This window comes from Rhodopila globiformis, from assembly GCF_002937115.1.
GTDB classification, from domain to species: domain Bacteria; phylum Pseudomonadota; class Alphaproteobacteria; order Acetobacterales; family Acetobacteraceae; genus Rhodopila; species Rhodopila globiformis.
Map to the genome: position 1 here is coordinate 1 of NZ_NHRY01000270.1, position 56,022 is coordinate 56,022.

53 protein-coding genes and 1 pseudogene are annotated in these 56,022 nt (G+C 65.3%); 35 read left to right on the top strand and 19 right to left on the bottom strand.

All coding sequences use genetic code 11. From position 1 onward, the window contains the following. Nucleotides 1-277: 277 nt before the first annotated feature. The 19 genes from CCS01_RS34070 to CCS01_RS30565 all read left to right on the top strand — a co-directional run bounded on the left by CCS01_RS34070 (nt 278) and on the right by CCS01_RS30565 (nt 20,138). Nucleotides 278-655 (top strand): SEL1-like repeat protein, encoded by a 378-nt coding sequence (locus CCS01_RS34070; protein ID WP_158258696.1) that lies wholly within the window; start codon nt 278-280, stop codon nt 653-655. A 2-nt stretch (nt 656-657) separates the two neighbouring features. Continuing rightward, nucleotides 658-1,734 (top strand): TAXI family TRAP transporter solute-binding subunit, encoded by a 1,077-nt coding sequence (locus tag CCS01_RS30485; RefSeq protein WP_104522718.1) that lies wholly within the window; start codon nt 658-660, stop codon nt 1,732-1,734. Between the two features lie 233 nt (nt 1,735-1,967). Then, nucleotides 1,968-3,968, top strand: coding sequence for a glycosyltransferase (locus CCS01_RS30490; protein WP_158258697.1), 2,001 nt, complete (start codon nt 1,968-1,970; stop codon nt 3,966-3,968). After that, entirely contained in the window at nt 3,961-5,697 is a 1,737-nt protein-coding gene (locus CCS01_RS30495; protein ID WP_146102042.1) for a glycosyltransferase, read from the top strand. The genes CCS01_RS30490 and CCS01_RS30495 overlap by 8 nt, the downstream gene beginning before the upstream one ends. After that, nucleotides 5,690-6,478: a glycosyltransferase family 2 protein gene (locus CCS01_RS33325; RefSeq protein ID WP_146102043.1), complete on the top strand. Its 789-nt coding sequence runs from the start codon at nt 5,690-5,692 to the stop codon at nt 6,476-6,478. The genes CCS01_RS30495 and CCS01_RS33325 overlap by 8 nt, the downstream gene beginning before the upstream one ends. A 670-nt stretch (nt 6,479-7,148) precedes the next feature. Further along, nucleotides 7,149-8,117 (top strand): rhamnan synthesis F family protein, encoded by a 969-nt coding sequence (locus CCS01_RS30500; protein ID WP_104522724.1) that lies wholly within the window; start codon nt 7,149-7,151, stop codon nt 8,115-8,117. Between the two features lie 167 nt (nt 8,118-8,284). Continuing rightward, complete coding sequence (gene rph, locus CCS01_RS30505; protein WP_104522726.1) at nt 8,285-9,001, top strand: ribonuclease PH; 717 nt, start codon at nt 8,285-8,287, stop codon at nt 8,999-9,001. Further along, on the top strand, nt 9,001-9,621 hold the full coding sequence (locus CCS01_RS30510; RefSeq protein ID WP_104522728.1) for a non-canonical purine NTP pyrophosphatase: 621 nt from the start codon (nt 9,001-9,003) through the stop codon (nt 9,619-9,621). Before rph ends, CCS01_RS30510 begins: the two co-directional genes overlap by 1 nt. A gap of 452 nt (nt 9,622-10,073) precedes the next feature. Further along, nucleotides 10,074-11,279: an ABC transporter substrate-binding protein gene (locus CCS01_RS30515; protein WP_104522730.1), complete on the top strand. Its 1,206-nt coding sequence runs from the start codon at nt 10,074-10,076 to the stop codon at nt 11,277-11,279. Between the two features lie 9 nt (nt 11,280-11,288). Next, nucleotides 11,289-11,813 carry a thiamine pyrophosphate-binding protein gene (locus CCS01_RS30520; protein ID WP_104522732.1) on the top strand — a complete coding sequence of 175 codons (525 nt, stop codon included), beginning with the start codon at nt 11,289-11,291 and terminating at the stop codon, nt 11,811-11,813. A 13-nt stretch (nt 11,814-11,826) separates the two neighbouring features. Next, the gene (locus CCS01_RS30525) at nt 11,827-12,441 is read left to right on the top strand and encodes a thiamine pyrophosphate-dependent enzyme (RefSeq protein WP_104522734.1); all 615 of its coding nucleotides are present in this window, start codon (nt 11,827-11,829) and stop codon (nt 12,439-12,441) included. Continuing rightward, nucleotides 12,434-13,216 (top strand): uracil-DNA glycosylase, encoded by a 783-nt coding sequence (locus tag CCS01_RS30530; protein WP_158258698.1) that lies wholly within the window; start codon nt 12,434-12,436, stop codon nt 13,214-13,216. The genes CCS01_RS30525 and CCS01_RS30530 overlap by 8 nt, the downstream gene beginning before the upstream one ends. 295 nt (nt 13,217-13,511) lie before the next feature. Further along, nucleotides 13,512-15,206 (top strand): lytic transglycosylase domain-containing protein, encoded by a 1,695-nt coding sequence (locus CCS01_RS30535; RefSeq protein WP_239992464.1) that lies wholly within the window; start codon nt 13,512-13,514, stop codon nt 15,204-15,206. 36 nt (nt 15,207-15,242) lie between these two features. Next, nucleotides 15,243-15,791: a molybdenum cofactor biosynthesis protein B gene (moaB, locus tag CCS01_RS30540; protein WP_104522740.1), complete on the top strand. Its 549-nt coding sequence runs from the start codon at nt 15,243-15,245 to the stop codon at nt 15,789-15,791. Nucleotides 15,792-15,924: 133 nt separating this feature from the next. After that, nucleotides 15,925-16,296, top strand: a complete 372-nt coding sequence (locus tag CCS01_RS30545) for a hypothetical protein (RefSeq protein ID WP_104522742.1) — start codon at nt 15,925-15,927, stop codon at nt 16,294-16,296. 57 nt (nt 16,297-16,353) lie between these two features. Then, nucleotides 16,354-17,298: a hypothetical protein gene (locus tag CCS01_RS30550; RefSeq protein ID WP_104522744.1), complete on the top strand. Its 945-nt coding sequence runs from the start codon at nt 16,354-16,356 to the stop codon at nt 17,296-17,298. A gap of 22 nt (nt 17,299-17,320) precedes the next feature. Next, nucleotides 17,321-17,656, top strand: a complete 336-nt coding sequence (gene copC, locus CCS01_RS30555) for a copper homeostasis periplasmic binding protein CopC (protein WP_204848475.1) — start codon at nt 17,321-17,323, stop codon at nt 17,654-17,656. Then, nucleotides 17,657-19,537 (top strand): CopD family protein, encoded by a 1,881-nt coding sequence (locus CCS01_RS30560; protein ID WP_104522748.1) that lies wholly within the window; start codon nt 17,657-17,659, stop codon nt 19,535-19,537. Continuing rightward, nucleotides 19,521-20,138, top strand: a complete 618-nt coding sequence (locus CCS01_RS30565) for an SCO family protein (RefSeq protein ID WP_104522750.1) — start codon at nt 19,521-19,523, stop codon at nt 20,136-20,138. The genes CCS01_RS30560 and CCS01_RS30565 overlap by 17 nt, the downstream gene beginning before the upstream one ends. 24 nt (nt 20,139-20,162) lie before the next feature. Here the strand turns inward: CCS01_RS30565 and CCS01_RS30570 are convergent, their stop codons facing one another. The 14 genes from CCS01_RS30570 to CCS01_RS30635 form a co-directional block, all read right to left on the bottom strand. After that, nucleotides 20,163-20,732: a glycine zipper family protein gene (locus CCS01_RS30570; protein WP_104522752.1), complete on the bottom strand. Its 570-nt coding sequence runs from the start codon at nt 20,730-20,732 to the stop codon at nt 20,163-20,165. 617 nt (nt 20,733-21,349) lie between these two features. After that, on the bottom strand, nt 21,350-21,553 hold the full coding sequence (locus CCS01_RS30575) for a cold-shock protein (RefSeq protein WP_104522754.1): 204 nt from the start codon (nt 21,551-21,553) through the stop codon (nt 21,350-21,352). A 68-nt stretch (nt 21,554-21,621) separates the two neighbouring features. Continuing rightward, the gene (locus tag CCS01_RS30580) at nt 21,622-21,825 is read right to left on the bottom strand and encodes a cold-shock protein (protein WP_104522756.1); all 204 of its coding nucleotides are present in this window, start codon (nt 21,823-21,825) and stop codon (nt 21,622-21,624) included. Between the two features lie 273 nt (nt 21,826-22,098). Continuing rightward, nucleotides 22,099-23,013 carry a glycosyltransferase family 2 protein gene (locus CCS01_RS30585; RefSeq protein WP_158258700.1) on the bottom strand — a complete coding sequence of 305 codons (915 nt, stop codon included), beginning with the start codon at nt 23,011-23,013 and terminating at the stop codon, nt 22,099-22,101. Between the two features lie 74 nt (nt 23,014-23,087). After that, on the bottom strand, nt 23,088-23,426 hold the full coding sequence (gene grxD, locus CCS01_RS30590) for a Grx4 family monothiol glutaredoxin (protein WP_104522760.1): 339 nt from the start codon (nt 23,424-23,426) through the stop codon (nt 23,088-23,090). 24 nt (nt 23,427-23,450) lie between these two features. Then, the gene (locus CCS01_RS30595) at nt 23,451-23,684 is read right to left on the bottom strand and encodes a BolA family protein (RefSeq protein ID WP_104522762.1); all 234 of its coding nucleotides are present in this window, start codon (nt 23,682-23,684) and stop codon (nt 23,451-23,453) included. Continuing rightward, the gene (purL, locus tag CCS01_RS30600; protein ID WP_104522764.1) at nt 23,684-25,894 is read right to left on the bottom strand and encodes a phosphoribosylformylglycinamidine synthase subunit PurL; all 2,211 of its coding nucleotides are present in this window, start codon (nt 25,892-25,894) and stop codon (nt 23,684-23,686) included. Before purL ends, CCS01_RS30595 begins: the two co-directional genes overlap by 1 nt. Continuing rightward, on the bottom strand, nt 25,875-26,441 hold the full coding sequence (locus tag CCS01_RS30605; protein WP_239992461.1) for a Uma2 family endonuclease: 567 nt from the start codon (nt 26,439-26,441) through the stop codon (nt 25,875-25,877). Before CCS01_RS30605 ends, purL begins: the two co-directional genes overlap by 20 nt. 262 nt (nt 26,442-26,703) lie before the next feature. Next, the gene (gene purQ, locus CCS01_RS30610; protein ID WP_104522768.1) at nt 26,704-27,387 is read right to left on the bottom strand and encodes a phosphoribosylformylglycinamidine synthase subunit PurQ; all 684 of its coding nucleotides are present in this window, start codon (nt 27,385-27,387) and stop codon (nt 26,704-26,706) included. A 329-nt stretch (nt 27,388-27,716) separates the two neighbouring features. Beyond that, complete coding sequence (locus CCS01_RS36280) at nt 27,717-27,869, bottom strand: PIN domain-containing protein (RefSeq protein WP_104522770.1); 153 nt, start codon at nt 27,867-27,869, stop codon at nt 27,717-27,719. Beyond that, a complete protein-coding gene (locus CCS01_RS35835) occupies nt 27,856-28,092 on the bottom strand; it encodes an AbrB/MazE/SpoVT family DNA-binding domain-containing protein (RefSeq protein WP_204848479.1) in 237 nt (78 codons plus the stop codon). The genes CCS01_RS36280 and CCS01_RS35835 overlap by 14 nt, the downstream gene beginning before the upstream one ends. A gap of 391 nt (nt 28,093-28,483) precedes the next feature. Continuing rightward, on the bottom strand, nt 28,484-29,002 hold the full coding sequence (locus CCS01_RS30625; protein WP_146102044.1) for a hypothetical protein: 519 nt from the start codon (nt 29,000-29,002) through the stop codon (nt 28,484-28,486). A gap of 26 nt (nt 29,003-29,028) precedes the next feature. Beyond that, nucleotides 29,029-30,417, bottom strand: a complete 1,389-nt coding sequence (locus tag CCS01_RS30630) for a sensor histidine kinase (protein WP_104522776.1) — start codon at nt 30,415-30,417, stop codon at nt 29,029-29,031. Further along, nucleotides 30,414-31,091: a response regulator gene (locus CCS01_RS30635; RefSeq protein WP_104522778.1), complete on the bottom strand. Its 678-nt coding sequence runs from the start codon at nt 31,089-31,091 to the stop codon at nt 30,414-30,416. Before CCS01_RS30635 ends, CCS01_RS30630 begins: the two co-directional genes overlap by 4 nt. 167 nt (nt 31,092-31,258) lie before the next feature. Between CCS01_RS30635 and CCS01_RS30640 the strand changes: the two genes are divergently transcribed. The 4 genes from CCS01_RS30640 to CCS01_RS33330 all read left to right on the top strand — a co-directional run bounded on the left by CCS01_RS30640 (nt 31,259) and on the right by CCS01_RS33330 (nt 38,091). Then, nucleotides 31,259-32,569 carry an efflux RND transporter periplasmic adaptor subunit gene (locus CCS01_RS30640; protein ID WP_104522780.1) on the top strand — a complete coding sequence of 437 codons (1,311 nt, stop codon included), beginning with the start codon at nt 31,259-31,261 and terminating at the stop codon, nt 32,567-32,569. A gap of 501 nt (nt 32,570-33,070) precedes the next feature. After that, nucleotides 33,071-36,235 carry an efflux RND transporter permease subunit gene (locus tag CCS01_RS30645; RefSeq protein ID WP_104522782.1) on the top strand — a complete coding sequence of 1,055 codons (3,165 nt, stop codon included), beginning with the start codon at nt 33,071-33,073 and terminating at the stop codon, nt 36,233-36,235. 4 nt (nt 36,236-36,239) lie between these two features. Continuing rightward, the gene (locus CCS01_RS30650; protein ID WP_104522784.1) at nt 36,240-37,715 is read left to right on the top strand and encodes an efflux transporter outer membrane subunit; all 1,476 of its coding nucleotides are present in this window, start codon (nt 36,240-36,242) and stop codon (nt 37,713-37,715) included. Further along, nucleotides 37,693-38,091, top strand: coding sequence for a hypothetical protein (locus CCS01_RS33330; RefSeq protein WP_146102046.1), 399 nt, complete (start codon nt 37,693-37,695; stop codon nt 38,089-38,091). Before CCS01_RS30650 ends, CCS01_RS33330 begins: the two co-directional genes overlap by 23 nt. 270 nt (nt 38,092-38,361) lie before the next feature. On the opposite strand, the pseudogene CCS01_RS30655 reads toward CCS01_RS33330, so the two are convergent. Both CCS01_RS30655 and CCS01_RS30660 read right to left on the bottom strand, forming a co-directional pair. Next, a pseudogene (locus CCS01_RS30655) lies at nt 38,362-38,742 on the bottom strand (IS1634 family transposase); the annotation flags it as partial. Beyond that, on the bottom strand, nt 38,739-39,065 hold the full coding sequence (locus tag CCS01_RS30660) for a class II glutamine amidotransferase (protein ID WP_104522786.1): 327 nt from the start codon (nt 39,063-39,065) through the stop codon (nt 38,739-38,741). The gene CCS01_RS30660 and the pseudogene CCS01_RS30655, both read right to left, overlap by 4 nt. 430 nt (nt 39,066-39,495) lie before the next feature. On the opposite strand from CCS01_RS30660, the gene CCS01_RS30665 reads away from it, so the two are divergent. The 11 genes from CCS01_RS30665 (at nt 39,496) to CCS01_RS30715 (ending at nt 51,893) form a co-directional block, all read left to right on the top strand. After that, entirely contained in the window at nt 39,496-40,920 is a 1,425-nt protein-coding gene (locus tag CCS01_RS30665; RefSeq protein ID WP_104522788.1) for an SLC5/6 family protein, read from the top strand. A 3-nt stretch (nt 40,921-40,923) separates the two neighbouring features. Continuing rightward, the gene (locus tag CCS01_RS30670; protein ID WP_104522790.1) at nt 40,924-41,799 is read left to right on the top strand and encodes a metallophosphoesterase family protein; all 876 of its coding nucleotides are present in this window, start codon (nt 40,924-40,926) and stop codon (nt 41,797-41,799) included. After that, complete coding sequence (locus tag CCS01_RS34840; RefSeq protein ID WP_204848476.1) at nt 41,796-42,488, top strand: TVP38/TMEM64 family protein; 693 nt, start codon at nt 41,796-41,798, stop codon at nt 42,486-42,488. Before CCS01_RS30670 ends, CCS01_RS34840 begins: the two co-directional genes overlap by 4 nt. Next, nucleotides 42,485-43,951 carry a dihydrolipoyl dehydrogenase family protein gene (locus tag CCS01_RS30675; protein ID WP_204848477.1) on the top strand — a complete coding sequence of 489 codons (1,467 nt, stop codon included), beginning with the start codon at nt 42,485-42,487 and terminating at the stop codon, nt 43,949-43,951. The genes CCS01_RS34840 and CCS01_RS30675 overlap by 4 nt, the downstream gene beginning before the upstream one ends. Nucleotides 43,952-44,461: 510 nt before the next feature. Further along, the gene (locus tag CCS01_RS34075; RefSeq protein WP_158258701.1) at nt 44,462-45,238 is read left to right on the top strand and encodes a radical SAM protein; all 777 of its coding nucleotides are present in this window, start codon (nt 44,462-44,464) and stop codon (nt 45,236-45,238) included. A 139-nt stretch (nt 45,239-45,377) separates the two neighbouring features. Then, nucleotides 45,378-45,992 (top strand): RNA polymerase sigma factor, encoded by a 615-nt coding sequence (locus CCS01_RS30690; RefSeq protein WP_104522794.1) that lies wholly within the window; start codon nt 45,378-45,380, stop codon nt 45,990-45,992. A 95-nt stretch (nt 45,993-46,087) separates the two neighbouring features. Then, complete coding sequence (locus CCS01_RS30695) at nt 46,088-46,339, top strand: zf-HC2 domain-containing protein (protein ID WP_104522796.1); 252 nt, start codon at nt 46,088-46,090, stop codon at nt 46,337-46,339. Nucleotides 46,340-46,772: 433 nt separating this feature from the next. After that, a complete protein-coding gene (locus tag CCS01_RS30700; protein WP_104522798.1) occupies nt 46,773-47,570 on the top strand; it encodes a C40 family peptidase in 798 nt (265 codons plus the stop codon). Further along, the gene (locus CCS01_RS30705) at nt 47,567-50,284 is read left to right on the top strand and encodes an MGH1-like glycoside hydrolase domain-containing protein (RefSeq protein ID WP_239992463.1); all 2,718 of its coding nucleotides are present in this window, start codon (nt 47,567-47,569) and stop codon (nt 50,282-50,284) included. Before CCS01_RS30700 ends, CCS01_RS30705 begins: the two co-directional genes overlap by 4 nt. A gap of 491 nt (nt 50,285-50,775) precedes the next feature. Continuing rightward, nucleotides 50,776-51,318 (top strand): helix-turn-helix domain-containing protein, encoded by a 543-nt coding sequence (locus CCS01_RS30710; protein ID WP_204848478.1) that lies wholly within the window; start codon nt 50,776-50,778, stop codon nt 51,316-51,318. 29 nt (nt 51,319-51,347) lie between these two features. After that, nucleotides 51,348-51,893 (top strand): transposase, encoded by a 546-nt coding sequence (locus CCS01_RS30715; RefSeq protein ID WP_146102048.1) that lies wholly within the window; start codon nt 51,348-51,350, stop codon nt 51,891-51,893. Here the strand turns inward: CCS01_RS30715 and CCS01_RS30720 are convergent. Next, entirely contained in the window at nt 51,886-53,598 is a 1,713-nt protein-coding gene (locus CCS01_RS30720; protein WP_104522804.1) for a DUF7380 domain-containing protein, read from the bottom strand. The two genes, CCS01_RS30715 and CCS01_RS30720, sit on opposite strands and share 8 nt — an antisense overlap. Before the next feature lie 367 nt (nt 53,599-53,965). On the opposite strand from CCS01_RS30720, the gene CCS01_RS33340 reads away from it, so the two are divergent. Continuing rightward, complete coding sequence (locus CCS01_RS33340; protein ID WP_146102049.1) at nt 53,966-54,670, top strand: hypothetical protein; 705 nt, start codon at nt 53,966-53,968, stop codon at nt 54,668-54,670. A gap of 28 nt (nt 54,671-54,698) precedes the next feature. Here CCS01_RS33340 and CCS01_RS33345 read toward each other — a convergent pair whose 3' ends face one another. Next, complete coding sequence (locus CCS01_RS33345) at nt 54,699-55,031, bottom strand: hypothetical protein (protein ID WP_146102050.1); 333 nt, start codon at nt 55,029-55,031, stop codon at nt 54,699-54,701. Between the two features lie 366 nt (nt 55,032-55,397). Then, nucleotides 55,398-55,859: a hypothetical protein gene (locus tag CCS01_RS33350; protein ID WP_146102051.1), complete on the bottom strand. Its 462-nt coding sequence runs from the start codon at nt 55,857-55,859 to the stop codon at nt 55,398-55,400. Between the last annotated feature and the right edge of the window lie 163 nt (nt 55,860-56,022).

The window sequence follows — 56,022 nt, forward strand, 5'->3', positions numbered from 1 at the left end:
CGCACCGGCCCCCGCGGCGGAGACTCCGCCGGCCGTTGCCCCGCCGCACCCTGAGGAGCCGGCGGTTGCGGCTCTTCCGCCGGCGACCGCACCGCCGCCGGCTGCGATTCCGCCGCGGCAGAAGGAACCCGCGATCGTGGCACCGCCGCTTGGCGCGGCTCCACCGCCGGCCGCCGCCGCACCGCCGCCACAGAAGGAACCCGCGGTCGTGGCTTTGCCGCCTGCCGCGGCTCCGCCACCCGCCGCCGCACCGCCGCCACGGAAGGAACCCGCGGTCGTGGCTTTGCCGCCTGCCGCGGCTCCGCCACCCGCCGGTGCCGCCACCGCCCTGGCGACCCCGGCACCACCGCATCGGCTGACGCCCCGGCCGCCGGACCAGCATGCCGATGAGCTGTATGCCCGCGGCAAGGCGGCGGAAGCGCAGGGCGACATCTCCGGCGCCCGGCGCTTCTATGCCGCCGCGGCCGCGCGTGGCCACGCCGCCGCCGCCCGCGACCTGGGCCGCATGTACGATCCGGCGGTGCTGGACCGCATCACCGTGGGCGGCATCGATCCCAATCCGGCCCTGGCCCGGCAGTGGTACCAGCGCGCCGCCGAACTGGGAGACCCGGACGCCAAGCCCCTGCTGCAAGCCCTGATGACGACCACGAGGTGACCATGCAACGCCGCTTCCTGTTGACTGCCTTGCCGGCCACGGCCCTGCTGGCCGGCGCCGCCGCGCCGCCGCCGTTCACCATCGGCATCATGGGCGGCGAGATCGACGGCACCTTCATGCGCATCGCCACCGACCTGACCTCGGTGATCAACTCCGGCACCATGCGGGTGGTGCCGATCGTCGGGAAGGGCTCGTTGCAGAACATCGGCGACCTGCTGCACCTGCCGGGCGTGGACCTGGCGCTGATCGCCGCCGACTCCCTGATCCATGCCCGCGAGGTCAACCTGTATCCGGGGGAGCTGCAGAAGATACAGTATATATGTAAGCTGTATGACGAAGACATGCACGTCTGCGCCCGGGCGGACATCAAGACCCTGGCGGACCTGAACGGCAAGCCGGTCAACATCGACGTCGAGGGCTCCGGCACCAACCTGACCTCGCGGGCGGTATTCGCCGGCCTGGGCATCCATCCCGATCTGCGCTCCGAGGAGCCCGGGATCGGCCAGAACAAGCTGCGCCACGGCGAGATCGCGGCCAATGTCTATGTCATCGGCAAGCCGGGCCGGCTGTTCAGCACCCAGCCGGCGGGCACCGGGCTGCACTTCCTGTCGGTGCCGTCGAACGAGGCGCTGGAGAAGATCTATGTGCCCGGCGGCACCTTCACCCATGCCGACTACCCGACCCTGATTCCCGAGGGCGAGACGGTGAACACCATCGGCGTGGGCGTGGTGCTGGCGTGCTTCGGCTGGCCGCCGAACGCGCCACGCTATCAGCACCTGACGGTGTTCGTGGACACGTTCTTCAGCAAGTTCCCCGAGTTGCTGAAGCCGCCGCACCATCCGAGGTGGCATGACGTCAACCTGGCTTCCACCCAGCCGGGGTGGGTCCGGTTCAAGCCGGCGGTCGATTGGCTGGCGGCGCACCCGCCGGGGCAGGCGGTGGCGTCGTCCGATGCGCTGGAGGCGGGGTTCGACCAGTTCCTGGCGCAGAAGGGGGTGCCGCATCTGACTCCGGCGCAGCGGGAGGCGACGTGGGAGTATTTCCAGGCGCGGATGCGGGGGGAGGCGGCGTCTCGGTAGGGGGGCGACGAACCCATAGCGAAGATATTGACCAAGCGGATTGGCCGCTTCTGCCGTCGGCGCGGGCAGGCCGCCCTTCAGCCTTGTCGTCCGGCTGTTGAATAGTACTGGTATCAAGACTATTACTAACCCCCAATCGACCGGGGGAGCTGAGGGTAGTGATAGTCAGTGAGCTTGCGTGTGCCGACCTTCCGCCTGAACAAAAGGCCGCTGCCGCAGGGTATCGGCCTGACGTGGCCATCATCCTGGCCACCTTCAAAGGCGCAAGGTTTCTCCGGGAGCAACTTGACGGTTTTCGCAATCAGGCTGACCTGCGGTGGAAGCTGATCTGGCGGGATGACGGATCGACGGATTCCACGGCAGCCATAATGGAAGAATTTTCCCGGCACCTCGCGCCGGGGCAAGTTGTTCACGCGGGCGCACCGGGCGACCAACTCGGCATCTTTGACAGCTACATGAGCCTGCTCGGCGAGGCTCTGGATGCGCCAGCGGTAGCCTTTGCCGATCAGGACGATGTGTGGCTACCGGGGAAACTTCAGCAGGCACTGGAACAGCTGAGGACGGTCGATCCTATGCGGCCGGCAATCTACTGTGGGCGCCAGACCCTGGTCGACGAGGCGCTACCGCCGATCGGCTTTTCGCCGGGGCTATGCCGCCAGCCGGGTTTCCCTGGCCTGCTGCTGCAAAACATTGGCACCGGCTGCACCATCGTCATGAACCAGAGTGCGGCCCGCGCGCTCTATGCATCGAAGAAGCCGCGCAGTTCGCTGCATGACTGGTGGGCCTGTCTTTTCGTTGCCGCAATCGGAGGGACAACTCTCTTCGACAATACGCCGGACGTTCCATATCGCCAGCCTGGTGCCGGTAGCGTCGGTGCACTAAGGGCGCAGTTTCGGCGATTGATGGGCGTGCTGGCACGGGGTCCCGCCGCGCACAACGCACAATTCACCTCGCACCTCGACGCGCTCATGAAGAACGAGGCGCAACTCTCCCCGGAAGCCCTGCGTCAGACGCAACAGATCCGGAGCGGATATGCAGGCACATTACGTGCAAGGCTGAGCTTGCTTGAGACTCCCGGCTTTCGGCGGCAGACATGGGCGGAGGACGCACTTCTCGCGCTCTGGCTTGTTCGCGGCGATATAACGTTTGCACGGCGCCTGCGGAGGCTATTAAGGAACCGCCTCACCGTGTTTCTCTATGCGCGAGCGCTGGACCTGCTGCGAGAAACCCTTATTGCCAAAGACTGCTGGACATTTCGCCTGCGACGGCCGGTGACGCCGGAGGTTCGATGCTTGCTGGAGCCAGCAGCCGGAGCCTGTTACAGCCGGTTGGCGATCTTCGTGATATTCGCCGAACGCCTCGGCCATAACCATTATCGCGTCATCAACGGCCTGGCACGGTCGGGCTACGCCGTGGCATTGCTGAACAATCGATCGTTTGCGGTGGACCAGAGCTACCCGGATGGGGTGGCATTCGCGGTGGAAAATCATAATGTTGGCCGGGACTTCGGAGCATATCTGCGAGGGCTGCGACTTATACAAGCAAAAGGCTACTTAGCTGCTGATGCCAGGATTATGTTCTTAAACGATTCGGTAATATACTTGCCTGGACACGAAGCAGTATTCGCAATGTTCGCCGAACAGAAGGACGACTGGATCGGCATTACGGAAAATCATCATGTTGAGTACTACGTTGCATCGTGGTGCTTCGAATTGTCGATTGCTATCATCAATGGCGACGCTTTTCGCAAATGGTCTGCTGCGATGATGCCGCTCAATAACCGTGCCTACCTGATTAGCCGTGGCGAGATTGGGCTCTCCCGGGCATTGCTTAGGGCCGGATACAAGCCTAAAGTGCTCTTTGACAGCACGTTCTGGAGCGCGCTCTGCAGCGCGACCGACGGCCTAAGAACCGATCTGGCCAAAGTCATTCCCCGTTATTTGCGCACCATGGATCGACAAGGCTTCGGCAAGAACGGAATACTGCGGAAGGCCAACCAAGCTCATCTGTTCACGTTTGGCGGTGCATTATCAGGGTTATTCCCATTCCTGAAGAAGGACATCCTTTACCGTTATGTATTCGAAGAATATGAGGTTGAAGCACTATGCGAGGGGCTTGCCACGCGATATGGAGATGCAATCGCCGACGAGTGCCGGGGCTTTCTGTTTAGAAGGGGCAATGGCGCGAACTTACAGGGGTTCGCAGGAATTCGCTGGATCATAGGGGTTGATTGACACCAACGATCCTGCTGATCGTCAAACTCCTGCCCTGAAGAGTCGGCGTCCAAGCATGTTCGGGGATCGACCTGACACAAGTTCAGTTGGTGGTCTTATGCTCCGTAAAATAATCAAGCGTTGTGCGGAAAGACTTGGATACTCAACCAGGTGCCAAAGGTGGCTGACCCCCGAAGACCAGGAAAGTGCGAAATTTAGGGCGTTCGTAGAGCGCAACATTGACAAGGCCGACTACCTGTCCCGTAATCCGGACGTAGCTAAGGCCTGTGCGGACCCCGTTGAGCACTGGTTGAACCACGGGTGTCTGGAAGGGCGCCGTCTGTCGCCGGATCTTGAAGTTCTTTTAGGGCAAACAGCGGCGCTAGCTGACCAGAAAACCTGGGAGCTGTTCCGGTATCGTGGAAAATTTGTTGCAGTAAGACCCACTTTCCTGCCACAGCGCGTTGTTGATCAAATACTTGAGCAGGGGCAGTTTGACGCGGCGGTCTTTGCGCCGGGCTTCCATGCCATACGAACTTTGCGACGCTATAATTTTGCAGACTTGCTGAGCCGTCACGGTATCGATATAACGAGGCTTCTCGGCGTAATATCGCAACGTCCTCGCGCGGTTATCTTATTACCATTTCTTGTTATTGGAGGAGTTGAAAAGTATGCGTCGGCGATCGTAGAGGCTTTTGAGGCTGCTGGCCTATGGCCAACCCTTGTGTTGGTAACGGATCAAACGGAAGCCGCTGCCGCGAAATGGCAACCCCTTAGTATACTGGCTCCGTTGCGTAAGGCACAAATCGTTTTCTGGCGCAGCTTCTGTCCATCGGTTGGGAGGCATGAAGCGGCGCTAGCTAGGATCCTGAATGGCATAGCGCCAGATGTCATTCTTGTTATAAACAGCCAAGTCGGCTTGGAGATGGTGTCTCGCTATGGCCGTGGTCTTTCTCAGAAGTCTAAGTTATTTTGCGCATTTTTTGGCTTGAGCCCGAACGCCCTTGGTGCACCGTATGGATGGCGCTACCCAAGGTCTACCCTGCCGTTTGCAACGGCTCTTACCGATAATGGTCGTACTGCGAGGATTTTGCGCAACTCGTTCGCAGCGCTTCCACAATGCAGAATCGCAATCTTGCCGCCGATGAGCGAATTGGCAACCCGGGAGGAGTGGGATGAACGGTTGTTTGCCCGCCGTCTTCGTGCTGCCTCGGTTCAACCCTGCAAGAGGTGGCTGTGGATCTCGCGAATAGAGTATTTCAAGGGCCTAAAACTGCTGAATGAAGTAGCAACCCTCCGCAGTGGAGATGAGTTCCACATTTTCGGGCCGGCGGACAGGCCGCTGGAAGAACTAGGCTTACGGAGCGATAATATTAAGCACAATGGGTTTCTCAATAACGTAGGCACTATAGATTGTGCACTGTATGACGCCTTTATTTTCACCAGCATGTTCGAGGGAATGCCAAATGTCGTACTGGAAATGGCGCAGAAAGCAATCCCACTTGTTTTAACTCGTGTTGGAGGCTTGGATGAAACGTTCGACGATAGCGCAGCCATCTTTATCGAGCCGGATAAGCAATCATCAAGTCGGAGTTTTGCAGACGCGCTCGCTGGTTTGACAATGAAGTCACCTGATGATATTGTATCTATGGTAAATGCAGCCTATGAGCAAGCCTCTAGTCGCCATGGGCCAGAAACCTTCCGCCGCAATGTAGCAAGGCTATTCTGCACCCATGAGCCAAATGCCTGATATTACCGCCACGGTAGTCTTTCACAATGAAGGTGCCTTTGCCATTCCGGCGCTGGAGTCGTTCAGATTTATGGTTGGAGCGGCGCGCCGGCATGGCATCAAGATTCAGACCCAAGCGGTGCTCGATCGTCCCGATTATACGACTCGTCACGTTGTAAATACGTTCTCTGACTGGCTAGATAATGTAGAAGAGGTCAATTTTGGCGATCTTGGTCTATCGCGTAATGCCGCCGTGGAACGTGCCAATGGCCGCTTTCTCGCGTTCTTTGATGGAGACGACTTATGGGGCGCAGAATGGTTATGCAGAGCCTATGCGTTGGCACAGGCATCAGATGCTCCCGAAAAGATCATCTGGCATCCGGCTTGGCTCTACTACTTTTCGGAAGCTGATTTCGACAGAACCGTCTTGGATGCCACGGCGCATCCTGATGCTGCGTCATTCCTGGCCACGCACGAGGCCAGCACGAGTGACAGTTTTGATGGAAGGGGGCTCGTTCTCGATAACGTATGGACGGCAAATGTCTTTGCCGCAAAGGAACTGCACATGCGATTTCCATATCCTGCGACAGATGCTCAAAGAGGCGTTGGGGTGGAAGATTGGTCGTGGAATCTGGCCACACTTGCGGCGCGAATAGCACACTTGATCGTACCAGAGACCGTTCATCTGATTCGAATCAAGGAGTCAAACTCGGTAGGTCAGCGCAACATAGCCAAAGGCCTGTTGCCGAATGTTCCTGCAAATTTTCTCTGGGCCAAGCAGAATGAATTAGCACTGCGATAATGCTTGTTGCCCCAAGTTATCGATACTGTGGTATCTGTGCATAGACCCTGTTGATTACTGGGCTCAATACAAGAAGCTACCTCTCTGACTACGTTTATAATACAGTTGGGGTGACTTTTAACTTGGCAAAACTGTCTGGTCAAGCTGTGTGGGCGCCATGGCGCTGACGTTGTCGTTCGCCCTGGTGTGCTCAGCCAGCTCCTTGACCGCCGTCGCGGCGCCAGCGTGGCCGGGTGGCGAACTTTAGACTGTTGACGAGGAGCACCCTGCGAGCGAGCGCGCACGCAAAGAGGCGGGGCGACGTTGCTTCAAGGCTGCGAAGCGAGACATCGCACGCAAGCGACCAGTTAAACCCGTCCCATAAAAATGTGGCGGTTTGCCATCACAGACCAAGCCGGGCAGATCAGCATAGGGGTAGTCGGCCGCAAGGGCCATCGGAACTAAGGTTGGCAGTTCACCGCGCCGTATCGCCCATGGCACATATGATCTATCAATTCACTCACCCGCTTCGTTGTCTCATGGTGCCGCCTTGATCGAACCACTTCTCCTGACCAACCTTCACGAGCAATCGCCTGGATCACGGCGCCTTGTCCATGGCTATGCGACATCAGGCACGTGGAAGCGGCTCTTCCGTCGTGGCGTTGACGTTCTATGGGAAGTACTCCGCGCCTTGCCGCACGACCTGATCCGTCACGTGCGGCGCGAAACGTCGGCTTTGGTCCGTCAGGAACTGGGCGTGCAGCCCGCCAGCGCGGTGACCCGGATCGCGCTCTATGTTCACTACTCGGCCAGCGGCCTCGTGTCCGAGATGGTCCGCTGCCAGCTTTCGCTGCTCGGCCAGTTTGGTTTCTCTGTCGTATTCGTCTCCATGGCCAATCACATTCCCGAGGATGACTGGCAGGCCGTGCGCCGCCTTTGTGCCTTGGTTGTGAAACGGGAGAACTTCGGCCGTGATTTCGGCGCCTGGCACGACCTGATGCCGGAGGTTCGGAGGCGCTGGCCTGCCATCGAAGAACTGATCCTGATGAATGACAGCGTCCTGGGCCCGATTCACGCACTGGAACCTGTCATCGATACCATGCGGGCGGCCGGGCACGGATTGTTCGGGCTGACAGAGAGCCGGCAGGGCGGTTCCCACCTGCAAAGCTATCTGTTGCTTGCCCATGGCAAAGACGCGGTCTCTGATCTCATGCGCTTCCTGGAGGCTGTCCATATCAGCCACTCGAAATGGCTGCTGGTCCAGTTGACCGAGATTCGCCTGGCGCGGTGCATGCGCAAGCGCGGGCATCGTGTCGCCGCGGTGTTCGGCTACGATCGGCTGGTACAGGCTGCTGTCGCCGATCCGACAGAGCGGGCTCGGCTCGAGGCGTCAAATGCGAGGCTGAACGGCCTGACACAGCTGCCGAATGACCAGGCAGCCGCGTTGCTTCATAAGTGGCCGCTCAATCCCACGCACCATATGTGGCACTTGCTCGTCTCGCGGTTCGGCAATCCGTTCCTGAAGACGGAACTCGTGCTGCGCAATCCCGGACAGCTGCCCGGCGTCGCGTCCTGGCCGGCGGTGGTGCCGCCGGACGCGCCCTGTCCGCTGTCGGTTCTGCACGCGCATCTGAAAACAGTGCAGGCCGCAGGCCCGTAACAGCCATGTCTGTAACGGGCCTTCCGCAAGCCTGTTTCGGTCGGTTGAAGTCCCGGGCCGTCGCTACCATCCGCGACGCCGGAGTCTCCCCCACTCCAACCCAACCGTTGCAACCACTCTCCCACCCTGTATGGTCCGCCGGATTTCGAGCCCAAGGACACCCACCCATGCGCCCATCCGGCCGCACCGCCGACCAACTCCGCGAAGTCTCCCTCACCACCGGCTTCGCCCGCCACGCCGAAGGATCCTGCCTGATCCGCATGGGCGGCACCGAAGTCCTCTGCGCCGCCAGCGTGGAGGCGCGGGTGCCGCCGTTCCTGCGCAACACCGGCCTCGGCTGGGTCACCGCCGAGTATGGCATGTTGCCCCGCGCCACCCACACCCGCGGCGACCGCGAAGCCGCCCGCGGCAAGCAGTCCGGCCGCACCCAGGAAATCCAACGCCTGATCGGCCGCAGCCTGCGCGCGGTGGTGGACCGGGCGGCGATGGGCGAAATGTCCATCACCCTCGACTGCGACGTGCTGAACGCCGACGGCGGTACCCGCTGCGCCGCCATCACCGGCGCCTGGGTGGCGCTGGCGCTGGCGTTCCGCCACCTGGTGAAGATGAACGTGCTCAAGACCGTGCCGCTGACGGGCCAGGTCGCCGCCGTCTCCTGCGGCATCGCCGGCGGCGACGCGGTGCTGGACCTGGACTACGCCGAGGACTCCAGCGCCGACGCCGACTCCAACTTCGTGCTGACCGATGGCGGCGGCATCGTCGAAATCCAGGCGACGGCGGAAAAGACCGCGTTCAACGAGGCGCAGTTCCAGGAACTGCTCAACCTCGCCCGCAAGGGCACCGCCGCGCTGTTCGCGCTGCAGCGCCAGGCGCTGGGGGACTGATGGCGCGCAGGATCGCTCCCGGCCAGACGCTCGTGCTGGCCAGCCACAACCGCGGCAAGCTGCGCGAGATCACGGCGCTGCTGCGCCCGCACAGCGTGGAACTGGTTTCCGCCGGCGCGCTCGGCCTGCCGGAGCCGGCGGAAACCGCGCCCGACTTCGCCGGCAACGCCCGCATCAAGGCGCTGGCGGCGGCGGAGGGCAGCGGCCTGCCGGCGCTGTCGGACGATTCCGGCTTCTGCGTCGCCGCGCTCGGCGGCCAGCCCGGGGTGTTCTCGGCGCGCTGGGCCGGACAGGCCAAGGACTTCGACGTCGCCATGGGGATGGTGAAGGACAGGCTCGGCGACCGCAGGGACCGCCGCGCCTGGTTCATCGCCGCGCTCTGCCTCGCCTGGCCCGACGGCCACACCGAAACCTTCCTCGGCCGCATCGACGGCGCCGTGACCTGGCCGCCGCGAGGGGCGAAGGGCTTCGGCTACGACCCGATCTTCGTGCCCGCCGGCGACCACCAGACCTTCGGCGAGATGGAGCCGGACCAGAAGCACGCGATCAGCCACCGCGCCCGCGCCTTCGCCCAGGTGCTGGCGTCCTGCTTTGCCGGCAGGCCGGATCCGCACCCATAGGCGCTACAGCAGATCGCAGGTAGGCTGGGACATCGGCACGTCCCTCATCGTCATGGCCGGGCGTGTCCCTATCGCATACACACATCTCTGAAACGACCTCCGGTTATCTGAAAAAGTCTCTTGTTATCAGTGGGTGGGCCAAAGGTTTCTGTATATACAAAAACCTCCCCTAACCAGTTGATAACAAAGGATATCGCCTAATCGTTTCAGAGGTCTGTGCATCCCGTAGGGTGTGTCCCGGCCATCTACCCCCAGCCGTCGAAGCGCAGATGGCCGGGACACGCCCGGCCATGACGAAAGGGACGCGGCCACACGTGCCGGTCTCTTCGTCCCAACCTGCCTGCGGTTCGCTACAAATCATCGCCTGTGGGTTCCGCACCCCGATTGAACGGTTTTGCGTCCGGTGCGGCCTCCTGTAACCTGAGCGGACGAAACAATAAGGGGAGCCGTTCATGAACTGGTTGCGCCGCCTGGCCCTGGCTACCATCCTGCTCGCCCCGGGCCTCTCCGCCCGGGCCCAGATTCCCGACGTCGTCAAGATCGGCATCATGAACGACATGAACGGCCCGTTCGCTGATCAGTCGGGCAAGGGCTCGGTCGTCGCGGCGCAGATGGCGGCCGAGGAGTTCGCGGCCCAGGGCGGCGGCTTCCGCGTGCAGATCCTGCAGGCGGATCACCAGAACAAGCCGGACCTCGGCGCCCAGATCGCGCGGGAGTGGGTGGACCGCGACAACGTCGCCACCGTCGCCGATGCGGTGAACTCCGGCGTCGGGCTGGCGGTGAACCAGGTGATGGCCGAGAAGCACCGCACCTTCCTCGCCACCAACGTCGGCACGTCGGACCTGACCGGGAAGTACTGCCAGCCGACGACGGTGCAGTGGACGATGGACACCTACGCGCTCGGCAACACGATGGCGCGCGTCATGGCGGAGCGGGGCGGCAACACCTGGTACTTCATCGCCTTCGACTACGCCCTCGGCGCCGCGCTGGTGCATGATACCGCGGCCACCCTGACGGCGCTGGGCGGCAAGGTCCTCGGCACCTCGCGCCACCCGATCGGCACGACCGACTTCTCCTCTTATCTGGTGCAGGCGCAGGCGTCCGGGGCGAAGGTCATCGGCCTGGCCGACACGGGCGCCGATTTGATCAATGCCGTGAAGCAGGCCGCCGAGTTCGGCATGACGAAGAAGCAGACCCTCGCCGGCCTGTTCACCCAGATCACCGACGTCGACTCCATCGGCCTGCGCGCGGCGCAGGGAATGACGGTGACCGAGGCGTTCTACTGGGACCTGAACAACGCCACCCGCGCGTTCTCCCGCCGCTTCGCCCAGCGCTTCAACGGCCGGATGCCGACGGAAAACCAGGCGGGCGTGTATTCCTCGGTGCTGGCCTACCTGAACGCGGTCAAGGCGGCCAACACGATCGAGGGCGAGAAAGTGGTCGCGCAGATGCGCAAGCAACCGATACAGGACGCCCTGTTCGGCACCGTGACCGTCCGCCAGGATGGCCGGGCGGTCCACGACATGTATACTTTCCGCGTCAAGGCACCCGGGGAGTCGGCATCACGCTGGGACGTCTACAAGCTGATGGCGCGGATACCCGGGTCCGAGGCATTCCGGCCGCTCGACAAGGGCGGCTGCCGGCTGGTGACGCAATAAGGAACAAGCATGGCGGAAACGCTCACCCGGGAAAACTGGCCCGATGCCCTGTATGACCTGCTGCGTGGCAACGGGGTCACGCAGTTCGCCTATGTGCCGGATGCCGGCCACAAGGTGCTGATCAACCGCTCGCTGGCGGACCCGGACGTCCACTCCGTGCCGCTGACGACCGAGGAGGAAGGCGTCGCCATGCTCGCCGGCGCCGATCTCGGGGGTAGTCGAGCGGTACTGCTGATGCAATCCTCGGGTGTGGGCAACTGTATCAACATGTTGTCCCTCACCCAGGGCGGGCGCTTTCCGTTCCTGACGCTCGTCTCGATGCGTGGCGAATACGGCGAGGGCAACCCCTGGCAGTACGCCATGGGCCAGGCGGTCGAGCCGGTGCTGAAGGCCATGGGCGTCATCGTCCTGCGCGCCGAGACGCCGCAGGACGCGATCGAGGCGGTCACCGCCGCCATCACCATGGCCTATCAGTGCAATCAGCAGGTTGCCGTCCTGCTGACCCAGCGCCTGATTGGCGCCAAGAAATTCTAGGCGGGAGGCGGTCATGGCGAAACTGAACAAGCTGCAGACGGCCACGCTGCCGGACGCGGTGCTCGACCGCCGCCAGGCGGTGCCGGCGCTGATCGAAAACCCGGACGATTTCCTGATGATCGCCGGCCTCGCCGGCACGGCGTGGGAGATGTCGGCGCTGACCCACGAGTCACCCCGCCTGTTCGGCCTCGCCGGCGCGATGGGGGCGGCGCCGATGATGGGCCTCGGCCTGGCTTTGGCGCAGCCGAAGCGGCGCGTGCTGGTGGCGACCGGCGACGGCGAGTTGCTGATGAACGTCGGCGCCCTGGCGACGATCGCCTTGCAGAATCCGCCGAATCTGGCGATCATCTGTGTCGACAACGGCCACTACGGCGAGACCGGCAACCAGGACAGCCACACTGGCCTGGGCGTCCGGCTCGACGTCATCGCCACCGGCGCCGGCTTCCCGGTGGTGCATGTGGTCAACACCGAGGCCGACATGGCGGAAGGCCGGCGGCTGCTGCGGGAAGGGAACGGCCTGACCTTCATCCTGCTGCGGGTCAAGGAAGGCCCGGCGACTCACGAGGGCAAGAAGAACCTTGTGCCCCACATCGAACGCGACCGGTTCCGGGCGGCCCTGCTTGGATGACGCCTACGCCCTGCTGTGCCTGCAACTGGAATGGGGCGCCGACGAGGCGATCGCCCCGGACCCGATCGACCGGTTCCGGCCGCTCGAGCCATCGCCGGTCGAGCGGCCGGAACCGGTTCTCCGCCCCGCCGCGCCCCCCGCCGCGCCGCCGCCCGGGACCTCGGCCGAGCGGGCGCTGGCCGTGGCAGGCCGTGCCGCGACCCTGGAAGACCTGCGCGCCGCCGTCGCCGCGTTCGACGGATGCGCCCTGCGCGACACCGCCAGCAACACGGTGTTCGCCGAGGGTGACCCGTCCAGCCCCACCCTGATCATCGGCGAGCCGCCGGGCCGCGAGGAAGACCGCGGCGGCCACCCCTTCGCCGGCCCCGAAGGCGCCTTGCTGGATCAAATGCTGGCCAGTATCCGCCTGGACCGGAACCATCTGATGCTGACACCATTGCTGCCCTGGCGCCCGCCGGGCGGCCGGCCCGTCAACGCCGGCGAGCTGGCGGTCTGCCTGCCCTTCCTGCACCGTCTGATCGGCCTGTTGCGGCCGCGGCGGCTGGTGCTGTTCGGCCCCACCGCGGCCCGGTCGCTGCTGGCGCCGGGGACCAACCGCCGGCGGCCGCCGCGCGGCTGGACCGAGGCCACCATCCCCGGACTACCCCACGCGCTGCCGACGCTCGCCCTGCCGGGCCTGGCGGAGATGCTGAAGACTCCGCCTTTACGTAAGGACGCCTGGGTCGGACTGCGGCAGTTACGACACACCCTTGATGAAGAACAAACGCGATCGTGACCCAAGGACCCGCGAGGAAACGGCGGATTCGCGTTTGTGATCTCACTAGCTGCGGAACGTCTCGGCTGCCGGGGTTGCGTCTCACGGCCCTAGCGGCTAGCGAAACCGCATGCGAGGGATCGGTCATACGCTCTCCCGCCATCCTGGAGCCCGCGCGATCCTTGCGGGGGCGGCGATCATTGCGGGAGTGTACGTTTCTCCTGCGCATGGACAATCGTCCGGATCGGGGAATGGTATAGGGACGGTTGCTACTCATGAATCACGCGCCGAGGAGGCCGCGTGGGCGGTGCCGCGCATGTCGCATGCCGGCGTGACGGAGGCGGTTATTCCGAAGCCGTTACGCGCGGGCGACGCTGCGGACCTACAACGTATTTTTGCCTTGCAGCGGCGAGGAAAGATCTCGGCTGCCATCAAGGCTACGGCCGATCTCCAGGATCCGCTGCTGCTTGGCAGTATCCTGGCCGACCGCTATCTTGGTCGTTACTATAAGTCATCGGTTCCCGAATTGTCGGACTGGCTGGCGCGTTTTCATGATCTTCCCGAGGCGCCTGCCATTTACGCGCTTCTGCGGATCAAGCTGCCGAAGGGCGCCACGCTGCCGCCCGCGCCTGACGTTACGACCCTGAAGCGTGACAGCGAGCCGGAATCGGCGCCGGAAGATATTGATTTGCCGGGTAACGATTTTGTTCGCGATCCGGGCCTGGAGCGGATCGTTCTGGATCATGCGCAACGCGGCAACATGACAGCCGCCCTGCGCGCCATCAGCGCGCGGCGCCGGATCTCCGCGTCCTACGCCGCGCAATTGCGCGCCGAGGTTGCCCAGGTGGCGTTCACCCGCAACGAGGACGCCATGGCGCTGTGGATCGCCCAGGCCGCGTTGGCCAGCGTCACGCCACGGAACCAGGTCAGCCTCGCCTATTATATTGGCGGCCTGGCCGCGTGGCGGCTTGATCGTCTCGATGTCGCCAGGACCCTGTTCGAGGGCGGCGCCGAGGCGGCCATCGCATCGCCGCATCTGCGCGCGGCATCGGCGTTCTGGGCGTCGCGCGCCAACCGCAAGATGCATGACGCCGCGGCCATGCTGAAATGGTTGCACGCCGCGGCCGAGCAGCGCCTGACGCTGCACGGCCTGCTGGCGCGCCGCATCCTGGGGATGGACACCGGCATCCTGCCCAGCGGCCGGTTGCTCAGCCAGGCCGACGTCGATGCCGTCGCCGCCACGCCACAGGGCCAGCGCGCCTTCGCCTTCCTCCAGATCGGCCAGCCCGAGCGTGCGGAGGTGGAATTGCGGACCCTCGGCCCGCAGGCGGAATCGGACAGCGCGTTCGGCCAGTCGTTGCTGATGGTTGCATCGGCGACCGGATTGACCGATTTCGCCGCGCAACTGGCGGGAGTGCTGCAGACCGAGGACGGCATGCGGCATGAGGAAATGCGGTTTCCGTTGCCCAGGCTGCGGCCGGCCGGCGGATTTCGTGTCGATCCATCACTGGTCTACGCGCTGACCCGCCAGGAATCCAATTTCAATCCCGCAGCGATATCGCCGACGGGCGCGCGCGGACTGATGCAGATCATGCCGGAAACGGCACAATATATCACCGGTAACTCCATGCTGACCGCGGACCAGTTGCACGAGCCGGCGGCGAACCTGGCGATCGGACAGCGTTACGTGTCGTACCTGGCCCAGGTCGATGGTATCGGCAACGATCTGATCCGGGTGCTGGCCAGTTACAACTGCGGTCCGGGCAACTTCGTGCGCTGGGCGCAGGATGTGCATGACGACGGCGATCCGTTGCTGTTCATCGAAGCCATCCCTGTTCCCGAGACGCGCGCCTTCGTGCCGCACGTCCTACTGTATTCCTGGCTCTACGCCGCCCGGCTGCATCGCCAGGCGCCCAGCCTGGACGCCCTGGCAGCCGACGAATTTCCCCGCTTCACGCCGCTGGACCCGCATAGCAAGATGGCTATGGCCGTCAGCGCCGGGTTGCACTGACACCGGCGCGGCCACACTTCGCCGGAGGCACGTTGCATGGCTCGCATTGACGAAACCCGTCCGTTCATCCCGGTCAGCATCGCCGTGCTGACGGTGTCCGACACCCGCACCGCCGCGGACGACACCTCGGGCGACGCGCTGGCCGAGCGGATCGCCAAGGCCGGCCACCGCCTGGCCGCCCGCGCCATCGAGAAGGACGACGCCGCGGCGATCGAGGCGGTGCTGCGGCGCTGGATCGACGATGCGGCGATCGACGTGGTGATCACCACCGGCGGCACCGGCATCACCGGCCGCGACGTCACGCCCGAGGCGTTCGACCGCGTGCTGGAAAAGCGCATCGAGGGCTTCGGCGAGCTGTTCCGCATGCTCAGCTACCAGAAGATCGGCACCTCGACGATGCAGTCGCGTGCCGTCGGCGGCGTCGCGAAGGGCACCTACCTGTTCGCCCTGCCGGGCAGCACCGGCGCGGTGAAGGACGGCTGGGACGACATCCTGGTGTCCCAGCTCGACATCCGCCATCGGCCCTGCAACCTCGTGGAGCTGATGCCGCGCTTGCAGGAGCATGTGAAGCCGGCCGCGGTATAGGGCGGGGGACGCGGCTGTTGCCACGCCGTCATGGCCGCGCCACCATGACGCGAGGAGACACCGTCCCACGCTTTAACATTTTGAAACAGAGTGTTTAACCCAGCCGGGTCGCGACTCGCTGTAAGAGTGCGCGATGCCGAACCGCCGTTGCCACCTGCACGGTCTGTTCGCGGCGCTGTTGGCGCTGGTGGTGCAGCTTGGCGCCGGTGCCAGCGTGCCGCGTCCCGATCCGCTCCGGCAAATCGCCGATGTCGCGATCCTGTGCCATGGCGCGGATGACACGGGCGGCGCCCCGGCCAGGCTGCCGTCGCATCTGTTCGATTGCCTGCTCTGCTCCCACTGCATCGCCGCGCAGCCGCAGATCCCCCCGGTCCCGGCGCCGCCCTACCTGGTGCCGCCGCGAGTGTGGCAGGTTCGGCGGGCGGAACTGCCGCCGCCGTCCCGCGCGCCGCCTCCGCGCTATCGGACTGCCACCCAACCCCGGGCACCGCCGGTTTTCTCCTGATTCCAGCCAGCCGGCCCGCATCAGCGGGGCGGTTCTTGTTGATTCAGGAGCGTTTCAATGAGACGGCCTTACCTGCTTGCAACGCTTGCCGCCGGCCTTCCGGCGGTTGCGAACCACGCCGACGCCCACGGCTGGGCCGGCGACCACCTCTTCGTCAGCACGTTGATCATCGATGATCCCTTCATGGAGGACGAGGCCAGCCTGCCGACCTTCAGCTACCTGCCGCAACCGGGCTCCGATCCGGTGCCAAACCTGTATGCGCTGGACTTCGAATATGACAAGCGCATCACCGAGACCTTCGGCTTCGCCATCAACGGCGGTTACACCTGGTTGACCCGCCCCGGCGACAAGACCGCGAACGGGTGGGACAACCTGGTGCTGACACTGAAGGACCAGGTCTATCTCAACGCGCCGCACGAGTTCGTCCTGTCGCTCGGCATCCAGAGGGAATTCGCGCGCACCGGCGCCAACGGCAGCAACGGCGCGGTGCTGGGCAACGACGACAGCGGCGCGACCGCCCCGACGCTCTATTTCGGCAAAGGCTTCGGCGACCTGCCGATCGGCTTTTTGCGTCCGTTCGCGCTGACCGGGGAGTTGGCCTATTCGATCGCCGACAAGAAGCTGAAAGTGGACGAGACGGGTGCGCCGCTCAACAACGGCTTCTCCAACGGCTGGGCCGGCGGGCTGACGCTGCAGTACTCCCTGCTGTACCTGTCGAGCGAGGTGAAGGACTACGGCTTCCCGCGATGGGTCAACCGGCTGACGCCGATGGTCGAGCTGTCGTGGTCCTCGCCCGCCAGCACGCCGACGACGGACGTGACGCAGTATCTGTGGGGCGTCGGGGTCGCCTACACGACCTCGAAGTATGCGTTGACGGCGGAGATGCTGATCCCCGGGAACCGCAACACCGGCTCCCATGTCGGGTTCGTCGCCCAGTTCCATCTCTACTTCGACGACCTGCTGCCGCACAGCCTTGGCACACCCATCACACATTGGTTCTGACGCCATGAGACTATTCATCCCCATGACAGCCGCCATCTGCCTGGTCAGCTCCGCGGCCTTTGCCCACGCCTTCCTCGACCGCGCCTCGCCCGCCGTGGGGTCCGAGGTCCCGTCATCCCCTTCGACGTTGACGCTGACCTATACCGAGCCGGTCGAGCCGCTGTTCAGCACCGTCCATGTCACCAACGGCAGCGGGACGGAGGTCGACCAGGGGAAACCCTCGGTCAGGGATGACGGGCGGACGCTCGTTGTCAGCCTGAAAAAACTGCCGCCGGGCGACTACCACGTGGACTGGCACGTCACCTCGATCGACACGCACAAGACGCAGGGACATTTCACCTTCACCGTGAAGCCCTGAATGTCCGGCCTCGCCACGACCATGGCGCTGCTGCGCGGCCTGCACCTGGCGGCGATGCTGTCGCTGCTGGGCACGGCCGGGTTCGTCGCATGGATACTGCCGGCGGCAACCGCGGTGCCGCCGTCGTTGCGCCGCGGGCTGAACCGCCTGTGCCGGGCGAGCGGCGTGATCGCGGTCGTGGCAGGGATCGGCTGGTTCATCCTGCAGACCATGGCCATGGCCGGCGCGGAGACTATCCCGGACGTGCTGCACGCGCTGCCGTTGGTGGCGCTGCGGACGCACTACGGCACGGTGATGCTGGCCCGGCTCGGCCTGCTGCTGGCCGCCACGGTGCTGTTCCGCCCGGACACGCTGCGCGGGACCTTCCTCATCCTCGTCCTGACCGCCGCCGCCCTCGGCCTGCAGGGCCTGATCGGCCATGCCGGCGCGACCGAGGGCACGCTCGGGGACAGCCTTGTCGCGTCGGAGGGGTTTCATCTGCTGGCCGCGGGGCTGTGGCTGGGCGCGCTGCTGCCGCTGTGGCTCAGCGTGCGCGCGCTGCAGCCGGCCCGGGCGGCCGCCGTGTGCGAGCGGTTCACGCCGCTGGGCCTCGCCTGCGTCCTGGTGCTGGCCGGTACCGGCTTCTTCCAGGGGATGGACTTCATCGGCAGCCTGCCCCGCCTGTTCGGCACGCGCTATGGGCACTTCGCCCTGCTGAAGATCACGCTGTTCCTGGGCGCTCTGGTCCTGGCCCTGCTGAACCGCCTGTGGCTGACCGACCGCCTGTCGGTCGGCGCCACGCCGGCACGCCGGCACCTGCTGCTGTCGGTGTGCGTCGAAACCGGCCTCGGCCTGGCGATCGTCGGCGCGGCCGCGTTCATGGCCTCCAGCACGCCGGCCACACACGCGGCTCCGGTCTGGCCGTTCCCCTGGCGCTTCAGCCTGGATCGCGTGACCGAGGACCCGGGTGTGCGGCGGGAGGTCATCATCAGCGGCGCGCTGATTGGGGTGGCCGCGCTGCTGCTGCTGGGGGCCATTATCCGGAAGCGCTTCCGGCTGCCGGCGGTGCTGGTGCTGGCGATCCTCGTTCTGCTGCGCGGGCCGTCGCTGGGCCTGCTGACGGTCGAGGCCTGGCCGACCAGCTTCCAGACCTCTCCGACGGGATTTTCCGCCGCGGCCATTGTCCGGGGCGAGGCGCTGTATGGCCCCTATTGCGCGGCCTGCCATGGCCCCGGCGGCCAGGGGAACGGGCCCGCCGCGGCCAGCCTGCCGGTGAAGCCGGCGGACCTGACCATGCCGCATCTGTGGGCGCACCGTGACGGCGACCTGTTCTGGTGGCTGAGTCACGGTATGAAGAATCCGCAAGGCGACGTGGTCATGCCCGGCTTTGCCTGGTCACTCGCGGCGGCCGACCGCTGGTCCTTGATCGACTATGTCCACGCGCGCAATGCCGGCCTGGCGGGGCGGCCTGCGCCGTTGCTCGGCCGCGCGGTGCCTGCGCCTGGATTTGCGCTGACGTGCGATGGGCTCAACGCCGCCAGCCTGGCGGACCTGCGCGGCCACCTTGTTGACCTGACCGCGGATGCGCCGCCACCGCCGCCACCGGCGGGCGTCGCCATGATCGGCGTGACATTGCAGCCGGATGCCCGGCCGGCCGCGGGTGGCTGCGCTGCGGCCGAGCCGGCGGCGCGGCAGGCGTATGCCGTGCTGGCGGACCTGCCGCCAGCACATCTGGACGGAACGGAGTTTTTGGTAGATCGAAATGGCTGGCTGCGCGCCGTGCTTCGCCCGGACGGCGGCGGCCAGCCGCAGCGCGACGATCTGATCGCGGCTATTATTCTCAGTCCGGCCACACCATCGACCATGTCAGCCAGCGGAGGCGCTCATGAACACCACCATTGATCCGAAGACGTCGCCCCGGGGTGGGCTGTATGCCGCCCTGGGGCTGGTGCTGGCGGCGCTGCTGCTGGGGGTGGGCGGCTTCATGTGGTTCAGCGGTGGCGCGGGCAATGGCGGCCTGAGCGTCGGCGGCCCGTTCACGTTGCAGGACGGCAGCGGCAAAACGGTCACCGACCGGGATTTCCGCGGCCAGTATATGCTGGTGTACTTCGGCTATACGTTCTGCCCCGATGTCTGCCCGACCACCCTGACGGCGGTCGCCGATGCGATGGACAAGCTCGGCCCGGCCGCCTCCAGGATCCGCACCGTGTTCATTACAGTCGATCCGGCGCGTGACACGCCGGCGGTGGTGGGAAAATATGCCGCGGCGTTCGGGCCGAACATTGTCGGCCTGACCGGGACGCCGGAGGAGATTGCCAAGGTGGCCCGGGAGTACCGGGTGTATTATGCCAAGCACCGCACCGGCCCTGGCCCCAACGACTACGCGATGGACCATAGCTCGGTGCTGTACCTGATGGATCCGAAGGGCGGCTTCGTGGCGCCGGTGCGGGCGGACCAGTCCGGGGATCAGATCGCGGCGGCGCTCAGGAAGCTGATGGGGTAGGGGCGCGCGAGCCGGCGCCCTGGCTTACCAGCCACCCCAGCCACCGCCGTAGCCCCAGCCTCCGCCAACGGCGACGGACGGACCGTAGTAGCCCGGGCCATAGGCGTACGGGACATAGCCCCCGCTGTAGGGATAGCCGGCATAGGCGCCGGGCGGGCTTTGGACCGGATTGCCCTTGGCATACATGCACTGCGTGTAGGCCGTGTCATAGCGTGCCTGGATACTGCCGCCGGCGGCCTGGGCATTGCCGGCGCCAACGGCACCGCCAGCGAGCAGACCCGTCGCTCCGCCGATTGCGGCGCCGGCGCCGGCCGCGCCGCCAAGCGCTCCGAGTGCGGCGCCAAGGCCTGCACCCAGCACCGTGCCGATCGCCGTGCTGCCAACGGCGCTGTTGTTCGCCGCCTGTGCGGCCGATGCGCCGCTGGTCTGCTGACGGGCGTATCCGCGACAGTTCGCATCATCCGCCTGGAAGGCCTCAAAGCTCTTGCCTTTCCCCGGCAGTGCCATCACCGAAGGGCCCTGGGGTGGCTGCACTGCGCAGGCGCCAAGCGCCAGAACCGATATGAGCCCGATGGCGGAAGAGACGCGACGCATGTCCAAGGCTTCCCCAAATGTCCCGATCCAGGCACGCCGGCCACGGCGGCCGGTTTGTTCAGGACCTGGGATCGTCAGGTCATATAGGATGGGACGCGGTTAAATCGAACGTCTCTCTGTAACGAAGCGCTACAATTCGTCGGCGTTAGGCGACGCCCAAAAATAAGCGATCCACCGCGGCACGGTTCAGCATGCCATTGGCGAGGATATCGCCCCGTTGAATTGGCGCGCTTATTTTTGGGCGTCTCCTTAGCCAATCGGCAGCGCCGGCACCGCGACGGCTGAAAATGGACGGGGCCGGTGCGCCGGTTCCGGTGGATCGATTATTTCGGCTCGGGCTGCAACCGGACAGCAAGGAACCATCCACGCTGGTAACGACGACACCACACGGACATCCGCCGGTGCCGGTCCAGCCCGTCATGCTGTCGTGCAGGTACCGCCAGCCCGGGCCAGCGAGTACAGCGCAGCGCCAGAAAACCTAGCGACGCGCTGCCGTTCGAACCCTCGCACAGCCTCATGGCCGATGAATCACCAGCTGGACGCGGAGACGAAGTCACCCCAGCGTCGGTCTGGCCACTCCCATCAGGCCTGGCCAGACCTCCGAACCGGGGTGAGCGTCAGGCCAGCTTCAGATTTGTCGCGGCGGCCTTGCCCCGTTCCATCGCCACTTCGTAGCTGACCTTCTGGCCGTCATTCAGGCCCTTGAGCCCAGCGGCCTGTACCGCTGTGATGTGGACAAAGACATCCTTGCCTCCGTCCTGAGGCATGATGAAGCCGTACCCCTTCGTTGCATTAAACCATTTAACCGTACCGACGGCCATGGTCTTCCTCCTCCAATGACGATCGGCAAGCCAACGGCCGATCGCTTAGCTAGATCAATCCGGTCGAACTAGACCGGCTTCAGGTTGGTTGCGGTGGCCTTTCCGCGTTCCATCGCAACCTCGAAACTTACTTGCTGGCCCTCGTTCAGGCTCCGGAGGCCAGCGGCCTGTACGGCGGTGATATGCACGAATACATCCTTACCCCCGTCCTGGGGCATGATGAATCCGTACCCTTTCGTGGTATTGAACCACTTTACTGTGCCGGTTGACATCGTCTGCGTCTTTCTCCGTCCAGGCATCGTGCAAAATCACGCGATGCATGTAGACAACCGGGTCTTTGGACCTTCTGAAGCCCCGAGTGGACGGAAGCGCAGCAAGGACAGCCAAAATTCGATTGCTGTGGGAAAGTTGGCACAGAATTCGTGAGGACTGTCAATCACAGTCCCGATAGGTATGTTACACGTCGCCGCAACCGATGGTAAGCATCGGGTTTTATTGATGAATACCATGTCGCGAAATCGACATACTCCCGTAAGCGTGTGCGCCTAGCCGGCCGGATATGCGCGAAACGGACCCGCTCGCGTCCAGGACAGGCCGGCAAGCACGACTCGCTTCAGTGTCGGCGCCTGCCGCAAAGAGCGGACAAGCCAGCGCCAGCCGTCGCGACGCCGCTGATGACGAAACAGTTCCCGGCCAATCGTCCAGGCCATTTCAGCCTCCGTCCGGCGCTGCAACGCACCCAGCCGATGGGCGCCGAGCCGTTGACGGATGGCAGCGTTGGCATAGACCGCATCGACGCTGGCGGCGAAGCAGGCGGGATCGGTCGCCATGCGCCAGTATGCTCCCTCCGGCGTTTCCCGCACGAACAGCACCGGCGCCGAACCGCGGCGCAGCGTGGCGAACGGGCCCTGCAAGGCCAGCCGGGTCCAGTATTCCCAGTCCTCGCCATAGGACAAATCCTTGCGAAAGCTGCCGGCCGCCTCGATCGCCGCCCAGCGGATCAGCAGATGACCGCCATTGGCGAACAGGTTCCGGACCAGCAGGCGCTCCAGCAGGTATCCCCCCGGAGACGGCCGCATCCGGCGGATCGCACCATCCGCGGCGACGCGGGCATAGGGGCCGGACACGGCCACGGCCGCGGGATGCGCGCCGAGCGCCGCGGCCAGCCGAGCCAGCGCGTCCGGGGCCAGCCGGTCGTCAGCGTCGAGAAACAGGCAGGCGTCGCCCGCGGCGGCCGTCAGCCCGCGGTTCCGCGCGGCCGAGACGCCGGCGTGGTCCTGCCGGATCAGGCTGATACGCGAATCGTGGAAATTGTCCGGGATATCGGCGGTGGCATCGGCGGAGCCGTCGTCCACCACCACCAGCGACCAGTCCCGATGGGTCTGCGCCACGACGGACGCAATGCAGTCACGCAACCAGGGCGCGGCATTATAAGCCGGAGTGATGACGGTAATGTGCACCAGGACCTCACCAGCGGGCAGGTTCGCCTGGCTTACCCTGCCCGGGTGAAGATCCGGTTAACGGCGCGGCGCGATCAGGCCTGCGCCTTGACCGGGATGCCCTTGTCCTTCAGCAGCGTCTCCAGCTCACCGGCCTGGAACATCTCGCTGACGATGTCGCAGCCGCCGACGAACTCACCCTTGACGTAGAGCTGCGGGATTGTCGGCCACTGCGAGAACGTCTTGATGCCGTCGCGCAGTTCCGGATCCTCGAGCACATTGGCCGACTGGAACGGCACTTCCATGTGCGTCAGGATCTGCACCACCCGCGCCGAGAACCCGCACTGCGGGAACATCGGCGTGCCCTTCATGTAGAGAAAGACGTCGTTCTGCGCGATGTCGTTCTGGATACGCTGTGCAACCGTGTCAGCCATACAAATGGTCTCCTTCTGGTACCATTATTCGGGTGCCGAGGTCTGTAATGCAAGGGCATGAAGCTCGCCGCCCATGCGACCGCTCAGGGCTGCATAGACGATTTGGTGCTGCCGTACCCGGGACAGGCCGCGGAACGCCTCGCTGACAACGGTGGCGGCGTAATGGTCGCCGTCGCCGGCAAGGTCTTCCACCGTCACCTGCGCGTCCGGCAGCGCCGCCTTGATCAGAGACTCGATCTCGCTCGCCACCATCGCCATCAGGGCGTTTCCTTCTGTGTGCTGTTGTCCATCCAGGACGGAAAGAACCGTCCGTGCGCGTTACGCAATGCGGCAATGGATATCGAGCCACCATCGGGAAGAGTCAAATTCTGGCCGCCGGAGGTGCCCAGCCGCATCGCCGGCACGCCGGCGGATTCGGCGGCGCGGGCGAAGGTGGCGTAGTCGGCCACGGCGACGAGGTAGCGGCCCTGGTCCTCGCCGAACCAGAACGCATGGCCTGGGATGCCCGGCGGGTGGGTCATCAGCCGGGCGCCGACGCCGCTGGCCATCGCCATTTCCGCCAGGGCGACCAGGATGCCGCCGTCCGAAACGTCATGGCAGGCGCGGATCGTCCTGTTCAGGATGTGGGTGCGGACGAAGTCGCCGTTGGCGCGCTCCACCGCCAGATCGACCGGCGGCGGCGCCCCGTCCTCGCGCCCGCCGATCTCCCGCAGCCACAGCGACTGGCCGAGCCAGCCGACGGTGTTGCCGATGAGCATGATGTCGAGCCACGGCGGCAGGGCGAGGCCGACCGCAAGTGCGACGTCATCCAGCACGCCAAGGCCGCCGATGGCCGGAGTCGGCAGGATGCCGCGGCCCTCGGTTTCATTGTACAGGCTGACGTTGCCGGAGACGACGGGGAAATCCAGCGTCTCGCAGGCCGCGACCATGCCGCGGATGGCGGCGGCGAACTGGCCCATGATCTCCGGCTTTTCCGGGTTGCCGAAGTTCATGTTGTCGGTGATGGCAAGCGGACGGGCGCCGACGGCGGTCAGGTTGCGCCAGGCCTCGGCCACCGCCTGGGCGCCGCCCATTTCGGGGTCCGCCATGCAGTAGCGCGGCGTGCAGTCGGTGGTCAGCGCCAGCGCCCGCGTCAGCCCTTCCAGCTTGACGACCGCGGCATCCGCTGCGCCCGGCCGCTTCACGGTCTGGCCGCCGACGGTGCTGTCGTACTGGTCCCAGACCCAGGCGCGCGAACACAGGTCGGGGCAGCCGACGAGCTTCTCCAGCGCCCTGGCGAGGCCGTAGCGGTCCTCGATCCGCGCCGGGTTCAGCTTCTCCTGCTTCGGGGTATCGACGGTCGGCCTTGTGTAGAGCGGCGCCTGGTCGTTCAGCGGCGCCAGCGGGATGTCGGCTTCCACGGTGCCGCGGTGCCGCACGGTGATGCGGCCGGTGTCGGTGATGCGGCCGACGATGGCGAAATCCAGGTCCCATTTGTGGAAGATGTCGCGCGCCATCTGCTCGCGGTCGGGGCGGAGCACCATCAGCATCCGCTCCTGGCTTTCCGACAGCATGAATTCATATGCCGTCATGCCGGTCTCGCGGGCCGGGACCTGGTCGAGGTCGAGCTCGATGCCGACGCCGCCCTTGCCGGCCATCTCGACCGCGCTGCTGGTCAGGCCGGCGGCGCCCATGTCCTGAATGCCGACGATGGCGTCGGTGGCCATTAGTTCCAGGCAGGCCTCGATCAGCAGCTTTTCCGTGAACGGATCGCCGACCTGGACAGTGGGGCGCTTGTCTTCCGAGTCGGCGGAGAACTCGGTGGAGGCCATGGTCGCGCCATGGATGCCGTCGCGGCCGGTCTTGGAGCCGACATAGACCACCGGGTTGCCGATTCCGGCGGCGGCCGAGAGGAAGATGCGGTCCTTGCGGGCGATGCCGACGGTCATGGCGTTGACCAGCGGGTTGCCGTCATAGGAGGCGTGGAAGTTGACCTCGCCGCCGACGGTGGGGACGCCGACGCAGTTGCCGTAGCCGCCGATGCCGCGCACCACGCCATCGACGACCCGCTTCGTCCGCGGGTTCTCCGGCCGGCCGAACCGCAGCGCGTTCAGGGTGGCGATCGGCCGCGCGCCCATGGTGAACACGTCGCGCAGGATGCCGCCGACGCCGGTGGCGGCGCCCTGGTAGGGCTCGATGAAGCTGGGGTGGTTGTGGCTCTCCATCTTGAAGATGGCGGCCAGCCCGTCGCCGATATCGACGACGCCGGCATTCTCCCCCGGCCCGTGGATCACCCACGGCGCCTTGGTCGGCAGTTGCTTCAGCCAGACGCGGGAGGATTTGTAGCTGCAATGCTCCGACCACATCACGCTGAAGATGCCGAGCTCGGTCAGCGTCGGCGTGCGGCCCATGATGGCCAGCACGCGGTTGTACTCCTCTCCGCTCAGGCCGAAGCTGCGGGCGAGGTCCTCAGTTACTGCGGTTCGCATGATCAAGAAGCCAGGTTCCGGCGTAAAGGGGGGACAGCGTGGTTTCGAGGCCGATGCTTTGGAGGCTCAGGGCACCGGGGTCAACCTCGGATGGCACGGGCGGCCAGGAACCGTCCGGATCGCGGCGCAGCAATTGCGCGCCGATGAGGTCGGTGCGGATGACCAGGATTTCCCGCACGCTGGAAATCGTCGTGTAGGCCCAAACGTTCGTCCAGGTTTCCGCCGCGTTGCCGGGCGACAGGATTTCCACCAGCAGCACGGGATCGGGCAGCATCATCTCCCCGCGCGCGAGCGGCGTGCACGAGACGCCGAGGTCCGGAATGCGGAAATTGCGATCGGCGTTGCGGCCGAGGCGGATTCCCGGCGCGATGTAGGCACGGCATTGGCCGCCCTGCTGCGCCAGGTGATTGCCGATGAGCCGGGCGAGTTCGGTCTGAATGCTGGCATGGACGGGGCTGGCGGGCGCCATCGCCACCGGAACCCCATCGACCAGTTGCCATCGCGCGCCATCGGGGGCGTCCCAAACGAGGAACGCCTCCAGCGTCATCGGATCCGGCAATTGCAAGGCTGCTGACATGAGCGCCCTATAGCAGAGTACGATCCCGATGGGCCATGGCTGGCGGGACGCCTACAGCAGACCGCAGGTCGGTTGAGACACGAATTCGGGTGGAGCGATCTGCACCGATCGTCACGGCGGCTACCCGGGGACAAGCCCGGGCACAGGCTCCGGGCCGCTATCCATGCCTTTGCCGCAATCGGCACCGCAAGGCGTGGATGGTCCGCCTTCGCGGACCGCGACGGGGAGAGGACTAAGCCGCCGCCAGCGCGTCGAACAGCGGCTTTCCATCTGTGCCGCCCATCAGCGGATCGACCAGGTCCTCGGGGTGCGGCATCAGGCCGAGGACGCGCAAATTCGGGCTGAAGATGCCGGCGATCGAGCGGGCGCTGCCGTTGAGGTTGACCTCCGGCGTGACCTCGCCCGCCTTGGTGGTATAGCGGAAGGCGATCAGCCGCTCGCCCTCCAGCCGGTCGAGCGTGTCCTTGTCGGCGAAATAGTTGCCGTCGCCGTGCGCCATGACGGCGCGGAAGGTCTGGCCGGGCTGGTACTGGTTGGTGAAGACCGTGTCGGCGCGCTCGACCCGCAGGTGGCAGTCCATCGACAGGAAGCGCAGCGAGGCGTTGCGCAGCAGCGCGCCGGGCAGCAGGCCGGTTTCGGTCAGGATCTGGAACCCGTTGCACACCCCCAGCACGTAGCCGCCGCGCTCGGCATGCGCCTTCACCGCCCGCATGATCGGCGAGTGCGCCGCCATGGCGCCGCAGCGCAGGTAGTCGCCGAAGCTGAAGCCGCCGGGGATGACGACGAGGTCGAGGCCGGCGACGTTGGTGTCCTTGTGCCAGATCACCCTCGGCGCGGTGCCGAAGGAGGCTTCCAGCGCGATCGCCATGTCGCGCTCCCGGTTGATGCCCGGGAAGATGACGATGCCGGCTTTCATGGGCGAGGGACTGCCGCAGCGGATGATTCGATCATGCCGGACACCTGCCAGAGTTGGAGGGAAAACGCCAGCGGCCAGGAGGGGCGGTTGAATGGGTTGCAAGCCATGATGGCTGTCTGGTGCCTCCGTTCGCCAGGTTGAGAGCCTTTGAGGCATTCAACCCGGGCAGACGTAGCGACGACGCGCGTCAGAAGCGGTCATGCTGGTCCGGACCGCTGGCATAAGACCATCCCCATAAGCCAGGCCCTGCGCCGGCCTCTGCTGACCGTTGACGAATTCCACGGCTGGGAACCGCTTCTGCACTCCGGACGACCGCCGTTGGGAACCGCTCAACCCGCCGGCTTCGGGCGATACCACACGCCAGGCAGGTTTTCGAAATGCCGGTCGCAGGTCAACAGGTCGGCCTCATATGCCCGGGCGGTCGCATAGACGATGGCGTCGGCCGTGCGGACGTATCGACGACTCGCATCAGAAGCGCTCATTCCGCTCCCTGTAGTCTTCGGTGTTCGCCTCGGGCATCGAGCCGGCGAGTTCCTTCCACTGCGGTACCGGCACGAGCATGACCCCCCCGTCCCTGGGAATGAACGCGAACTTCTGACGCGGCTGCCAGTTCCGTGCGGACCGAACGGCCTTCGGGATCGAGATCTGGAACTTGCTGGACAGAGTGGCAACGTCCTGCGACGATATGACGAAATCTCCATCGATCGGACTATGTTAATAAGCTACCAGGATTGCCGGCAGGGCAGAAGCGTTGCTTTCGGCAGCGGAAGGCAAGGGGGCACCCGGCTTGGTCGGGATGTTTGAACCCAGCCACCTGTCCGGCCAATCGGCAGGGTACTGCCATCATCTGATAGAAACGTCCCGATAAGCCAGGCCCTGCGTCAGACGGCAACGCCCCGGTGATGGTCGCCGGGCAGGCGATGCGGCGCCTGCCCGGCATCGGCAGTGCCCGGTTTGTGGCGGGCGCAGATCTCCGCGGCGACGGACGCGATACCGGCTTTCGTGAGACCCGTGATTGCATTGCTGGGGGGTCACGAGCGCCGTTTGCCGCAATCCCGCACCAAAAAACTGCCGGTTCCCCGTTGGCCGTGAAGAATCAGGGAGATCGTCTGGATTTGCTGATCATGGACGATCCCCAACGGGATGACGAATGCTGCCGCAAGGTGTGCTGAACTTCCAGTATGAGGCCGAGCCGGGCAGCGCTGGCCTGACCTCCCTGAGAGGACGACCGCTGTATCTCGATCTGATCCGTGCCAGCGGGATGGTCGCAGCGATCCGCCAGTTCGTGCCGGTGGTCGGCCCGCAGGGCTGGCTGGACCTGCAGATGATGCTGGCGCTGATCTTCGTGAACCTGGCCGGCGGCGACTGCCTGGCCGACCTGGAACGGCTGGAGCAGGACGGCGGCTTCACGGCGGTGCTGGCGACGGTCGAGAGCGAGTTGCTGACGCGGGCGGAGCGGCGGGCGCTGCGCGCCGCATCGCGGGCAGCGACGCCGGCTGCGGCAGTACTCCTCCGTCTGCGTCTGAACGAGATGGCGCTGCAACTCGGCCAGCAGCTGCCTGGCTTGTACCCCCACATTCTCGACGGCCTCCCTTCTCATCAATTGCGGCAGCACGACAACCGCCACATCGATGCGCAGCGTTATGGGTCCGGGCTCACTGCGACATTGCCAGCCCCTGCGGCGGATCTCAGCTTGATTGAAAATATCGAACCCCGCTTCGGCGCGTCTGCAACTTCAACACTACCTCCATGCACCTTTACGACCCGGGCTACAATCGAGAGGCCCAGGCCAGCCCCGCCGGTACGTCTCCGATCCCCTCGCCAGAACCGCTGGAAGATCAGGTCTCGCCATTCGGCCGGTATCCCCGGCCCCTCATCGTGTACGCTGATCCTGCCATCCGGCGCCACCGCGATGTCCACGGTGGTCCCGGCGGCGGTATGGATGATCGCGTTCTCCACCAGATTACGGATCGCCGGGAACAAGGCCCCGGCCTTGCCTTCGACCCAGACCGGCGCCGTATCGCCGGTGACCGCGAGGCTCTTTCCTGCCGCAACCGCAACCGGTGCCATGAATGCGGCAACCTCCACGGCCACCGCATGCAGATCTGCCACGTCATCGGGCGTGATCGTCAACGTATCGGATTCGGCGACGTCGATAAGCTGGTTGACGATGCGCGCCATGCCCTCGATGTCGCTCAGCAATGCCGCGGCTGCGCCACGATCATCGATGGCTTCGACCTGAGCGCGCAGGATTGCCAGCGGCGTGCGCAATTCGTGCGCAGCATCGGCTATGAAGTCGCGTTGCATCGTGAACCCGGCTTCCAGCCGATCCAGCGCTTCGTTCACGGCCCGCACCAGCGGCACTATGTCGCGCGGCATGCGGGCTTCGGGCAGACGCAGCTCCGTGCGTGCGGGACCAATCTGTTGCGCCAGTAACGATGCCTCTTCCAGCGGATGCAGTGCCCTGTGGAAAATCAGCAGATCGACGCCCAGCAACGCGAGCAGGATCGGCACGACGACCCAGGCGACGTGCGGCAGGAAGGTGGCGACCACGTCGTCGATCAGCACGTCCCGGTGCGCCTCGTCCTCGGACACCTGCACCCACACGGTTTCGCCGTCGACGCGGATTGGCACTGTGGCGCCAAACAGGTGCGACTGCTCCACCTGACGCTCGAAATACGCCAGACGGTCGTCCAGGTACTTGATGCGCGACAGCGGCTGGTTGACGCCGTTGTTGGAGAACAGCACCTGGCCCGATGCGGAAAGGATGGCGTACCCGTAACGTTCATAGCCTGCGGAGTAAAGATGACGGAGTTGCTCCGGCAGAACGAGCGTCCAGTGTCCGTCCGCCTGCCGGTGCAGGTATTGCGCGATCTGCGCGGCCTGCTCGCGCAACGCCCGCTCATGCAGATTGCGCGCGGTCGTCTCGATCCGCCAGTACAAGGCCAGCGGCAGCACAACGGTGGCGGCGAGGACCGCGATGACATGCATCGTGATCAGCCGCTGCCGGATCGACCCGAACCGGATCATCGGGCGGAGCACGCCAGCAGATAGCCGATGCCACGGATCGTGTGGATCTCGACATCGGCGCCCGCTTCCGTCAACTGCTTGCGCAGCCTGTGGACGTAGACTTCCACCGCATTCGAGCTGAACTCCCCGGCCAGTCCGAACAGATGGTCCTCGACAACCTTCTTCGGCACCACCCGCCCGGCGCGGCGCAGCAGGATCTCCAGCACCGCCGCCTCACGCGGGGACACGGACAGCGGCGTGCCGTTGATCGTCACCTCCCGTGACAGGCTGTCGAGACGCAGGTTGCCGAGGTCCAGCGCGCGTCCCAGCAGGCTGCCGGGACGGCGCAGCAGCACCCGGATCCGGGCCTGCAGCTCCTCCTGCGCGAACGGCTTGACGAGATAGTCGTCGGCGCCGGCATCGAGTCCGCGCACGCGTTCCTCGACGCCGCTGCGCGCGGTCAGGATCAGGATTGGCACCGTATTGCCGGACGCCCGGATCTGCTTCAGCAGGGCGAGGCCGTCCTGGTCCGGCAGCCCCAGGTCGAGCACCACGACGGAATAGGCGATCGAGCCAAGCGCCGTCCTGGCATCCGCGGCCGTGGTGACGCCGTCGGCCTCATATCCGGCGCGCGCCAGCGCGTCCCGGGTCAGGCCCAGCAACCGTTCATTGTCCTCGACGAGCAGGAGCCGCATGCCTCGGGTACCGCCTCGTGTCCGGTCTGGTGCACACAATCACTTTCGACTGCGTCAGGTAATTGTAAGGAACCGCCGATACAAGCCTGCCGCCGGGCACGGATCGTGCGCCGCCGGCCCTGGCCGCGATGCGCCCGGATGACCCTTGAGGAGTACATTGCGTGGACATGCCAGAGCCTGCCGGCCACGCGGCGGTGCCACGGGACATCACGCCTGAACAGCCTTACGCGGCAGCCGTGCGCCTGTCGCGCAAAGCGCAGATCGGCGTGCTGCTGGCCGTGGCCGCGCTGTTGGCCGCCGGGGTCGTCGTCGGCCCGTCGCTGCTGCGGACGCGCACCGACCCGAAGGAGGAGCCCGCCGCGCAGACGCTGCCGGACGGCAGCTTCCGGCCGACGCCGCGGCAATGGGCCACCCTGACCATCGCGCCGGTGCGGCAGATGACCTTCCGCGCGGCGGAAGTGACCGACGGCAAGATCGCCAATGACGACGACCTGACGACGCCGGTGTACTCGCCGTTCACCGGCCGGGTGACGAAGCTGTTCGCCAAGGCCGGCGACCATGTCGAGCGTGGCGCGCCGCTGCTGGCCGTGCAGGCGACGGAATTCGTCCAGGGCCTGAACGACCTGGTCAGCGCCGCGGCCACGCTGAAGACCGCCCGCGCGCAGCTTGTCCTGGCGCAGGCCAACGAGAAGCGGCAGCACGCCCTGTTTCAGGCGCAGGGCGCCGCGCAGAAGGACTGGCAGCAGAGCCAGGTTGACCTCGCGACCGCCGAGGGCGGATTGCGCAGCGCCGAGATCGCGCTCGCTGCCGTGCGCAACCGCCTGCGCATCCTGGGCAAGACCGACGAGCAGATCGACGCGATGGAGACCGCAACGGATCTCCAGCGGTTCAACCCCGAGGCCCTGGTCGTCGCCCCGATCAGCGGCACCGTCGTGCAACGGCAGGTCGGCCTCGGCCAGAACATCGTCAGCCAGTCGAACGGCGGCTCGACCCCGGTCTTCTCCATCGGCGACATGAGCAAGGTCTGGCTGCTGGCCAACGTGCGGGAGATCGACGCGCCGCTGGTCCATGTCGGCGACCCGGTCGAGGTGCATGTGCTGGCCTGGCCCGGGCGCGTGTTCAACGCGCGCATCTCCTATGTCGCGCCCTCGATCGACCCGGCCACGCACCGGCTGCCGGTGCGGGCCGAGGTGGACAATCCCGACGGCGCCCTGAAGCCGGAGATGTTCGCCAGCTTCGACATCATCACCGGCGCGGGCGGCGCCGCCCCGGCGGTGCCCGACGGCGCCGTGGTCCATGAGGGCAGCGACGCGCATGTCTGGGTCGCGCATCCGAAGGACAGGACCATTGTCTCGCGCCCGATCAGGACCGGCCGCGTCAGCGACGGGATGGTGCAGGTCACCAGCGGCCTGCACGCCGGCGAGCAGGTGGTGACGCGCGGCTCGCTGTTCATCGACCGCGCCACCACCGGTGACTGATTCCAGGCCCACACCGATGTCGCACAGCGCAGCCGTTGTTTCTCCGTCACGGCCGGGCTTGTCCCATGCGTGTCAGGATACGCGGATTGGCGGAGGATGGGCTTCTTCCTCACCGTCATGGCCGGGCGTGTCCCTACGGGATGCACACATCTCGGAAACAAGCGCAAAATCAGGTGCTTGCTGGACATCCGAGGGCGTTCCCACATCGTCATGGCCCGGCTTGTCCGGGCCACCTATTCAAGCACTTGTGCCGCGACAGGTGGCCCGGACAAGCCGGGCCATGACGGGGAGGAAACAGTCGCGGCGGACCGTTTCCAAGATCTGTGCATCCCGTAGGGCGTGTCCCGGCCATCTGCGCACGAACGGCGGGGAGGGGATGGCCGGGATACGCCCGGCCATGACGGTGAGGCAACGGACCGGGCGCCAAATTCTTCTCCACCCGCCGCCCTGTCCTGACACCCATCCGGCGCGTTCCGGCCATGACGAGGGGACGGCCTGGACATGAACGCCGCCGTCGCCTTCGCCCTGCGTCAGCGCGTCCTGATGGTCGTGCTGATGCTGTTCGTGTTCGCCGCCGGCATCGCCGCGTTCCTGCGGCTGAACATCGAGGCCTACCCTGATCCGGTGCCGCCGCTGGTCGATATCGTCACCCAGAGCACCGGCCAGTCGGCCGAGGAGATCGAGCGCTACATCACCATCCCGATCGAGATCCAGATGGCGGGCATCCCGCACGTCACCGCGGTGCGCACCGTCTCCCTGTTCGGCCTGTCCGACGTGAAGGTGCAGTTCACCTACGATTTCACCTATGAGCAGGCGGAACAGTGGGTGATCAACCGGCTGTCGCAGCTTGGGCAACTGCCCAACGGGGCGCAGCCGCAGATCTCCCCCGACAGCCCCATCGGCGAGATCCTGCGCTACCGTGTCGTCGGGCCGCCCGGCTACTCGGTGATGGACCTCAAGACGATCCAGGACTGGATCCTGGAGCGTCGCTTCAAGGCGGTGCCAGGCGTGATCGACGTCAACGGCTGGGGCGGCGAGACCAAGACCTATGAAGTCTCGATCGACCAGGACAAGCTGCTGCACTACGGCCTGACGGTGCCGCAGGTGTTGTCGGCGCTGAACAACGCCAACATCAACGTCGGCGGCCAGACGGTGAATTTCGGCCCGCAGGCCGCGGTGGTGCGCGGCGTCGGCCTGATCCATTCCATGGACGACATCCGCAACACCATGATCAGCGCCAACAACGGCGCCCCGGTGCTGATCAGCGACGTCGCGACGGTGACGGTCGGGCACCAGCCGCGGCTGGGCATCGCCGGGCAGGACGGCGACGACGACATCGTGCAGGGCATCGTGCTGATGCGCCGCGGCGCCGAAAGCATGCCGACCATCCGCCTGGTCGAAGCCGAAATGAAACGCATCAACGACAGCGGCATCCTGCCGCCGGGCGTGCGGCTGGTGCGGATCTACGACCGCTCGGAACTGATCCGCGTAACCACGCACACCGTGTTGCACAACATGCTGTTCGGCATCGCGCTGATCTTCATCCTGCAATGGGTGTTCCTGGGCAACCTGCGCACCGCGCTGATCGTCGCGGCGACCATCCCGTTCGCGCTGGCCTTCGCCATCACGCTGATGGTGGCGCTCGGCGAGTCGGCCAACCTGCTGTCGGTCGGCGCCATCGATTTCGGGCTGATCGTCGACGCGACGGTGATCATGGTGGAGAACATCTACCGCCGCCTGTCGCAGCCGCCGAAAGAACGATTCATCCGCTCGCCGGTGATGCAGCGCGTCCGCACGGTCGTCGGGCTGCACGGCAAGTTCGCCGTGATCGCCAACGCATCGATCGAGGTGAACCGCAGCATCTTCTTCTCCGCCGCGATCATCATCGCCGGCTTCGTGCCGCTGTTCACCCTGTCTGGCATCGAGGGCCATATTTTCGGGCCGATGGCGAAGACCTATGCCTACGCCATCGCCGGCGGCCTGTTGGCGACGTTCACCATAACGCCCGCGCTCAGCGCCCTGCTGCTGGACGACAAGGTGCAGGAGGTCGAGACGCTCCTGGTGCGCCTGCTGCACCGCGCCTACCGGCCAATCCTGTACTTCACCCTGGAAAACCGGCTGCTGACCGTCGGCCTGCTGATCATCCTGCTGCTCTGCGCCGGACTGGCGCTGCGCACGCTGGGGCTGGAGTTCCTGCCCAAGCTGGAGGAAGGCAATCTGTGGATCCGCGCCACCATGCCGACGGCGATTTCGCTGGAGGAAGGCAACGGCTACGTCAACCGCATGCGCGCCGTGCTGCGCCGCTTCCCCGAGGTGGTGACGGTCGTCTCGCAGCACGGCCGCCCGGATGACGGCACCGACGCCACCGGCTTCTTCAACGCCGAGTTCTTCGTCCCGCTGAAGCCGTTCGACACATGGCCGGACGGCATCGACAAGGACAAGCTGACCGAACAGATGACCAACGCCCTGGAACAGCAATTCCCCGGCGTGGACTTCAACTTCTCCCAATACATCGAGGACAACGTCGAGGAGGCCGCGTCCGGCGTGAAGGGCGAGAACTCGGTGAAGCTGTTCGGCAACGACCTTGCCACGCTGGAAAAGACCGCCGCGAAGATCAGGGACGTGATGGCGACGGTTCCGGGCATCACCGACCTCGCGGTGCTGAATTCGCTCGGCCAGCCGACGGTGCAGATCGACGTGGACCGGGCCAGGGCGGCGCGCTACGGCCTTTCGCCCGGCGACATCAACGCCACGGTGCAGGCCGCCATCGGCGGGCAGGCGGCCGGCAACCTGTACGAGCAAGGCAGCGACCGCAACTTCCCGATCATCGTCCGCCTGGCGCCGAAGTATCGCCAGAGCCTGGATGCCATCAAGCGCATCGTCATCGGCGCGCCGGCGCCGGGCGGCAATGGTGTGGTGCCGGTGCCGCTGTCGGATGTCGCGACCATCCGGATGCTGTCCGGCCCGTCGTTCATCTATCGCGAGCAGCAGGAACGCTACATCCCGATCAAGTTCAGCGTGCGCGGCCGCGACCTGGGCACCGCGGTGCTGGAGGCGCAACAGAAGGTCGCGCAGGCGATCATGCTGCCCGGCGGCTACCACCTGGAATGGGTCGGCGAGTTCGGCAACCTGGAGGAGGCGCTGTCCCGGCTGGCCGTGGTCGTGCCGCTCAGCATCGTGCTAATCTGCCTGCTGCTCTACGTGAACTTCGGCTCGGTCACCGAGATGCTGCTGGCGGCAAGCGTCATGCCGATGGCGCTGACCGGCGGGATTTTCGCGCTGTATTTCACCGGCACGCCGTTCAGCGTCTCGGCGGCCATCGGCTTCGTCGCGCTGTTCGGCATCTCGGCCATGGATGGCATCATCGTGCTGACCTATTTCAACCTGATGATCGAGGCGGGGCTGGATCGCGCCGCCGCCATCCGCCGCACCTGCGAGACGCAGATGCGCCCTGTCGTCATGACATGCGTGGTGGCGGCCGTCGGGCTGCTGCCGGCGGCGCTGTCCACCGGCATCGGCTCGCAGGTGCAACGGCCGCTGGCACTGGTCGTGGTCGGCGGCATCCTGCTGGCGCCGGTGCTGATCCTGCTGATATTGCCGGTGCTGATCGCCGGGTTTTCCCGCCGCATGCCGTCGGCCGACGCGCAGCCGGAACCGGCGGAGTAGGCCGATGCGCCCGCTCGCCCTCGCCCTGCTGCTGACCACCGCCGCCTGCACGGTCGGGCCGGACTTCAAGCGGCCGGCGGCGCCGGACGTCACCGGCTATGCGCCTGACGGATTGCCGGCGCGCACCGCCTCGGCCGACGCCGTGGCTGGCGCAGCGCAGTACTTCGACATGGGCAAGGACATTCCGGCGCAGTGGTGGACGCTGTTCCGGTCGCAGCCGCTGAACGACCTTGTCGTACAGTCGCTGAAGGCCAACCCGACCGTCGATGCCGCCCGCGCCGCGCTGCGCCAGGCGCAGGAGAACGAGCGGGCGCAGGTGGGCGGGTATTTTCCGCAAATTTCCGCCGGGCTGTCCGGCAGCCGCAACCTGACGCCGACGCGGACGGTGGCGCCCTTCTCGTCCAGCGGCAACCCGTACTACAGCCTGATCACGCCGGAGCTGAACGTTTCATTCGTGCCGGACGTGTTCGGAGCGAATGCCCGCGCCGTGGAATCCCTCGCGGCGCAGGCCGAGAACCAGCGCTTCGAGCTGGAGGCCACGTACCTGACGCTGAGCTCGAACGTCGTGGCCGCGGCGATCCAGGAGGCCTCGCTACGCGGCCAGGTCGCGGCGACGCAGCAGACCATTGCGATTGAAACCAACCTGCTGAACATCCTGCGGCGGCAGATGGCGCTGGGTCAGGTCGCCGGGGTGGAGGTGGCGACGCAGGAGGCGGCGCTGGCGCAGGCGCGGCAGGCGCTGCCGCCGTTGCAGAAGCAACTGGCGCAACAGCGCGACCTGCTGGCGGTACTGGCCGGCCGCTACCCGAGTGAGGATGTCGCGGCCCGGTTCGAGATTGCCTCGTTGCACCTGCCGCAGGAAATTCCGGTGAGCCTGCCGGCGAAGCTGGTTGTGCAACGTCCCGACGTGCGCGCCGCCGAGGCCACCCTGCATGCCACCAGCGCGCAGATCGGCGTCGCCGTGGCGGCGCGGCTGCCGCAGCTCACGCTGACGGCGCAACTTGGCAACCAGGCGGAGTCCATCAGCAGTCTGTTTCTGCCCGGCACCAATTTCTGGACGCTGGGCGCCGGGCTGACGACGCCACTGTTCGAGGGCGGCACCCTGCTGCACAGGCAGCGCGCCGCCCAGGCGGCGTTCGACCAGGCCGCCGCCCAGTACCGCAACACCGTGCTGACGGCGATGCAGAACGTCGCGGACACGCTGCATGCGCTGCAATCAGATGCCGATGCCCTGGTCGCCGCGGTGGAAACGCAGCGCGCCACCGCGCGGACGCTGGCGATCACCCGCAAGCAGCTGGCGCTCGGCCAGGTGGCCTACCTGACGCTGTTGAATGCGCAACAGACGGACCAGCAGGCGCGCCTTGCGGTCGTGCAGGCGCAGGCCAGCCGGCTGGCCGATACCGCGGCGCTGTTCCAGGCGCTCGGCGGCGGGTGGTGGAACCGTCCCGGCGTGGCCGATGCCGGAGCGAATCAGCCATGACCGGCACATCGTTCGACGCCAGTCAATACTTTTCAGTAACGTCACGGACAAGGATCTGCCGGGGGGTGGCAGGAAAATGCCGAGGAATACACAGGCCGGCCACATATCGCCAGAAAGAAGGCGCTCAGCCTTTGGCCCAACATTGGCGCGGTATGCGTTCCTTCTCTGCACGGCATTGACCGCAGCCTGTGCGCCGCAGGAGCCGCCCGATGCCATGCGGCGGGACCAATTTGGTATCGATACGGAAGACGGGCTCGTGCTGGCCGTTGTGAAGGAGGGCGCGATCGGGTTGACCAACGCCGGTCTCACCCGTCTGGTCCGGACAGCTGTCGCCGGGCTCAGGCATCCCCTCATTTTAGCCCTGGCATGGCGCTGACATAAAAAGAATCGGCAGCGCGGCAGGAGATTCTGAAAAGAATCATGGTCCCTGCGCTGACGCAAAGATCTTGCGTTTTGCGCCGCCCCACTTTCCGGCGCGCCGATCTGGCCGAATCTGCTCCGCGACCATCAACACGGTCCTGCGGAGCGCGCATCATGACCCTCACAAACCAGTTCTCGTTCGACCTGGGTTCGCGGTCACGAGACACACGCGTTGAATCCGTGGCCCAAATCAGTGGCTTACAGGAGACGGATTCCGGGCGTGTGTCTATGACGTGGCGGGGGTCTCGGCTGCCTCACTCATCGCCATGACTTGCTTGAGCGCTGATATTCCAAGCGTTTTCAGCAGACCGGCCAACTCAGGACCGATTTTCGTGCGCTGAACAATCGTCTGCCGCTCAGCGACGTAGCGCACCGCCTTCAGCGTCCCCAGCAAGTGGGCGATGCGCGCCCAGGACAGGCCGGTGCGGATCTCGGCGGTACGCTGCACCTGCAAGGCCAACACGCACAGCTTGACGTGCGCCTCAATCCGCCGCGGCGCCCAATGAAACATCGGCCGCACCTCCAGCCCCGTCTGCTTCATTCTCCTGAAGCAAGACTCAATGATGGCGCCGCCTTTGTACGCCAGCGCCACGTCCTCGGCGGTCAGCTATGGGCGAAACTATGCATGCGCCCGCCGAGTTCGCGCACGAACGGATGGGTGTTGCGCAGCGCGACCGTGCCCGCCGTCGCCAATCGGATATGCGAGATCAGGATGGACGCCGGCGACTGGTGCCGTTCGACGAAGCGGAGCCAGGCGCTTCGCCGTGCCGGCTCGGGTTCGCGGTAGCAGCGGGCATCGCGCCCGTCGTGCAGCACGACACCCCAGCCGTCGATCGGATCGCCCGCTACCCGGCCATGCCGCGCCAGGCGCTGCAACGAAAAGCGGGCCGTGACCGGCGCCGCCGCGGCGATGCCGAGCAGTTCACACATGCGACCGGCGCCGTCGCAGCGCACGCCGTGGGCCGTGCCGGATCATGACCCTCTGTCTCGCCGCCACCATGGTCTCCGGTCGGCCATCCTTGCGCCTTCACAGTCTGCATGCAGCCCTGCTTGCCGTCCCGTTCACTGCCTGGACCATCGTACCGCCTGCCCGACGCAGATCGATGATCCAGGTCAATCAACGGAATTGCTGCCTCGGCGGCACCGAGTTGGTGGGCAACAGGGCAATCGCGAGCCAATCGGCACGACCACGCCGCAGGAATGGTCTCGTTGCTGGTGCCGCGTGCGATTGCCCGGCTCGAGCGGGCGCGCCCCGGGCCTGTAACCTTTGTCCGTCTGGTGCCGAACATTGCAGTGGTCCCGGTGCGTCCATGCCGGGCGAAGCCGTACCATCCTGACCGCGTGCACCTGGAGACAGAATTTGCAGCCGTTTGGCCCCTGGCTCATCCTTCTTGCGTTCTGCGCGCTGACCTGGTGGGTCACGCCGCGGCGCGTGAACGCCAACCAGTTCTTCGACGGGCGCACCGACGCCGGCGACCCGCCGGGCATCCTGATGGTCGCGATGAGTGCGGCCGTTACCTGGGTGTTCGCCAAGTCTATCGCCAACGCCTCCGACCTGGCGTACGGCTACGGGATCACCGGCGGCATCGGCTACACGATCTACTACCTGAGCTTTGTCGTCGCCGGGATCACCATCTACCTGCTGCGGACGCGGGGCGGCTACCGGTCGCTGCCGCACTTCCTGGTGTCCAAATACGGCGCCACGGCGGCGAAGCTGTTCATGATCCTGGTCACCTTCCGGCTGGGGAACGAGATCTGGTCGAACACCAAGGTGATGTCGCTCTACTTCGGCGCCGAGGGCAGCGGCGCCTACTGGGCGGCGGTCGTCCTGATCACCGCCTTCACGGTCGCCTATGCGTGGCGCGGCGGCATGCGGGCCAGCCTGACGACCGACCGCGTCCACATCTTCCTGGCATTCATCCTGCTCGCCCTGGTGCTGACCGTGCTGTTTCCGGGCTTGCAGGCGAAAGGCATCCCGACGGTGGCCGAGGCCACGCGGAGCAGCGGCATCACGTTCTGCCTGCTGGCGCTGGTGCAGGTCTTTTCCTATCCGTTCCATGACCCGGTGCTCACGGACCGCGGCTTCCTCAACCGGCCGCGCCAGGCGCTGAACAGCTTCCTGCTGGCGGCCCTGCTCAGCGGCAGCTTCATTTTCCTGTTCAGCTTCATCGGGCTTTACGGGCTGGCCTTCGGACTGGGACGGCCGCCGAGCGTGACGGTGCCGGGCGCGTTCGGCCTCGCCATGCTGCTGGTCTTCAATGCCATCATGCTGATGACCGGCGGTTCGACCATCGACTCCACCCTCACCAGCATCGCCAAGCTCTCGGCGCGTGACTGGCGCCCGCAGGACCTGGCCCCGGCGCGGGGGCATGTCACGACCGGACGGATCGCGATGCTGGTGGTCGCCATCGTCGGCAACCTTCCTTTGCTGAGCATCTACCTCGGCGACAAGGTTGGGCCAGCCATCATCGCCGCGACGACGATCAGCGGGACGATGGTCATGGGCCTGGCGCCGATCTTCCTGCTGTCGTGTATTCCGCAGGCGGGGCCGATCAGCTACCAGATGGCGTTCTGGCCCGGCGTCGTGCTCGGCATCACCCGCGCCGTCGAGACGTTCGCGCATATGCGAATACTTCCGGACATTGTCCGGCTGGGCAGCGGGCCGTTTGCGCTTGATCTTGGTGTCAATACATGGGGTGTGGCGTTGTGCAGCGTGACCTTCATCGCAGGCGCCGTGCTGGCGCCGCGGCCGATCGGCATATCCGGCAGCGTGCAGAGGGCCTGAGCCATGACCACCGACGACCGTGTGCCCGTGATCCGTGTGTCGCAACCGCTTCTGCTGTTCGGCGGATGCTACAGCAATCTCCAGGCGACCGAGGCCCTGTTTGCCGCGGCGGAACGGCTCGGCATTCCGCCCAGGCGCATCATCTGCACCGGCGACGTGGTGGCCTACGCGGCCGATGCGGCGGCGACCGTCGATCTCGTACGCCGCATGGGAATCCCTGTTGTCATGGGCAATTGCGAGGAATCGCTCGGCACCAGGGCCGCCGATTGCGGCTGCGGCTTTGCCGGCGGCTCCGCCTGCGATCTGCTGTCGGTCGCGTGGTATGCGCACGCCAATGCCGCGCTCGATGACGACGCCCGGGCCTGGATGCGCGGCCTGCCACGCCGTATCGACGTCGAGATGAGCAACCGCCGGCTGGCTGTCGTCCACGGCAGCCCGCGGCGTATCAACCAGTTCGTCTTTGCCTCGGCGCCTGCGGATGACCTTATCGGCCTGATTGGCGTGACCGGCTGTGACGGGGTCATCGGCGGTCATTGCGGCCTGCCGTTCACCCGCGTGGTGGACGGCCGGCTGTGGCACAATCCGGGCGCCATCGGCGTCCCGGCGAATGACGGCACGCCGCGCGTCTGGTTCAGCGTCCTGCGGCCGTCGGACGGCGGCATCGAGATCTGTCACCTGCCGCTGGAGTACGATCATGCCACGGCCGCCGCGGCGATATGGACGGCAGGGCTGCCCGCCGGATACGCCGATGCCATGGGCTCCGGCCTCTGGCCGAGCACCGACGTGTTGCCGCCAATGGAGCTACAGCAGCGCGGCGTGGCGCTCACGCTGCCCACTGTGGTTTGGCCGGATGCGGCGCCGGTGGCCGCCGGCCGATGAGTACCCTGTCGCCCTGGATCACACGGATCGCCGTCCTGGCCGTCATCGCCGGGCTGATCGCGGCGTTCTTCGCGCTTGGGTTGCAGCATGTGCTCTCGCTGGACGCACTGCGGTCGAACGAGCATGATCTCCTGGCATTTCGCAACCGCCAGCCCGTTGTCGCCGCGGCGGCTTATGTCCTGCTCTACATGGCCGTGGTGACCCTGGCGGTGCCCGGTGCTGTCGTGATGACCCTGGCGGGCGGCGCGATCTTCGGGCTTCCCGAAGGGACGGTCCTCGCGTCGTTCGCCTCGTCCTTCGGCGCCGCCGCGGCGTTCCTCGCCAGCCGCTTCCTGTTCCGCGACTGGGTGAAGCGGCGGTTCCAGTCGCGCCTGGAGCAGGTCAACCGTGGCCTGGAGAAGGACGGCTGGGTCTATCTGCTCAGCCTGCGCCTGGTGCCAGTCATTCCTTACACGCTGATCAACCTGGTCTTCGGCGTCACCGCCATCCCGCTCGCCCTGTTCTACGGCGTCAGCCAGATCGGCATGCTTCCCGCCACCATCGTCTACGTCAACGCGGGGACGCGGCTGGAGCACGTCCGGAGCGCGTCCGATATCCTGTCGCCGGTGATGATCGGGTCATTGCTGCTGCTCGCGATCCTGCCGCTTGCCGCCCGCGCCGTGACCCGCCGCCTCATGAGGCACGGATGAGCGCCGCCTGGAGGAAACCGCGGCGCTTCGACCGGAACCTGGTGGTCATCGGCGCCGGAAGCGCCGGGCTGGTCAGCGCCCTGGTGGCGGCCAAGCTGGGCGCGAAGGTCACGCTGGTCGAAGGCAACGTCATGGGCGGCGACTGCCTGAACACCGGCTGCGTGCCGTCGAAGGCGATCATCCACGCCGCCCGGCTGGTTGCACAGGCACGGGCGGCCGCCGCGATGGGGCTGATCGGCGCCGTGGGCGAGGTCGATACGGCGGCTGCCATGCGCTATGTCCGGTCCTGCATCGCCGCGGTCGCCCCGCACGACTCCGTCGAGCGCTTCCAGGGGCTGGGCGTGGATGTCCGGCTCGGCCGGGCGATGATCACCTCGCCATGGACGGTCGAGGTCTCGGGTGAAACCCTGACCACGCGTGCCATCGTCATCGCGGCCGGGGCGGAACCTGCGGTGCCGCCGCTTCCCGGGCTGGAGGCCGTCGGCTACCTGACATCGGAAACCATCTGGGCGCTGGAGACGGTGCCGCGGCGCCTGTTGATCCTTGGCGGCGGTCCCATCGGCTGCGAACTCGCGCAGGCCTTTGCCCGCCTCGGCGCCGAGGTGACCGTCGCCCAGAAAGCCGATCGGCTGCTGGAACGTGAGGACGACGAGGTTTCGGCGTTCGTCCACGCGCGGTTGCGCCGCGATGGCATTCAGGTGCTGACCGGGCACCAGGCGGTCGCGGCCGAACGCCAGGGGGACGAGCGCACCATGCTGTTCCACCGGCAGGGGGCGCGCGTCTCGATCGGCTTCGATGCCCTGCTGGTTGCCGTTGGCCGCAAGCCCCGGACGACCGGCTATGGGCTGGAGACGCTTGGCATCGGGTTGGGCGCGAAAGGCACGATCGAGACGAACCCGTATCTTCAGACGCAATACCCGAACATCCTCGCCTGCGGCGATGTGGCAGGTCCGTTCCAGTTCACCCATGCCGCCGGGCACCAGGGCGGCTACGCGGCCATCAACGCGCTGTTCGGAAACATTCACCGGATCCGGGCCGACCGCGCCGTCATGCCTGCCGTCACCTACATCGAGCCGGAGGTCGGCCGGGCGGGGCTGAACGAGCGCGAGACAACGGCCCAAGGTATCGCCTACGCGGTGAGCTACTACGATCTGGCTGAATCCGACCGCGCCATCGTGGACGATGCACGCGAGGGCTTCGTCAAGGTTCTCACCGTGCCCGGCAAGGATCGCATTCTCGGGGCCACCATCGTCGCACCGCGCGCGGGCGAAATGCTGGCCGAACTGACACTGGCGATGCAGCGCGGCCTCGGCCTCAAGGCGGTCTTCGGCACCATCCATGCCTACCCGACCTATACCGAGGCCAACCGCAGCGTCGCGGGCGCTTGGCGGACTAGCCACGCGCCGCCCTGGCTGTTCCGGTGGCTCGCACGCTACCAGGCATGGATGCGGGGCACGGCATGAGGGGCAACGAGGCAACGGCCGCGATCCGCGCCGGGACGTCGCGCCTCGGCGAAGGTCAGCGGCCCGTCCCGGCGGATCGGCATTCCGGGCATTACGGAACCATAACGGACTGCGGCGGCGGCCGCCGCGACCTGGACCAGAAGGAAACTGCACGCATGTCCTCACCGGCTTCCGTTGTTCAGCCAGGCTTTTCGATCGGCAAGTTCCACGATCCCGATGTGACCGCGCGCGGTGAAGCCCGGGCGAAGGTCGCGCTGCACGGCCTTGAGACGCTGTGGTTCAACACCGGGACGTTGTGCAATCTGTCCTGCGTCAACTGCTACATCGAATCCTCGCCTCGGAACGACCGCCTGGCCTATCTGAGCCGCGCCGATGTCGCGCGCTACAGCAGACCGCAGCTTAGTTGGGACGCAGACGGCCTGTCTTCATCGTCATGGCCCGGCTTGTCCGGGCCACCTATTCCAGCACGTGTGCCGCGACAGGTGGCCCGGACAAGCCGGGCCATGACGAGTGAGGTGCACCGTCGCCCTGTCCCAACCGACCTGCGGTTTGCTGTACCTGGCCGAAATCCGGCGCGACGGCCTGCCGACCGGGCTGATCGGCTTCACCGGGGGCGAGCCGTTCATGAACCCGGCTTTGCCCGCCATGCTCGACGATGTGCTGTCCGGCGGGTTCTCCGCGCTGGTGCTGACAAACGCGATGAAGCCGATGCGCCGGACGGAGGCGGCGCTGCTCGACCTGAACCAGCGGTTCGGCAAGCGGCTGACGATCCGTGTCTCGCTGGATCACTATACGGCGCCTGTCCACGAAGCCGAACGGGGCGCCCGGACCTGGCAACCTGCACTCGATGGCCTGCTGTGGCTGGTCCGGAACGGCTTCGAGACGCACGTCGCCGCCCGCCTGCTGTCCGGCGAACCGGCCGAGCGTGTGCGGCAAGGGTTCGGCCGCCTGTTCGCTGAACGCGGGATTGGGATCGACGCGCTCGACCCTGTGCGCCTGATACTGTTTCCTGACATGGGCAGCGCGCGGGACGTTCCCGAGATTACCGAGGCCTGCTGGGGCATCCTGGGCCGATCACCCGATTCGGTGATGTGCGCTTCGTCCCGCATGGTGATCCGCCGCCGCGGCGCCGATGCGCCATCCGTCGCCGCCTGCACTCTGCTGCCGTACGACCCGCGGTTCGAGCTTGGAACGACGCTGGCCGAGGCTGTGGGGGCCGTTGCGTTGAACCACCGCTACTGCGCCGAATTCTGCGTGCTGGGCGGCGCGGCATGCAGCCGGCGTTGAGCTGGCCGCGCCGTGGCAGTTGCGAATTCATTGCGCAAGGGGAAGATGCGTTCTATTCTGCGCAGGGAAACATTCCGCAATCGCCGCGTGCACGCGCCGCGCCGGAAGCGACATTGAGCGAGGGGGACCGCCGGTTGTCATGACTGCCTCATCGCCGGACGAAATCGCGCTCGCAGGAAGGCTTGCCGCGGGCGACAAGGCGTCTTTCGAAGCACTGTATCGTCGCCACAACAGCGCGATGGTTCGGCTCGCCACGGCGATCGTGAAGAGCCGCCACACGGCCGAGGAAGTCTCGCAGGACGCCTGGGTCGCCGTGCTGCGCAACATCGGCCGGTTCGAATGCCGCTCCTCGCTGACGGCGTGGATCTTCACGATCCTCACCAACAAGGCGCGCACGCGGGCCGCGCGCGATGGACGGATGGTGTCGTTCGACAGCGACGGCGAGGATGACGGCCTTGCCGCCGCGTTCGACGGCCGCGGCCGATGGAAGGACCTGCCCGCACTGTGGGAGGAGGTCACCCCGGAACAGATCATCGCCGGCCGCAACCTGCTCGACCACGTCAACCGCGCGATCGAGGCGCTGCCGCCGTCTCAGCAGGCGGTGCTGCTTCTGCGCGGCCAGGAGGGGCTTGGACCGGCCGACATCTGCGCGGCTCTTGGCATCAGCGATGGCGCCCTGCGCGTCCTGTTGCATCGGGCGAGGCTCGCGGTCCGCCGCAGGCTTGACGCTGCCCTGGCGGAGGACCGGCCTTGAGCGTCACCCGGGGACAAATTTTTTTCAGCCATGCCGTAACGCCAGGCCGTCCCGGTTGTCATGGGGGCGAGGCAACATGAAGAGGATACGGTGACATGCTGAGCTGTCGAGACGTTGCCGGACGCGCCAGCGCCCTGATCGACGGCGATCTCGGCGCCCGGGAAACGGCAGCGATGCGGCTGCACCTGGCCATGTGCCGGGGCTGCCAGCGGTTCCTCCGCCAGATGCGTGCAACGCGCGATCTGACGCAGGCCGCGGTCAAGGCCGAGGCGCAGCATGAGGGCGAAGACGCCCGCATCGCCGCCATCCTCTCCGAGCTTCACGACGCAAAGCCCTCCGGGGACTGAGCGCCCTTGACGAGAAGGACAACGAAAATGGGAAACGTTACTGCCGGGCTCCTGGCGGATGCTCACGCCGCCTTTGCGCAGGCCGATAGCCGCCTCGCCACGTGATACCAATCGGGGTGGAGCGTGACTGTTGCCCTAACGGTCAAACCCTGCGCCGGTTGGTTCGATGTCGCCGGATCAGCCGGCGCGGTCGTGTCACCATCCGCGGCGCGCATGACTGACCGAGAGCCTGAAAATCAATCGGTTTTCTGGACGAATCTAAATAATAATACTACATTTTACAGGAGGTTAGCAACCTGGACTCCGGCCAAAAGTCGATTGATTTTCAGGCTCTGAGGCCATAACGCGTTCCTGGAAGCCTCCGGACCATCGGGCGAATCGTCGCCTTGGGCCTGGCCGTTCTGCGATCGCGACTCTGATGGGGGGAATTCGCATGTCGTCCGCTCTTGCGTCCAAGGCCGGTGGGGCGCTGGCGCGTTGGCTCACGCGCTCGCGGCCACTCCACAGTCCGAGCCCGCCGACAGCGGCGCCGGCGCTGCTCGCCGCGTTGCGCCCGGCCGACGTGCTGTTGGTCGAAGGCAACTCCCGTATCAGCGTCGCGATCAGATACCTGACCCAGTCGACGTGGTCGCACGCCGCGCTGTTCGTCGGCTTCGAGGCCGGGCTTGCGAACCCGGATCATTGCTTCGTCGAGGCTGATCTGGTTGAGGGCGTGCGCAGCGTCGGGCTCGATGAATTCGCGGGCCTGCACACCCGCATCTGCCGGCCGCTGGGGCTCAGCGACGACGATGCGCGAGCCGTGATCCATCATGTCGTCGCCCGGCTCGGCCATCGCTACGATCTCAAGAACATCGTCGATCTCGTGCGGTATCTTCTGCCGACACCGCCGGTTCCGACAAGCTGGCGGCGGCGGATGATCGGGCTGGGCAGCGGCGACCCGACCCGCGCGATCTGCTCGACGCTCATCGCCGGGGCGTTCCAGTCGATTCGCTATCCGATTCTGCCGGAAATCGAGGCGACGGTTGCCGACTCGCCCGCATGCCGCGATTGCGTGGCCGAGCTGTGGCGCATCCGGCACCAGTCCCTGTTCACGCCGCGCGACTTCGACGCGTCGCCGTATTTCCAGATCGTCAAGCCTGGGCTCGCGGGCGGTTTCGACTTTCATCGCTTCAAATGGGCGGATGGCGGGGTCCCGGGCCTCGGGCAGAGACAGGAAAGGCAGGCGACTTGAACACCCCTGCGACCGACCGCATGAACGACGCGACGGCATCGACGGGCGATGCGCATGCCAACTCGCCGGAGCACGCCCGGCTGGCCGAGGATGCCGGCAAGGAGCGCGGCTGGCGGCGCTGGGGCCCTTATGTCAGCGAGCGGCAGTGGGGAACGGTGCGCGAAGACTACAGCGCCGACGGCGACGCCTGGGCCCACCTGACCCACGACATGGCGCGCAGCCGGGCCTACCGCTGGGGCGAGGACGGCATCGGCGGCGTCTGCGACCGCGACCAGCGCCTCTGCCTTGCGCTCGCCCTGTGGAATGGCCGCGATCCGTTCCTGAAGGAACGTCTGTTCGGCCTCGCCAACGCCGAGGGCAACCACGGCGAGGATGTCAAGGAACTCTACTGGTATCTCGACTCGACACCGACCCATTCCTATCTGCGGATGCTCTACAAATATCCGCAGGCGGCCTTCCCCTACGCGCAGCTCGTCGAGGAGAACCGGCGGCGCGGACTGGCCGAGCCGGAGTTCGAAATCGTCGATACGGGCGTCTTCGACGACGGGCGCTATTTCGACGTGGTCATCGAATACGCCAAGGCCGGCAAGGCCGATCTGCTGATGCGGGTCACCGCGTACAATCGGGGACCGGAGGCCGCCGATCTTCATCTCCTGCCGCAGCTCTGGTTCCGCAACGTCTGGTCGTGGAATCCGCAGACCGAGCGTCCCGGCCTGTGCATCGCCGATGACGGCGCGATTGCAGTCCGGCATGCGAAGCTGCCGCCGCACCGGCTCTATTGCGACGGTTCGCCTCGGCTCCTGTTCTGCGACAACGACACGAACGCCGCCCGCCTCTACGGAGCGCCGGCACAGGGCTATCCCAAGGACGCGTTCCACGACCACGTGGCCGGCGGGCGGGACGATGCGGTCAATCCGGCGCAAACCGGCACGAAAGCCGCCGCCCATTATTGCGCGCGCGTTCCCCCGGGCGGCGCTCTGTGCCTGCGACTGCGGCTTGCTCCCGACGCGCATCCTGCGCCGTTCGACGATTTCGAAGCGGTTTTTGCCACCAGGCGCGATGAGGCGGACCGGTTCTACGCCGTCGTGCAGGCGGGTGTCGCCGACGCGGACGCCCGTCTGGTGCAGCGGCAGGCCTATGCCGGCCTGTTGTGGAGCAAGCAATTCTATTACTTCGACGTCGGTGAATGGCTGGACGGCGATCCGGGCCAGCCGCCGCCGCCGCGCGAGCGTCGTCGCGGACGCAACCATGAATGGCGTCATCTCAACAATGCCGACATCATTTCCATGCCGGACAAGTGGGAATACCCGTGGTACGCCGCCTGGGATCTCGGCTTCCATTGCGTGGCGCTGGCGCATGTCGATCCCGACTTCGCCAAACGCCAACTGCTGCTGCTCGGACGGGTCTGGTACCTGCATCCAAACGGCCAGCTTCCCGCTTACGAGTGGAACTTCAGCGACGTCAACCCGCCGATCCACGCCTGGGCGACGTGGCGCGTGTACGAGATTGACCGGCAGGCCAACGGCGGGCGCGGCGATCTCGGGTTTCTTGAGCGCGTCTGCCACAAGCTGATGTTGAACTTCACCTGGTGGGTCAACCGCAAGGACGCTGACGGGCGCAATATCTTCCAGGGCGGATTCCTCGGGCTCGACAATATCGGCGTGTTTGATCGTTCCAGGCCCGTTCCTGGCGGCGGTTCTGTGGGCCAGTCGGATGCGACTGCCTGGATGGCGATGTACAGTCTCAATCTCATGCGCATCGCCCTGGAGCTTTCGCTGTACAATCCCGCCTATCAGGACATCGCCACGAAGTTCTTCGAACATTTCCTGCATATCGCCGAAGCGATGACCAACATGGGCGAGTCGGGGGCGGGGCTTTGGGATGCGGAAGACCAGTTCTTCTACGACATGCTGAGCCCCTGCAACGGTCCGCCGACGCCGCTGAAGATCCGCTCGATGGTCGGCCTCATCCCGCTGTTCGCCGTCGAGATCCTGGAGCCGGACCTGCTTGAGAAGCTTCCCGACTTCGCCCTGCGCCTTGGCTGGCTGTCGAAATACGTCCCCCGGTTGGCAGCCCTGGTATCGCACGGCGACACGCCTGGCGTGGGCCGGCGGCGCCTGCTCGCCCTGCTGCGGCCGGAGCCGCTGAAAGCGGTGCTGCGGCGCATGCTGGATGAATCGGAATTTTTGTCCGACCATGGCGTGCGGGCGCTTTCGCGCGTCCACTTCGCCCAGCCCTATACGTTCCGTCAGGACGGTCAGGACCTCACCGTGCGCTATGTGCCGGCGGAGTCCGACAGCCGTATGTTCGGCGGCAATTCCAACTGGCGCGGCCCGGTCTGGATGCCTGTCAACTTCCTTATCATCGAATCGTTGAGGCGGTTCCACGATTATTACGGTGACAGCGAGATGGTGGAATGTCCGACCGGATCGGGGCGCTTCCTGACCCTCGACCGCGTCGCCGAGGAACTCGCGCTTCGGCTTGCGCGTATCTTCCGGCGCGGGCTGGACGGGCGCCGCCCTCTGTTCGGCGACGCCGGCGGCTTGCTGGGCGATCCGTATTTCGCTGACGACCCGCTGTTCTTCGAATATTTCGACGGTGACACAGGCCGAGGCGTCGGCGCTTCCCACCAGACGGGCTGGACCGGCCTGATCGCGGTTCTGCTGTCGTCTGTTTCCGCTTCATCGAACCCACATGAAACGGAATCGCAGTAAGCCGATTCGCAAGCGCAGTCCAGCCTGCAAGTCGAGCGATGCGGCGTCAGCGATGGCGCCATAGGCGTCCTGTTGCATCGGGCGAGGCTCGCGGTGCGCGGCGCCGTGCTCGGCGGCGTCTATGGGGCGTTCGCCAACCGGGGAGGCTTGTCAGCCGCGCACGCCTGAGGCAGCCGCAATACGAGGTCGCCGCCAGCCGTGCGGCGACCTCGCACTGCCGCCGCTTCGTTCGCCGACAAGCCTTCGGTCACAGTGGAAATGCGCGCGAACGGCGTCCATTCCAGACTTGCCGACGACATCACCAATGAAAAGGATGCGCATATCTCAAACCCCCTATTCATATGCCGGTCGTTTGTTGGCGTTACGGTCTAAGTAGGTAGCCAAAAGTTTTGCGACATATATACACCTGAGATGCACGAAAAAAGCCTTGGAAATAGGGCATTATCTGCAATCGCGGGGCTCGGAGTTTTGTCGCAGGAGGCTTGCGACAGATGCCGTGCTGGGTCGACGGTATCTGGATGGACACACCCAGATCGACCTATCCGGCATTCAGTCGGGCTGATCGCAGGCGTCTGTCGCAGGCGCTTGCTCAGGCGCGGGACGCAAGACTTTATCGACGCCTTCAGGCTGTTGCCGAGATTGCCGCAGGCGAGCCTGTGGACGAGGTTGCCAAACGCGCGCGTGTTGGACGCAGCACCGTCTATCGCTGGATCGAGCGCTATCTGGCTGAACAAGCGCCGTCAGCGCTTGCTGATGAAAGACGATCTGGTCGTCCGCGCGCGGCGCCGGTCCTGACAGACAAGAAGCTCCGCCAACTCCTCACGAGCGACCCATGCCGGTTTGGCTATGACGCCAACACCTGGACCGTGCCACTACTGGCCACACATCTGCGCACACAGGGCGTCGTGATCAGTGCCCGCACACTGCGGCGGCGGATCCGTGCGGCCCGGTTTCGCTGGAAGCGTCCGCGCTACGTCTACAGTGAGCGCGCGGCGCATGTCGGCGCCAAAAAGGGGGCATTATCCGACGGCTGAAACGCAGGTTCCAGGCGGGGGATGTGCTGTTGTTCACCGACTGGACGCTGCTGCGCCTGTTTCCACCGCTGCGGGCGATGTGGGCGGCGATCGGCACGCAGGCCAAGGTGGCGATCACCGGCCAGAACGCCAAGCGCGTCCTGTTTGGCACGATCAATGTGCGAACCGCGCGGCGGACGGTTCACGTCAGCCGCAACGCAGGTGCCCATGAAGTGCGGGCGTTTCTGCTGGCACTGCGCAAAGCCTACCGACGGGCAGGCACGATCTGGCTCCTGGCCGACCGAGCCAGCGGACATACCGCGGCAGCGACGCTCGCGTTGGCCGAGGCACTTCGCATCGAGTTTGTCTGGCTGCCGAGGCAGTGGCCGGAGCTGAATGCGATGGATCAGCTATGGAAAGAGCTGAAACGTGATGTCGCTGCAAACCGTCAGGCTGCTTCCATCGACGACCTGGCCGATCGCGCAAGCCAATGGGTGCTCAACCTGACACCAGCACAAGCGCGCCGGAAGTCTGGCATGGCGTCCAGCAGATTCTGGCTCCGATCTTTGTCCCAAGACTTTTGGCTACCTACTTAGCCAGCGCTTGGCCGACAAGCGCTCCCAGACACTCAACCTCTGCGTGCGGGCCACCCATCCGAAATAGCGAGGAGCCCAACAATGGACCGAGCGCCAAATCTTCTTCGGTGCCGTCGTCACGTCGCTTGGACGGATCATGGCCGTTGATCTTCAGGACGTGCCGCAGGCACGGTTCGAGTTGCGGAATGACAAGATGGGTCGCCGACATCATGTCACCCTGGAACAGTCGGGTGAATCCCAGTGCGACGATCGGCTTCTGGCTTTCCGGTATGAGGGAGGACATGCCAACGATCGCGTTAAAGTGGCGCTCCGAGATTCCGAACTTTGTCTGGATCGCCAATCGGGCCGGATTGACAAACCCCCGGACTAGTCGAGCCCGCCGCGGGCTCTCGACCTGGTCGTAGATTCGCCGGAACCAAGTCTCTTCTGGCTCGCCGGACATGGACGCGCCGGCGCTTTTTGATTCGGTCCTACCCTCTCCATCCAAATGCCCGACCGAGATCATCGACATGAACGGCGCTTCGGTGCGCGTCTTCAGTGCCTCCTCGCGCAGTTTTTTCGGGTCAGGTGAACGACCCAAGATCGCAAACTGCTTGAGCGCTTCCGAAAGTTCCAGTGCCGAAAACTGCTCGGCGATTTGCTCGGGCACACCATCCAGGTGGAGATTGATTTGGAAGGTGCCCATCTGTTTCAGCTGCGCCTTCTGCAACCGGCGCAATTCGATCTCGAGGTCGTATTCCAGCTTTTCCTCGCCTTCGACGTGGCGAATCTGCTGCAGGGCATCCATGACCCAGCCTGCTTCGGCACCGGCTGAGCCGTTAACCTCGTCCCGCATGGCAAGCGTCTGATGGACAGCAGCATTCAGGCACCGTTGCCGACCATCCTTGTCGTTCAGATTGTGATACAGGCGTGCCGCCAGGTCCCAAGCCCGCTTCACCGCTATCGGATAGGTTCTATGCGGGATCGTACCAGCCAACGCCTCAAGCTCCCGTGCGGCAATGGCTGGCTGCCGCAGGCCGTAGTCCAAGCCCAGATCGATGATGCTGACGAACGTCCAGATGTCCTTGGCGGCGAGCGTCGCCGCATGCATCGCCTCGAATGTCTGAGCCACCTTTGGTGGCCGCTTGTTGCGTGCGGTGCTGTCTTTGGCGAGCTGCATGGCGCGATGAAGGAAAGTGAGCGCCTCTTGGACCTCTGCGCGTCCGTGAGACGTGCTGAGGCTGCCATCGAGCAAGCCGGTCACGGTGCCGCAATAGGCGCTGACAGCAATGGCGGCAGATCGACCGTCCTTCCGGTCGTTGGACCATGCGATATCGGCCAACCGCGCACGCAGTCCCGGGCTCTCCACCTTACCGACGATCGCCGAAATGGTAGCCGTCTGTTCGCCTCGAAAATCCTCGGGGATCGCGGTCCGGCCCGTCTCGAACGTCATCATCGGACCCCAGGGACTGCCCCGGTCTGACGGCTGAAGCGCTATGCCACAGAGTGCCGCCAGTAGGCGATATACAACTTGAGCGGATTCGGCCTTGGCTTCCAGCGCCGCGGTAAACGCCCGCTGATAGGGCGTGAACATCTCATGCGGATCGGCAAGCCGCAGTTCCCGGATCGGCGCCTCGATGTCGACAACATTGAAGTCGGCCTCGGTTGCCAGTGAGCGCAACTCGGGGGAGGGGGATTCTGTTTCTTCCGGCGCCTCCGCTGTCATTGGCTACCTCGACGTCTCTGCCCGGGGACCAGTCAAATTGAGGCGGGGCTTGTGGTCGTAACTACACGATTCGTCAAGCCGTCGCGATATACCACGGGATAAGGCTGGCCGGTTCTTCGCCCGCGGTGGTGAGACTTTCAATCGTCCACGTTGCCACTATTGGGACGTGGGACAGCACGGCAGAGAAAATGCCAACAGACATGCCATTCTGACGTGGCCGGCGCAGCAGGATACGGCTCCCCGGTTCCAAAAATGCTGTCCTGCGATAGTCAGCCTTGAGATAGCGGCTCAGCTCCGCGTTGCCACTAGCAGGCAGGTTCTCGCAGAAGGTTGGGACTATGCTTCAACGCCATTGGTGGAGGATGGCATGCTCGATTATGCAAAAATTCTGACGCAGGGAGTGGGTGGCTGGCTGCAGTTCGAACGAGCCTGCGGACGTGTGGAACTGTTCAGTGAAAAATACCTAGCTCAGCCGATCGGACAGATTCTGAGCGGGCAGAGCAACAATCGGGCTCGCGCGGAATACCGACATCCCATCCTCGGACCACTGGCGACTGGTCCCGGACGCCGGCCAGAGGTTGATTTTGTCGTGTGCGATCCTTACCCGAAGATATCGATCGCGGTCGAGTCGAAATGGATCGGAAAGACAAAGCCGAGTGTGCAAAGCATCATCTGGGACTTGATAAGATTGGAGTTGCTGGCCTACCACGAGTATGCCCGCTGTTTCTTTTTGTTGGGTGGCAAGAAAGCTGACTTGGAGAAGTTCTTCGCTCAGCCGACGTTTTCAGATGCCAAGAGCACGCCTGCGCGACCGGTCCTGCGGCACGACAACAATGTTCGCAGTCGGACCAACCTTGTGCCCATCGACAAGGTCAGAATTCCGCTTTTGAAGGCGTTGTTCGAGGACTACCAGGACCAGGAGTTTCCGCACAGGATCATCTCCCGGCGGGCGGCTCCTTTTCCGGACGGGCCGACGCGTGACAGTTTCCAGATATATACCTGGGAGATCTCCTCAGCGGGAAGGCGGGACGCTTTCCGTCCACGCAATTCCAAGCATTATGTGATGTCCTAGGTAACGGGGCAGTTGCCTAAGCAAATCTTCAATCGAGATGCAGGTAGGGACCGTCTTCAAGGCTGTGGCCATCCGGAATGACAAGCCGAAATTCTATTCCGTGAGCGGCGAGCTGCGCTTTCGCTGATTGAAGGTCATTCGTCGGTCCTGCTCCGACTTCCATGATCCCAAGCAGCGCAACGTCGGGCCGAAGGCGAATGGCCAGGGCCACAAGTTCCGAGATATGCGACGATCGTAGACTGCGCCATGAAGACTTCACCTCGCATAACACCGCCTTGCCATCGACCACCGCCAACAAATCGGCTTCAGCCTCGGGATCATCCTCCCGTGTAAATCCGAACCATGTCGGACCCACGAACATGAATGACCTTCGTGCTTCCCAGCACAACTTCGTCAGTAGCCAGATAAGCGAGAGTACGCTGTGGTCCCGGAGGCTTTCGATCAAGAACTCATTAGGGCGAAAGAGCCACCGAACGTCGACTGGCGCGGGTTCGGAACGGGCGCAGACTTCGCAGGACATCTCTGATGACAGCGCCGAGAGATCAACCCAGTTTCTATGGTGGCACGCATGACATGTCCATTGATGTCCCTGGAAGACGATCTTCCGTCGCCGCATCTCGATAAAGCAGGAGTCGAGTGACCGTTCCTCGTATGCGTCCCAATCCACGCTCGAATCCGGCTGATTCGGCTGCGGGTTGGCATCCCAATACGCCTTGCGGTGAGCCTTTCATCCGGCTTTCAGATCATCATAGGTGATATAATCCATCGGGTTCTTCAACGTTTGCGAAGCCTTGACGATCAGGAGTCCCAGTGCCTCTCTGTCGCGCTCGCTACGCAAATCGAATGTGGCTTCACGCGGCGCGCGCTTCTGTAGCCTCGAAACAGTTGGCGCTATCTTATCCGACGGCAGGTTTGGTGTTCCACCAAACCTTGCAAATGTCTTCTGCAAGAACGGGTGCAACAGGAGATTGCTGGCACGCCGCAGGCTGCCCGCCATACCGAAGACACCGGTCAAATACCGTGCTTCGTTCGACGGATGCGTCCACCGTGCCTTGCTTGGAGCTTGGATCCGGCCATGTTCGGCGTTCGGATCCTGCCATGCGCCATCGGCAACAAGTGCTTGCCGTATAGCTTCGGCGTCGGTCGGCACCTGGATGCTCTCAATCGGGTGATCCGCGCTGAGGAACACGGCCAGCCCGCCCCCGCGGCTCCGTCGTGGCGACGGCAAGGTCATTCGATTCTGATTACTTCAGGTTCCGCCATATGCCAGGACACGGTTGAGGTTCATGGCGTTGCGCCAAAGGGCGTCGGCGACGTTGTTGACCTTGTTGAACCGCAGGATGTTGAGGGCG

Bases quoted from the DNA above. Each gene is read 5' to 3' on its own strand.
- CCS01_RS30485 (WP_104522718.1), top strand. From the start codon at position 658: ATGCAACGCCGCTTCCTGTTGACTGCCTTGCCGGCCACGGCCCTGCTG.
- CCS01_RS33325 (WP_146102043.1), top strand. From the start codon at position 5,690: ATGCCTGATATTACCGCCACGGTAGTCTTTCACAATGAAGGTGCCTTT.
- rph (WP_104522726.1), top strand. From the start codon at position 8,285: ATGCGCCCATCCGGCCGCACCGCCGACCAACTCCGCGAAGTCTCCCTC.
- CCS01_RS30510 (WP_104522728.1), top strand. From the start codon at position 9,001: ATGGCGCGCAGGATCGCTCCCGGCCAGACGCTCGTGCTGGCCAGCCAC.
- CCS01_RS30515 (WP_104522730.1), top strand. From the start codon at position 10,074: ATGAACTGGTTGCGCCGCCTGGCCCTGGCTACCATCCTGCTCGCCCCG.
- CCS01_RS30520 (WP_104522732.1), top strand. From the start codon at position 11,289: ATGGCGGAAACGCTCACCCGGGAAAACTGGCCCGATGCCCTGTATGAC.
- CCS01_RS30525 (WP_104522734.1), top strand. From the start codon at position 11,827: ATGGCGAAACTGAACAAGCTGCAGACGGCCACGCTGCCGGACGCGGTG.
- CCS01_RS30535 (WP_239992464.1), top strand. From the start codon at position 13,512: ATGTCGCATGCCGGCGTGACGGAGGCGGTTATTCCGAAGCCGTTACGC.
- moaB (WP_104522740.1), top strand. From the start codon at position 15,243: ATGGCTCGCATTGACGAAACCCGTCCGTTCATCCCGGTCAGCATCGCC.
- CCS01_RS30545 (WP_104522742.1), top strand. From the start codon at position 15,925: ATGCCGAACCGCCGTTGCCACCTGCACGGTCTGTTCGCGGCGCTGTTG.
- CCS01_RS30550 (WP_104522744.1), top strand. From the start codon at position 16,354: ATGAGACGGCCTTACCTGCTTGCAACGCTTGCCGCCGGCCTTCCGGCG.
- copC (WP_204848475.1), top strand. From the start codon at position 17,321: ATGACAGCCGCCATCTGCCTGGTCAGCTCCGCGGCCTTTGCCCACGCC.
- CCS01_RS30560 (WP_104522748.1), top strand. From the start codon at position 17,657: ATGTCCGGCCTCGCCACGACCATGGCGCTGCTGCGCGGCCTGCACCTG.
- CCS01_RS30565 (WP_104522750.1), top strand. From the start codon at position 19,521: ATGAACACCACCATTGATCCGAAGACGTCGCCCCGGGGTGGGCTGTAT.
- CCS01_RS30570 (WP_104522752.1), bottom strand. From the start codon at position 20,732: ATGCGTCGCGTCTCTTCCGCCATCGGGCTCATATCGGTTCTGGCGCTT.
- CCS01_RS30575 (WP_104522754.1), bottom strand. From the start codon at position 21,553: ATGGCCGTCGGTACGGTTAAATGGTTTAATGCAACGAAGGGGTACGGC.
- CCS01_RS30580 (WP_104522756.1), bottom strand. From the start codon at position 21,825: ATGTCAACCGGCACAGTAAAGTGGTTCAATACCACGAAAGGGTACGGA.
- grxD (WP_104522760.1), bottom strand. From the start codon at position 23,426: ATGGCTGACACGGTTGCACAGCGTATCCAGAACGACATCGCGCAGAAC.
- CCS01_RS30595 (WP_104522762.1), bottom strand. From the start codon at position 23,684: ATGGCGATGGTGGCGAGCGAGATCGAGTCTCTGATCAAGGCGGCGCTG.
- purL (WP_104522764.1), bottom strand. From the start codon at position 25,894: ATGCGAACCGCAGTAACTGAGGACCTCGCCCGCAGCTTCGGCCTGAGC.
- CCS01_RS30605 (WP_239992461.1), bottom strand. From the start codon at position 26,441: ATGACGCTGGAGGCGTTCCTCGTTTGGGACGCCCCCGATGGCGCGCGA.
- purQ (WP_104522768.1), bottom strand. From the start codon at position 27,387: ATGAAAGCCGGCATCGTCATCTTCCCGGGCATCAACCGGGAGCGCGAC.
- CCS01_RS36280 (WP_104522770.1), bottom strand. From the start codon at position 27,869: ATGAGCGCTTCTGATGCGAGTCGTCGATACGTCCGCACGGCCGACGCC.
- CCS01_RS30630 (WP_104522776.1), bottom strand. From the start codon at position 30,417: ATGATCCGGTTCGGGTCGATCCGGCAGCGGCTGATCACGATGCATGTC.
- CCS01_RS30635 (WP_104522778.1), bottom strand. From the start codon at position 31,091: ATGCGGCTCCTGCTCGTCGAGGACAATGAACGGTTGCTGGGCCTGACC.
- CCS01_RS30640 (WP_104522780.1), top strand. From the start codon at position 31,259: ATGCCAGAGCCTGCCGGCCACGCGGCGGTGCCACGGGACATCACGCCT.
- CCS01_RS30645 (WP_104522782.1), top strand. From the start codon at position 33,071: ATGAACGCCGCCGTCGCCTTCGCCCTGCGTCAGCGCGTCCTGATGGTC.
- CCS01_RS30650 (WP_104522784.1), top strand. From the start codon at position 36,240: ATGCGCCCGCTCGCCCTCGCCCTGCTGCTGACCACCGCCGCCTGCACG.
- CCS01_RS33330 (WP_146102046.1), top strand. From the start codon at position 37,693: ATGCCGGAGCGAATCAGCCATGACCGGCACATCGTTCGACGCCAGTCA.
- CCS01_RS30660 (WP_104522786.1), bottom strand. From the start codon at position 39,065: ATGTGTGAACTGCTCGGCATCGCCGCGGCGGCGCCGGTCACGGCCCGC.
- CCS01_RS30670 (WP_104522790.1), top strand. From the start codon at position 40,924: ATGACCACCGACGACCGTGTGCCCGTGATCCGTGTGTCGCAACCGCTT.
- CCS01_RS34840 (WP_204848476.1), top strand. From the start codon at position 41,796: ATGAGTACCCTGTCGCCCTGGATCACACGGATCGCCGTCCTGGCCGTC.
- CCS01_RS30675 (WP_204848477.1), top strand. From the start codon at position 42,485: ATGAGCGCCGCCTGGAGGAAACCGCGGCGCTTCGACCGGAACCTGGTG.
- CCS01_RS30690 (WP_104522794.1), top strand. From the start codon at position 45,378: ATGACTGCCTCATCGCCGGACGAAATCGCGCTCGCAGGAAGGCTTGCC.
- CCS01_RS30695 (WP_104522796.1), top strand. From the start codon at position 46,088: ATGCTGAGCTGTCGAGACGTTGCCGGACGCGCCAGCGCCCTGATCGAC.
- CCS01_RS30700 (WP_104522798.1), top strand. From the start codon at position 46,773: ATGTCGTCCGCTCTTGCGTCCAAGGCCGGTGGGGCGCTGGCGCGTTGG.
- CCS01_RS30710 (WP_204848478.1), top strand. From the start codon at position 50,776: ATGCCGTGCTGGGTCGACGGTATCTGGATGGACACACCCAGATCGACC.
- CCS01_RS30720 (WP_104522804.1), bottom strand. From the start codon at position 53,598: ATGACAGCGGAGGCGCCGGAAGAAACAGAATCCCCCTCCCCCGAGTTG.
- CCS01_RS33340 (WP_146102049.1), top strand. From the start codon at position 53,966: ATGCTCGATTATGCAAAAATTCTGACGCAGGGAGTGGGTGGCTGGCTG.
- CCS01_RS33345 (WP_146102050.1), bottom strand. From the start codon at position 55,031: ATGTTCGTGGGTCCGACATGGTTCGGATTTACACGGGAGGATGATCCC.